Here is a 56,908-nt window from a genome sequence, read left to right on the forward strand (position 1 = left end):
CGGGTACTTTCTCGGTGCTGCCATGACTCTCATCCTTCCGTGGAATGAGAGCCTCCATCAGACCCGGGACGGGACACCCTGCAGGTCCACGCGAGCTGGGCCAGCAACGGAACCAGCACCGCCCGACGCCACGAGAAGACGCGCTGAGCAACGCACGCTCATTAGCTGAGACGTTGACCGGACTTGCCGCGAACGATTGGTGCGGCCGATCAGCCGCCGAAGTCCTCAATCTCCCAGTACCCGAGACTGAACTGCACACTGACTACTAGGACCAGGCAGCATGGTTCGCTTTGATCTGGTCGCTCACCGACCAGAAGTCTGTTGCCGTCATGACAATCTTGTCGATGAGGCCCACCTTGTTCAGGCTCGGCAAGGCTGCGTTGTGAGCCCTACCGAGGGTCTGCCCCGTTCGACTGGTCAGCGAAGCAACACTGTCGAGACTAGACGTGTAGACCATGGTCGTGCCCCGTCGAAAGATCCGCCACGCCCCTGTCTCGCGCGGCCGCGGATGCGGCTCCCTTGACAGGCACCACGTGGTCCTGGGCGCCGACCCGTTCGGGATGATCCCGTCGCTTCCATAGGCGGGTCTGGGCAGTGCAGCGAAGCCACGTCGCCGAGTGTCGCCTCGCTCATCACGTTGTGCGACGTCATGAGCCTCGAGGTCGGCTCCCTCGTAGCGAGCCCGAGGCGGCCCTCGTGCGCCGTGAGACTGCTCCGGCGATCAACCTCGGCGGCGTCGGCGTCACCGAGCGCATCATGACACCCCGCGGGCAGGCGCGCCTGCAGCTGGTGCACACCACGGCGCAGCCCCAGGCGTCAGGCGGGAAGGAGCTCCACACCATCAACTGCGAGGTGGAGGTCCTCTACATCCTCAAGGGAAGCACCGACATCGTCCTGGCCGACCGCCGGCAGCGCCTGACCGTGGGAGACGCCCGCACCTTCCCCGGTGGGGGGCCCCACACGTGGGAGAACGCGAGCGAGACGCAGGTCGCCGAGATGCTCTGGATCCTCTCACCGGCGCCCTGGAGCGGGAGCTCGTAGGCGGAGCCGATCCGAGGCTGCCGGTCGCCGGTCGGGTCGCTCCTGCCGCGACCCGGCGTCAGCGGTAGGGCGAGAAGTCCGGCGGGCGCTTCTCGGCAAAGGCCTTGGCGCCCTCCATCCCCTCGTCGGAGTGCACGAAGAGATCCAGCCCCGCGAAGGCCACGTTACCGAGCCCGGCGAGGTGGTCCGTGTCGGCGTTGAAGGAGTGCTTGAGGAAGCGGATCGCGGTCGGTGAGTAGGATGCGATCTTGCGGGCGTACTCTCGGGCTTTGTCGAGCAGCTGGTCGGGGGGCACGACGTCGTTGACCAGACCCCAGCGCTCGGCCGTCTCCGCGTCGTAGAGGTCGAGCAGGAACCAGATCTGCCGCGCTCGCTTCTCGCCGACCACCCTTGCCAGGTAGGCGGATCCGTAGCCAGCGTCGAACGAGCCCACCCGCGGGCCGGCCTGTCCGAAGCGGGCGGTGGACGAGGCGATCGACAGATCGCAGAGCACGTGCAGCACGTGACCGCCACCGACCGCGACCCCGTTGACCGCCGCGATGACCGGCTTGGGCAGGTCCCGGATCAGCTGATGTAGCGCCTGGATCTCGAAGAGCCCGGACTCGGTCTCCCCGTAGTGCCCGGTCTCAGCGCGCTCCTTGACGTCACCTCCCGCGCAGAAGGCTTTCTCACCAGCCCCGGTGAGGATGACGGCGGCGACCCGCTTGTCGGCCCAGGCGGTCTTGAAGGCCGCGATCAGCTCGTCGACCGTCCGCCCCCGGAAGCTGTTGAACCGGTCGGGGCGGTTGATCGTGATGATCGCGAAGGCATCCTCCTCGACTGCGTAGGTGATGTCGGTGAACTCTTCGGGCTTGATCACGTGACTCTCCTTCTGCTTTAGCGGGCTGAGCGTGAGGAGGGCGTATGCCGCTCAGCCCGCTCGGCGGCATACGTCATGGTCTGTTCGTGGCTCAGTCCACACGCATCAAGACCGCTTGGCCGAGGCCGACCCCGATGCACGCGGCGGCGACGCCGATGCCGCCGCCGCGGCGCTTGAGCTCGCGGCAGAGGTCGACGACGACGCGCGGTGCGGAGGCGCCGAGCGGGTGTCCGATGGCGATCGCTCCGCCGTTGACGTTGACCCGGTCGCGGTCGACGTCGGGCAGCTCCGACAGCGTGCTCAGCACCATCGCGGCGAAGGCCTCGTTGATCTCCCACAGGTCGATGTCCTTATGGGACAGCCCGGCTCGTGCGAGCAGCTTGGCGATCGCGGGGACGGGGGCAACGGCGAAACGCTCCGGCGACACGGCCACCGTGGCAGAGCCGACGATGGTGCCGAGCGGTTCGGCGCCCAGCTCGGCGGCGACCTCACGGGTGCCGACGAAGGCGGCGAGCGCGCCGTCGTTGATCGGTGACGCGTTGGCGGCGGTGACGCTGCCGTCCCGGGTGAAGGCCGGCTTGAGGCGGCCGAGCGACTCGACGGTGCTCTCGGGCCGGAGGCTCTCGTCGCGCGTGACGTCGCCGACAGGAAGCACGAAGCCGTCGTGCTTGCCGGCATCATAGGCCGCGGCCACGAGCTCGTGGGAGCGTGCAGCCCACTCGTCCTGCTCGCCGCGGCCGATACCTTTCTCCTCGGCGACGCCCTGGGCACACTCCCCGAGCGAGCGGGTCCAGTCGTCGGGGAACTGCGGGTTGACCATGCGCCAGCCCACCGTCGTCTGCTGCAGCGCCATCTGGCGCGGCAGCGCCTCGTCCGGCTTCTGCAGCACGTAGGGGGCGCGGCTCATCCCCTCGACCCCTCCGGCGACGACGAGGTCGGCGTCTCCGGTGGCGACGGCGCGACCGGCCTGGATGAGCGCCTCGCCGCCCGAGGCGCACAGCCGGTTGAGGGTCACGCCGGGGACGGTCACCGGCAGGCCTGCAAGCAGGCCGGCCATGCGGGCGACGTTGCGGTTCTCCTCGCCGGCGCCATTGGTGTTGCCGTAGTAGACGTCCTCGATCCGGGCGGCTTCGAGGCCGGGGTGACGGGAGACGAGCTCGCGCAGGGGCAGCGCCGCGAGGTCGTCGGTGCGGATGCCGGAGAGTCCGCCGCGGTTCTTGCCGAAGACGGTGCGCACGGCATCGATCAGGACTGCTTCACGTAGCTCGTTCATATATCGCAATCTTGACGGTCGTAACGGAAAGATGGCAAGGTCAAGCCGTGGCTGACACCCAAACTATGCCTGTGGCGCTCGTCACGGGAGCCGGCCGTGGCATCGGACGCAGTGTCGCATCCCGCCTCAGCGCGGCGGGTTACCGCGTCGCATTGACGGCTCGCAGCGTGGAGGACTTGGCGGGGACTGCGGCAGAGTGTCCCGGCGAGACGCTCGTGCTCCCTGGCGACATCACCGACCCCGCCTTCGTCGACCAGCTCTACGCCGACATCGAGGCCGCCTGGGGCGCGGTCTCGGTCCTCGTCGCCAACGCCGGCGCGGGAGTGTCGGCCTCCGTCGTGCGGACCACCGACGAGGAATGGCAGCGGATGCTCGACCTCAACCTGACCGCCCCCTTCCGCTGCCTCCGGCGGGCGCTGCCCGCGATGGTCGAGCGGCGCCACGGGAGGGTCGTCGTCATCGCGTCGGTGGCCGCGAAGATCGGCGAGCCCTACATCAGCGCCTACACAGCGAGCAAGCACGGCGTGCTCGGCCTGGTGCGGTCCGCCGCTGCCGAGGTGGCGACCAAGGGCGTGACGGTCAACGCGGTCTGCCCTGGCTACGTCGACACCCCGATGACCGACGCGACGGTGCGCGGCATCGTCGAGAAGACCGGGCGCTCCGAGCAGGAGGCTCGCAGCGCCCTGGCGTCCAAGCAGCCGATCGGGCGGCTCATCACGCGCGACGAGGTTGCCGACGCGGTGCTGCTGTGCGTGACCAACGGGGCCATCACCGGCCAAGGCATCAACGTCGACGGAGGAGCCGTCCCTTCATGACCACCCATTCGCACCTCGACTACGTCAACCCGCCGGAGCTCGGCAGGCCGAGCGGGTTCAGTCACGCAGTGAGCGGGGTCGGTCGGCAGGTCTTCCTCGCGGGCCAAACCGCCCTCAATCCCGAGGGCATCATCGTCGGCGAGACCGTCGTCGAGCAGTTCGAGACGGCGCTGACCTCGTTGCTCGCGGCGCTTCGCGCGGCCGGAGGCGGCCCCGAGCACCTCGCCAGCCTCACGATCTACATCGTCGACATGGACGACTACAAGGCCAACGCACGCGAGATCGGCCGGGTCTGGAAGCGGCTCGTCGGCGCGAGCTACCCGGCGATGGCGGGGATCGGCGTCTCCCGGCTCTGGGACAAGGAGGCGCTCGTCGAGGTGCAGGGGCACGCCGTCATCGCCGACTGATGGCGACTTCCTCTCGCCAGATCGGTCCAGCACGCCGGGCGTCCGTGCACTCGGCGAGGATGAGGCGTATGCCGCTGACCCAGGTCGCGCTTGCGAGTGTCGTGAGCGGCCCGACCGTCACCCCATGCGTCGGAGCCGGGCATCCGAGGGGGCAACACCGTAGCGTCGTCGGTAGAGCGCCGCGAAGCGGCCCATGTGGGTGAAGCCGACCTCGGTCGCGATGCTCGTCACGGTGCGGTCGGTCGACGACGTGAGGAGCAGGTGGTGCGCCAGGTCCAGTCGCGCCTGCACGACGTAGTCGCCGGGGCTGCAACCGTGCACCTCGTGGAAGACCTTCTGCAGGTGGCGCACCGACAGGCCCACCCCCGCGGCCCACCGCGCCATCGTCACGGGCTCGGTGAGCTGCTCCTGCAGCCACTGGACCGCACGGTCTGCGTGCACGGCTGCCGGGGACCGCCGGGCTTGGCCCTCGAGGTGGTGAGCCGCGTCCGTCGGTAGCTCGAGCAGCAACGAGGTCAGCAACACCTCCTCGAGCAGGTCTGCCTGCCGGTCCCAGGCCGCCGGTGCGGCACGCAACGTCCGGGCCGCGTGCCGCCAAGCCGAGTCGATGAGGCCTCGCGCCTCCGGCCGGGCCGGCCCGCTGCCGACCGTCACCCGGGGCACCTCCACCCCACCGGAGAGTGCCCTGAGGTGCCGGGTCAGGCTGTCGGTGCTCGCCGTGATCACGACGGCGCCACGCTCCGGGGAGGGCAGCATCGTCGTGAAGTCGTCCGGGGCCAGGAGGAAGCCCTCCGTTCGCACGGACGGCGGCTGGCCGCCGATGCTGACGCCCATCGGTCCGAGCGGCACGGTCCAGCAGACCAGCGACCCCGTCGGTGCGGCCACGACTCGCGCCGGTGCGCCGTAGCGGACGAACGCGAGGTGTACGTCGCCCAGGCGAGCCCCGGTCGCGAGCCCGTCGAGCAGTCCGGTGAGCGGCTCGACCTCGTGCTGGACCGACATCGAGCGCATCGCATCGCGCAGCTCCGTCGGCGACGCACTCGCGCGGGCAAGGGGGCCGGCCAACGGCGCCTCTGCATCCGCGTGCGTGACGACCGTCATGATCTGACGATAGTCACGACCGCTTCTGGCGAACAGGGCTTCCGGCAACGTGCGACAGGGCTCACCTCGGTGCGCGCAGTCCCTTGGCCTCGAGCCGGGGCATGACCTCCTGGGCGAAGTACTCGAGCTCGCCGACGTAGTCGACGAAGGCCAGCGTCATGCCGCCGAAGCCCGCCTTGGCGTAGCGCTCGATCTCGTCGGCGACGTCGTCGGGCGAGCCGATGAGTGGGCACGTGCCGTGTCCGGCGGCGAAGCGCGACCGGAACATCTCGAGCATCTCCGGCGTGAAGGACTGCGCGTGCAGCCCCTGGAGCCGCATCAGGTTGTCGACCGCGTCCCAGTCGGCGTTCTCGTCGGCGTAGTAGTGCAGGTACTCCTCCGCCTCCTTCGCCGTCGGGCGACAGACGACGTGCGAGGGCGTGAGGACACCGGTCGTGCGGCCCTTGGCGGCGGCATCTGCCTTCACGGTGTCGACGACCTGAGCGCCGTCCTCGGGACCCGCGACGATGGTGAAGACGAAATCGGCGTTCCGGGCGGCATACTCGCGTCCTTGCGTGCTCGACCCCGCGTTGAGGATCGGCAGGCGCCCAGCGGCCGGCTTCGGCACGGACTCCACGCCCTGGAGGTTCCAGAAGCGGCCGGGCAGGTCGGTGCGCTCCCCGGGGGCCCAGAGCGTGCTGACGACGTCGATCCACTCCTGGGCGAGGGCATAGCGGGAGTCGTGGTCCTGCGGGAGGTCCACGCCCATGGCCCGGTACTCCGGCTCGTTCCAGCCCGCGACGACGTTGAGGCCGATGCGGCCCGGCGCCATCTGGTCGATGGTGGCCAGCTGCTTCGCGGTGACGACGGGGTGGTTGAAAGCCGTGTGGATCGTCGTGAAGACGTTGAGCCGCTGGGTGTTCGACAGCAGCCCGGCCGCCCACGGGATCGGCTCGAGGACGCCCTCGTGGAAGTTCGTCGCGCCGCCGTAGCCGATCCACCGGGCGATCGGGAGCATGAAGTCGATGCCGACCTCGTCGGCGAGCCTGCCGAGCCGCAGGTTGTCCTCCCACGAGGCGCTCCAGCGCTCCGGGATCGTCGTGACGGCGAGTCCGCCGGAGCAGTTCGAGGAGAACAGCCCGAGTCGGAAGTCCGTGGTGTCAAGGATGGGAATGCTCATGGGGGTGCCTCTCACAGTGCTTTCAACAAGGGGGTGGGGGGTGCGGCGCTGGGGCGGGGCAGCGTCGTGACGGCCTGGGCCGTGGAGTGCAGCTCGGCGAGCTCGGCCAGGGTGCGGGGCTGCCCGGCGTGGAAGAGCAGTGCAGACACTGGTCCGTCCTCGACCTCGATGACCTCGGCGATGAGGTAGGTGTGGTCGCCGGCCTCGACCTGCTTCCACATCTGGCACTCGAGCCGCACGGATGCCTCGCTGATCAGCGGCATGCCGAACGGTCCCGGCTCCCAGTCGAGCCCGTCGAACTTGTCGCCTCCACTGCGGGCGAAGCGCTTGACGAGGTCCGCCTGGCCCTCGCTGACGACGTGCACGACATAACCGGGGGCCTCGACCCACTCGTCGTAGCGGGTGGACCGCACGTCGACGCACCAGCCGACGAGCGGCGGGTCAAGAGAGACGGAATGGAAGCTGTTGACGGCTTTGCCGAGCGGCAGCCCGTCGCGTCCGACCGTGGTGATCACGGCGACGCCGGTGGTCCAGCGCGAGAGCAGCCGACGCAGCGTCTGCGGGTCCTTGTGGTTCACGATCGCACCTCCTTGAGTCACAACTGTGACGGTCGTCAGGGAAGCGCGACTAGCCAGAATGCGTCAGGCAGTATCCGGATCGCGTCAGCAAGGTCCTTCGGGGCGGAGGTCGAGCTCTCGACCGGGGCAAAGTGCACCTTCGACGCGGGACCAGCGCACCCGCGGCGGGGTCAGCGAGCGAGCCGCTGGCGGAGCGAGGCGAGGCGCCCCTCCCCCACCCCGATGAGCGACTGCGCGACGAGGTGTCCCGAGCCACCCCCGAGACCGGGCCCCGGGTGGGTCGCCGCACCGATGTGCCACACGCCGGGCACGGCGGTCCGGTGCCGCGACGTCGTCGGACCCGGGCGCCACACGAGGTTCTGGTCGAGCTCGGCGGACCCGCAATAGGGGTCGCCGTCGACGCAGTTGACGTTGGCGCGGGTCAGGTCGACGGGCGTCAGCGCCTTCCACTCGAGCACGTTCGCCCTGGTCCCGGGCGCCTGCTCCTCGACGAGGTCGAGCACCCGGTCGACGTAGCCCCGCGTCAGCTCGGGCGTCCACCCGGCGCCCGTGCCGAGCTCACCCCGCGAGTCACCGGTGGGCGCGAAGGGCACCTCCTGCAGCTGCAGCCACAGCATCCCCGCACCGTCGGGGCAGCGCGTGGGGTCGAGCAGCTGCTGCTGCCCGACCACGACGGTCGGTCGCGCGGGTAGCAGGCCTGCCTCCGCCTGCGCACACGCGATGCCCGTCGACGCCGACCCGTCGGACAGGTGCACCAGCGGGATGCCGTCCAGCGCGCTCTCGCTCCACTGGAGCGGTCTCGACAGGGCCACGTGCACCTGCATCGCGGCGCGCCCGTAGCGGTACTGCCGCGCCTCCGTCCGCGCCTGGACCGGGGCGTCGGGGAGCAGGTCGTCGTAGAGCGCAGTAGGGGTCACCGATGCCACGACGGCCCTCGATGCCCGGATGGTCTCGCCACCGGCGACGACCCCGCTGGCGCGGCCGCCGGTCAGGACGATGCGATCCACGGGAGTGCCGAGTCGGATGTCGACCCCGCGCTCGCGCAGCAGTGCCTCGAAGGCGCCGACGAAGTTGCCCTGGCCACCGACGACGACCGGCAGGCCGGCGCCGTGCATGGTGGCGGCCAGGAGCGGGATCATCAGGCCCCCGCTGGCGTTGTCGGGCGCGAGCCCGGCGTGCAGCAGCCACGGCGCCCAGAGGTGGTCGACCTCCCGGCCCTCGAAGTGCCGCGCCGTCCAGCGCCGGCCGCTGGCAGCGGTGTCGCGCGCCCAGGCCTCGAGCCGCGCCTGCCGCCCGCGCCGGGCCAGCGTGGCGAGCGGCCTGAGCGCCGGTAGTGCGCGCAGCTCGGTCCCGAGCAGGCTGCCGATGACGTCGATGTCGGCGCCGATGCGCCCCAGCATCTCCGAGTAGGCCGCCCGGTCGCTCTCAACGGCAAAGGCGGCCGCCGTCACCTCGGGGTCCCGGTGGGCGACGACGTGGCGACCGTCGCGGCCCACCGACGCCGTGACCGCGCCGTCCGTGTTGGCGTAGGCGAGACCGTGACGCGCGAGATCGTCACCCAGGGCGGCATACGCCCCGCCCGTGACGAACAACGGATGCCACGACGAGTACGTGTCGTGGACGTAGCCCAGCCGGGTCAGCTCGTCGGACGCCATGAAGCCGCCGAGGCGGTCGTTGCGCTCGACCAGGCAGACCGACATGCCGGCCCCGGACAGCTCGGCCGCGGCGACGAGACCGTTGATCCCCGAGCCGATGACGACGACGTCGTAGGTCACCTGCCGACCTTCTCACGCTGGCGCCGGTCACGCCGCTCCAGCAGCTTCGTCGTGATCTGGCGGTAGTCCGACGGGCGCACCGGCATCAGCCACTCACGGCGGCGCACCGACGCCGGCATGGTGATGCCGATCTCCTCGAGCACCTCGTCGACGTTGTGCATCGAGAAGGGGATCAGGTTGGTGCCGCGCGCATGGTGACCCTCGGTGCGCTGCTCCATCCACCGCAGCCGCTCGGCGACCTGACGGCGCCGCTCCTCGACCGGCGGCAGGTGGCTCTCCCCCATCAGGTGGTTGGCGATCCAGAGGGCCGCCACCTCCGCCGACAGCGGCGAGAAGAAGGAGGAGTTGTAGCCGCAGAAGGCGAGTCCCGGCACCTCGTGGGGAAGGATGAAGCGGTAGAGCTCGAAGTTGCCGCGCTCATCGGTGATCCGGTCCTGCACGTCCTTGGACAGGAACGGCACGCCCTGCTGCCAGCCCGTGCCGGCGATGACGACGTCCACCGGCACCGTCGCCCCGTTGGACAGGTGCGCGACAGTGCGTCCGTCCTCGACGCCGAGCCGCTCGATCTGGGCGTCACGCATGACCTTCAGCTGACCCGCGTCGACCTTCTCGAAGAAGCCGTCGGTGGTCAGGCTCACCGTGCTGCGGGCGATCCGCTCGAAGTCGCCCGCCGGCACGAGCCCGTTCTTCTCCAGCTTGAGCTGCTTCGTCGCGACCGACTGGAGCGAGCCGAGCATGCCGTTGCGCACGCCCTTGCCCTTGCCGTGCATGAACTTCTCCATGCCCTCGAGCCGCTGGTACTCGAAGAGCGCCTCGCCCATCCGGGTCAGCATGAGGTACTTGAAGTTGAGCACGCCCTGGATCTTCTTCGGCATCTTCCAGATGAGCTGACGCGCGACGACCATCGTGCTCCTGGCCGACCCCGAGATGGCCGCCGCGATGTCGCAGGAGGACTTGCCGTAGCCGACGACGAGCACGTCCTTGCCGGCGACCTCCGTGAGGTCGTGGACGTCGCTGGGCGCGCACAGCCGCCCGCCGGCCGCGGCGAACTCCGAGGCTCCCTCGTAGGCCGGGATGTTGGGCTGGGAGAAGATGCCGTTGGCGACGACGACGTAGTCCACCTCGTCGGTGTGCTCGACGCCGGCCCCGTCCTTGGACCGCACCGTCCAGCGCGGCTCCTCGCCCGACTCGTCGAGATCGGCTGCGACGACCTCCGTGCCCAGGCGCAGCTTGTCCTGCAGACGGAACGTGGCGGCATACGACTCGAGGTACTGCTGCACCTGCTCGCCGCTGGGCCACTCGGGGTAGCTCTTGGGCATCGGCAGGTCGGACAGGTGGTAGGTGCCCTTGTCGTTCTGGGTCGACAGGCCCGGGTAGCGGCGGGTGCGGCTCCACACGCCGCCGACGTCGGGCGCCTTCTCGTAGATCGTCACGTCGTGCCCGAACTGCGTCAGCACCTTGCCTGCGGCCAGCCCGGCGAAACCGGCTCCGATGATCGCGATCCTCATGTCACTCGCCGCCTTCCTGCTGGGTGTCGGGCATGAGCTGTGGGATGGCGGGGACCGCCTGCTCGGGGCCCATGGCCGAGTAGCCGCCGTCGGCCGCCCAGTCCGCGCCGGTGACGACCGACGCGTCGTCGGAGACGAGGAAGGCCACGACCCGGCCCACCTCGAGGGGGTCGCCCACGCGACCGGTGAGGTGGAAGGGCGCCGCCACGGCGTCGGTGCGCTCGCGGTTGCCCTCGCTGAGGGTGTCCATGATCTTCGACCAGGTCCAGCCGGGGCTCACGGAGTTGACGCGGATGCCGTCGGCGGCGAGGTCCATCGCCATGGAGCGGGTGAGCTGCACGAGGGCCGCCTTGCACGCCGGGTAGACCCAGCGACCGGTCTGCGCCACCTTGCTCGAGATGGAGGTGAAGTTGACGACGGCGCCGTGGCCGCTGGTCGAGAGGGCGGTCCGGCTCGCTCGCGTCATCATGACGGCGCTCGCCACGTTGACGTCGAAGGCCTGGAGCCACCCGGCACGGTCGGTGTCGGCGCCGTCGTCGAGGTAGGTGCAGGCGAGGTTGACGACGATGTCGAGGCCGCCGTGCTGCGAGGTCGTGTCGGCGACGAGCCGCTCGAGCGCGGAGTCGTCGGTGATGTCCACCGACGCGACGTGCACGCGCTCACCGAGCTCGTAGGCGATGTGCTGCGCACCGTCCGTGTCGATGTCGGCCACGACGACCGTCGCGCCCTGCTCATGCAGGGCCCTGACGACCCCGTGCCCCACGAGAGTGGCCCCGCCGGTGACGATGGCCACCCGCCTGTCCAGTGAACCGCTCATGCGTGACTCCTTCGTTGCCGGACCTGCGCCGGTCGTCCGTCCACTGCCTCATCGCAGTCGATGGACCGACGCTAGGAACCTCGAGGGTCCTCCGGCTATCCGAATCGCGAGGATGGTATGCCGGATTGCTGGCGACCGCCCCCGACGCGCGATCCCAGCGGGTAGCGTTCGCCCCGGGGGCTGGCTCTACGGGACGCGAGGGGCGGCAGGGCGGTCATGGCAACGGCGCAGATCGAGCGCGACTCGGTGACGACGCAGGACGTCGACGCCGCCCGCGAGCGCGTGGCGGCCGTCTTCTGCCCGCACGGGCTCGAGCCGCGGGGCGCCGTCGACGTCCGACTCCGGGCGGCGCGGGCCGACCAGGTCGGCATCATCCACCTCGACTACGGCGGCGTGGTCGAGATATCGCCGGAGCCGCTGGGCGACTTCTACCTCGTGCAGATCCCGCGCGCCGGCGCCGCCAGGGTGGCCCACGCCGGTCAGGAGGTCCGCTCGGACCGGACCCGCGCCTCGGTGCTCTCGCCGCACGAGCCGACGTCGATGACGTGGTTCGTCGGCAACCCGCAGACGATCGTCTATCTGACGCGCTCGCTCGTCGAGCACGCGCTCGAGTCGCTGACGGGCGTAGCCGCCTCCGGTCCGCTGACCTTCGACGTCGGTATGCCGCTGACGACCCCTCGCGCGCGCAGCTGGCTCAGCACGGTCGAGTGCCTGCGTGCCGAGCTCGAGGACGCGCAGGGCAGCGGTCTCGTCGAGCACGCCGATGCGCTGGGGCTCTCCATCGCGACGCAGCTGCTCGAGTCGCAGGGTCACAGCCACAGCCGGGAGCTGCTGCGGCGCGGGGCGTCGGCACGGACGCTGCGGCGCGCCCTTGACGTCATCGACGGGCGGCTTGGCGAGCCGCTCACGGTCTCCGCGGTCGCGGCCGAGGTGGGGGTGTGCACGCGGGTGCTGCAGGACGCCTTCAGCCGGGAGCTCGGGGTGCCGCCGCTGGCGTACATCCGGGAGCGCCGGCTGCGGGCGGCCCGGGCTCGTCTCATCGAGTCGGCCCCCGAGGTCACGACCGTGACCGACGTCGCGCTCAGCCTGGGGCTGAGTCACCTGGGCCGGTTCGCCGGGGACTACCGGGCCCGCTTCGGCGAGAGCCCCTCCACGACGTTGCACCGCTGCTGACACAAGCGAGCTCGGGCTCCCTGACCCGGTCAGGCCTGGCTCTACCCGGGTGTGCGCAACAGGTCGCGGTGCCGTTGCAGACCCGCCAGGAAGGCGTCGATGTCCTCCTCCGTGTTGTAGCAGTGCGGGGCGATCCGCACGTTGGAGTCCCTCGAGCTGACGACGATGTCCTCGGACTTGAGGACCTCGACCGCGGCGTGCTCGTCCGTGACGGCGACGGCGAGCATCGGGCCATGGCTCGCTTCCGGCGTCATCACCGTGCCACCCATCTCCTCGACCCCGGCCCGGAGCCGCGAGAGAAGTACCTCGACGTGGTCTCGGGTCTCGACGAGGCCGATGTCCGACATCAGGCGCAAGCCCGCCGCCGCCGCGAAGAGGCTGGGCACCGGCGGGGTGCCCGACTCGAAGCGGCGCGCATCCTTGGCGGGGTCGTAGTCGTGGATGTCCATCGACCAGATGTCCCGAGCTGCCATCCACCCGGTCTGCACCGGGATGATGTGCCCGGTCGTCTCGGGATTGGCATAGAGGAAGGCCACGCCCGGTGAGCCGAGAAGGTACTTGAGGAAGCCGCCGGTCACGATGTCGGCGGGCGTCTGCGCCAGGTCGAAGGGCATCCCCCCGAAGGACTGGTAGACATCGACGTGCACGAGGATCCCGCGTGCGTGCGCCAGCTCGATGAGCGGGCGGACATCGACACGGGCGCCGTTGCGGTAGCAGACCTCCGTCACGGAGAGGATCGCAGTGCGTTCGTCGAGGGCTGCCTCGACAGTTGCCAGATCAAGAGTGAGGTCGGAACTGGTCGGGAGGTGGACGACGCGCGCCCCCCGGCGTTCCTGGGCGTGCCAGATCTGGCCCACGGTCGGGAACTCGAGCTCGGTGGTGACTATCGTGTCGCGGCCGTCGGCGAAGTCGAGACCACTCGCCAGCGCCGAGATCCCCGCCGATTCCGACGTCGTGATGGCGCAGGCGTCGGCTGGCGCGCCGATGAGTGTGGCCAGCAGCTGACGCACGTCCTCCTGTCTGCTCACCCAGTACTCCCAGAGCGAGCCCTCGTCATCCATGCCGTCCAGATAGACGGCATACGACTGTCTCACCGCGTCGGACAGGGCACCCTGCGAGCAGGCGTTGAGGTAGGCCTTGTGGGCCAGGACGGGGAACCGGTGACGGATCGCCTCGCCCACCCCGATCGAGGTGCGCTCGGCACCGGTCGTGCCGGTGGGTCCGGTCGTGCCGGACATTCCCGTGGTGGCAGTCTGGTCCCTGCGCTCAGCGGCCAAGGTAGGCCCTCCTCAGTTCATCGTGGTTCGAGAGCTCCTGCGCGGATCCGCGCAGGACGATACGTCCGGTCTGCAGCACGTAGCCCCGGTCGGCGATGGACAGCGCCATGTTGGCGTTCTGTTCCACGATGAGCATCGACACGCCGTCTCGGTGAAGGGTCTCGATCAGCTCGAAGCTCTGCTCCACGAGGCGCGGCGAGAGCCCCATCGACGGCTCGTCCATGAGCATCAGCGATGGTCTCGACATCAGCGCCCTGCCCATCGCGACCATCTGCTGCTCACCGCCGGAGAGGGTCCCGGCGATCTGCGCGCTGCGTTGCTCGAGCAGGGGGAAGAGCTCGAAGACGCGGTCGAGGTCGGCAGGATCGGGTGCGCCGCGAACCCAAGCCCCGATCTGGAGGTTCTCGAGCACTGTCATGGGCGCGAAGAGCCGGCGGTTCTCGGGGACCACCGCCATGCCGCGCCTGACCCGTTCTGACGTCGGCCGGCTCGTGACGTCGACCCCGTCGAAGGTGACAGTGCCGGTGCGCGGGGCAACGAGCCCGAGCGCGGTCTTCAGCGTCGTCGACTTGCCACAGGCGTTGCCGCCGAGGAGGCAGACCAGCTCGCCCTTGCCGACGACGAGGTTGACGTCCTCGAGTATGTGGACCGGCCCGTAGAACGTGTTGATCCCGGACAGCTGGAGGAGGGGAGTGAGCGGGCCCGGGGGCCCGTCAGATAGGGCCGCGCCGGCGGGCTCGGGCTGGGCTCTCATTTCGTCCCTGCCGTGCCGCGACCGAGGTACGACTCGACGACGTGCGGGTCGGTCGCGACGGCCGCATAGTTTCCTTCGGCGATCTTCACCCCGTGGTCGAGCGCGACGACGCGGTCACTGACGCCTTCGACGACGTGCATGTCGTGCTCGATGATCACGATGGTGTGACCGCGCTCCCCACGCAATCGCGCCACAACCTCGGTGATCTCGTGGGTCTCCTTGGGGTTCATCCCCGCGGCGGGCTCGTCGAGCAGCAGGATCGTGGCACCGGTGGCCATCGCACGGGCGATCTCGAGGCGGCGACGGTTGGCGTAGGACAGGCTGTAGGCCGGCTGTTCCCACCGGTAGCCCATCAGCCTGGAGCCGAAGAAGGAGAGCAGCTCCTTGGCGTCTTCCCGCACACGGGCCTCCTCCCGCCGGGCCCGAGGGAGGCCGAGCGCGGAGGCGACGAGACCGGCATGAGTTCGGCCGTACATCGCGGCCATCACGTTGTCGATGACGGTGAGGTTGTGAAACAGCCGCACGTTCTGGAAGGTCCGCGCCACACCCTTGGTCGCGATCGTCGACGGGGCGAGACCGGTCACGTCGTTGCCCTCGACGAGGATGCGTCCCGAGTCGGGCCGATAGACGCCGGTGATGATGTTGAAGAGCGTGGTCTTGCCGGCACCGTTCGGCCCGATGACGCTGACGATCTCTTGGGGGGAGACCTCGATGCTGAGGTCGGAGATGGAGACCAGGCCACCGAAGCGCTTGGTCACCTGCTCGACAGCCAGTGCAACGGTCATCAGAGGACCTCCACCTGGCGCCGGCCGAAGAGGCCCTGCGGACGCACGATCATCAGCACGATGAGCAGTGCACCGATGAGCAGCTGGCGGGTGATGCTCGGGACGTCCGCCAGACGCACGAACCACACGAAGATGCTGAGCCACACGATGGCCGGGAGCAGGATCGGCCGGACTCTCGTCCCGACCAGGGTGAGGACCGCGAGGAGGACGACGAGCCCGACGAAGCCGAGGTTGCCCCAGAGCACCCGGTCCTGCGGTACGAAGAGCCAGTGCCCCAGCAACGTGCTCACGGGGCCGCTCGTCCAGGCGCTCGCCGGCACGCCCTGGACGTGCAGCAGCGTGAAGAGCAGGTTCATCACGAAACCGAACACCACCGTTGCGACCACGACGATGATGCGGTCGCGCCACGATCGGACCGCCAGCGCGAGCCCGGCGACGAGGAGCAGGACGAAGACCATCTCGCTGTAGGAAGGCTCACGCAGCGCCTCGGGGAGGAGGCTGAGCAGGGCCGCGCCGATGAGAGCGCCCTTGAGGCTGCCACTGCCGCCGAGGATGACCGCCGCATACAGCAGAATCAGGAGCGGGAGGTCGAAGCTGCTCGGGAACACGCCACGCTGGACCGCGGCGAAGACCGTTCCCGCCAGCCCGGCGATACCGGCCCCCACCACGAAGGCCATGATCTTCAGTCGGTTGACCGGCATCGTCATCGCCTCGGCCGCAAGCGGGTCCTGCCCGACTGCCTTCCAGGCGCGACCGATGCGCGAGCCGTCGAGTCGGCGAACCGCCAGGGCAAGGAGGACGACGAGGACGACGAGCAGGTAGTAGTACCACCGGTCGGAGCTGAACTCGACCCCGAGGAACGAGAAGCGGTCGACGTCGGTGATGCCGTTGGTGCCGCCTGTGAGGTCGACCTGCTCCGCACGACCGGGCACCGTGATCGCGTCACCAGACAAGGCGAACTCCACGAACATCTGCCCGAAGAAGAGCGTGACGATCGCGAGGTAGTCACCGAGCAGTCGGCGCGCCGCAAGGCCGAGCACGAGACCGAAGATCGACACCGCGGCGACGACGACCGGGACCGCGACGACGGTCGGGAGATGGACACCGAACTTGTCGGAGGCCAGCATCGCGAAGCCGTACGCGCCGAGGCCGTAGAAGGCCACGTAACCGATGTCGAGCAGGCCGGCATACCCCACGACGAGGTTGAGCCCGAGGGCGAGCATCAGGAAGAGGCCGAGGTTGACTCCGACCCGCATGAGGTAGGTGGACCCGATGAGTGGCAGGACGACGGCGACGAGGACGGCGATGCTGCCCCACACCCACCAGGGCAGCCGGCCGAACGTCCGGGCGACCGGGCCCTGAACCTGACCTGAGGTCCGCCCTTCGTGGGCGGCCACCCACTCGTCGGTGCCGATCGCCAGCGACTCCTCAGCCATGGTCACACCTTCACGATCGCGCGTGTGCCGAGCAGGCCACGAGGCTTGAGAAGCATGACGAGGATGAGCACGAGGAAGGACAGCACACTGGCGAAGTTCGCCGAGACGTACGCCGTCGTGAAGGACTCGATGAGACCGATGAGCAGACCACCGAGCATCGCACCCGGGATGGAGCCGATCCCCCCGACGACCGCCGCCGTGAAGCCCTTGAGGCCGGCGAGAAATCCCATGTAGTTGTTGACGTTGAAGAAGACCAGTCCGACCATCACCCCGGCGGCACCTGCGAGCGCCGACGCGACGAAGAAGACCAGGACGATCACCTTGTTGACGTCGATGCCCATCATCACCGCCGCGTCCCGGTCATACGCGACCGCCCGCATCCCGCGACCGAACGCGGTCTTCTCCACGAGGCGGGTGAGCCCCACCATGAGGATGATGGCCAGCACGAGCACAAGGATGCGCACCGGGTTGACCTGGACCCCAGCAACCTGCGGCCCGGCCCCGCTCCAGTAGCGGGGCGTGTCGTAGGAGCGGACCCGCGAACCGAACAGGAGCAGCACAGCGTTCTGCAGGAAGAGCGAGACACCCAGGGCGCTGATGAGCGGCGCGATCCTCGTCGATTCGCGCAGGGGCCGATAGGCGAACCGCTCGATCCCGACGCCGAGCAGCCCGCTGACGACCATGGCTGCGAGGAACATCGCGACGATCATCAGCCACACCGGGACGATCGGCTTGCCGGGCCCCCCGAGGCCGACCATCACGAAGAACCCGGTGAACGCGCCCACCATGTATACCTCGCCGTGGGCGAAGTTGAGCAGCTGCAGCACGCCATAGATCAGGGTGTAGCCGAGTGCGATGAGGGCGTAGACCCCTCCCAACGTCAGCCCGTTGACGAGTTGCTGGACGAAGAGTTCCACATCGTTCTCTCAGTTGACCAGCGCGGGCTTGCGGTCATCGCCGATCTTGAAGATGAAGAACTTGGCGTCCTTGACGTCGCCCTTGTCGGTGAAGGTGATCGGCTGACCGAGGATGGAGTCCGGGATGCTCACACCCAGCACGTTCGAGCTCGTCTTGGCGCGGTCTGCAGTGCCTGTGCAGTCCTTCGCCGCCGCGGTCATGATGACCTGGGTCGCGACGTAGGTGGGCGGCCCGAACGTGCCGAACTCGCCGTACTTGGCCGTGTAGGCGTCGGCGACCGCCTTCGAGCTCGGGATGCCCTTGATGTCCGGGGCGAACGAGCTGACGTACTGGCCGGGGACGTCGAAGTCGGCCGAGAACGAACCGTCGGAGCCGAAAACGACCGCCTTCTTGCTCTGTTGCTGAAGCGTGTTGGCGAGCGCCTTGGTGTTCGCGGCGATCTGGAAGGTCGCGAAGACCACCGAGGTGTCTGCATCCACGAGCGCGACGACGGAGGAGTAGTCCGGCTGCTTCTGGCTGACTTGGATGCGCTTGACGTCGACGCCCTTCTCCTTGAGTGCCTTCTCCACCGCGGACGAGAGCCCCGCTCCGTAGGACGTCTTCTCCTCGACGATGACGACCTTCTTGGCACCGAGCTTCGACACCATGAAGTCGGCATCGGTGGGTCCCTGGACGTCGTCGGTCGGGATCACTCGGGCGAACGTCGGAAAGGCGCCGCTCGTCAGGCTGGTGCGGGTGGCGGATGGGGATACGAATGCCATCTTCGCATCGGCGAAGGCGGGGCCCACGGACTCCACCTCCTGGCTCCCCGCGGGGCCGACGACGCCGATGACGGCCTGGTTGGAGACGAGCTGTGGGGCGACCGTGCTGGCCTGACCGGCGTCGAGCTGGGTGTCGCCCTCGACGATGGAGAAGTTCGTGCCGTTCTTGGCGTTGTAGTCGGAGACGGCAAGCTTGGCGAAGTTGAGCTGTTCGCCGCCGATCGCAGCCGCGCCCCCGGTGATCGGCGCCATCACCCCGATCGCGCCTGTGCACGGGGTTCCCGACGTGGAACCGCCCGCCATGGCCGGTGCCGTCGAGGTCGCCGCCGGAGTCTCGCCGCCCGCGCAGGCGGCGAGCGCCATACCGGACGCCATCATCCCGACCAGAATCTTTGTTGCTGCGCGCATGTGGCCGACCCTTCACGTAGTGCGTAGTGGTGACGGCCGTCACACTACTGGCATGCTTCCCAGCGTTCAACAGAACTGAACATATCCGTTTCTCCTCCGGCTGGGTCCGATGCGTCGAGGCTGGGCCGGAGCCATCCCCGTGCAGGGCTGGCTGCGCCGGGCGCGCCGGGAGCGGGTCTAGTCTCAGCGGCATACGACTGGCTTTGTCCACTGGCTCTGGCCACTGGCTGCATCCACTGGCTGTTCCACGACCGGAGAGGAACGCGACCATGACTCTTGGCCCGCGAATACGTGCGCTGCGTCAGGCTCGCAGCCTCAGCGTGCGGCAGCTGGCTGCCGAGGTGGGAGTCTCCGCAGCCACCATCAGCCAGGTGGAGCGGGACATCAACGACCCCAGCCTCAACACGCTTCGGCGGATCGCGCGGGCGCTCGACACTCCGATCTTCGACCTCTTTACCGCTCCGGCAGTCAGCACACCCCGCGTGATCCGCCACGACGAGCGGGTGCTCGCGCACGCGGCGCACGGCGAGATCCAGTACTGGCGCGTCTCACCGCCGGGGTCGAAGGTCGAGGTGCTCGAGGGCGTTCTCGCGCCCGGGACGGCGTCGTCGGAGGAGGCGTGGGCACATCCTGCAGAGGAGTGCGCCGTCGTGCTGGGCGGCGCTGTGCGTCTCGAGATCGGCGACGAGGTCCACGAGCTCACAGTCGGGGACTCGGCGTCGTTCGACTCCCGCCTCCCTCACCGCTACGTCAACCCGGGCACGCACACCGCGCAGTTCCTCGTCTCGGTAACCCCCCCGAGCTACTGATCCCGGGGCTCAGGGTTGTCCTCCGGCGCGTTGTTGGGGGCCGGGTGCCCATCCGGGTAGTAAGCCGCAGCAGCGGATCCGGCCGGCCGGAAGACACCGAGGATCCACAGATCCTCGGTGGTCTGGGTGTTCTCCACCGCATGCAGGAACCGGGGCGGGACGTGGAAGGTGGAACCGGCTTCGAGGAGGCTGACCTCACCGGCGGCATGGAGCCGACCACGACCCCGGACGATGACACAGATCTCGTCGTAGAGGTGGTAGTGCTCCGGCGCCCCCGAGGGCGGGATGTATCCGACGAACTGGGTGGCCCCGGCGCTGCCCCGCGACGGCCCGTAGAGCACCTCGAACTCTCTCGCCGACGTTGCCGCCTCGCGGGCGGCCTCGCCGAGACGGACGACGGGCTGATATCCGGTCGCCTCCCGCGCGAGAGAGCTCGCGTGGGGCAGCGGCGGTGCTGGGACTGACGTGTCGGTGATGAGCAGCTCGCCCTTCTCTACGACGACCACCCACTCGCGACCGGCCGGAACCAACGCGGCAGTGCCCGCCGCGACCGGCTGGTCCGTGGTGAATGCTCCGTCCGGGCCAGCGAGCAGGAGCCGACCTTCGCCGGACAGGACGAAGAGATAGGTGTCCGCGCCGTCGTCGCGTCGGCGCAGGCTCGTTCCCGGCAGACAGCGCAGCACCCGGTTCGTCATCCCCTCGGCGTAGTGGTCGTCCTCGACGAGGGTGCTGACCTCGACACAGTCCTCGGGACCAGGCGTGAGCGAAGGGTGCACCCACGAGCTGCCTGCGTGCCGGACGATTCCGCTCATGGTGTTCTCCCTGGGGCTTCTCCCCGGCTCGTCGATGCCATATGTTTGGGTCGGTTACGTGACGACCGTCGACAGGAGGCTATACCCTTGAAGATCATCCGCAGGGCGAGAGCGAGCTGGCGAGGACCGGTCCCGACAGGGTCCGGCACGATGGGCCTCGGGCGGGGCGGTGATGCATTTGCCTACTCGCTGCGGTCTCGCACCGAGGACGACGCCGGCACCAACCCCGAGGAGCTGCTCGGGGCCGCGCATGCTGGGTGTTTCTCGATGTCTCTCAGCGACCTCCTCGAGGGGGCCGGCCACCCCGCGACCGAGATCAGCACGACCGCGCGCGTGACGATGGAGGAGAAGGGCGGATCCTTCAGCATCACGACCATCGACCTCGTGGCCAGAGGGCACGTCGAAGGCATCGACGAGGAGACCTTCCGCCGACTCGCTGCGCAGGCGAAGGAGACCTGTCCGGTCTCCCGACTGTTCGCCAGTGCGACGATCACTCTCGACGCCGCCCTCGACGCCTCGCTCGGGGGCTGATCGAGCTTCGGTCGATGCCGCTGCTCATCCGAAACTCTTGCCACCGCGCTTTCCACCCGAGACCCACCCCGACAAAGGAGCACCATGTCCGCACTGAAGGACCTCGTCGACGGCTTGGCCTCGGGCCAGATCCAGATCGTCGACCTCACGGCCCGCCTGTCGAGCGACACCCCGATCATCCAGCTGCCGGAGATGTTCGGCCAGACGCAGCGCTTCGAGCTCGAGGAGATCAGCAACTACGACGACCGCGGACCGGCCTGGTACTGGAACAACTTCCGCAGCGGCGAGCACACCGGGACCCACTTCGACGCGCCCAACCACTGGGTCACGGGCAAGGACCTGGGCGACGTCGCCGACGTCCCGGTCGAGCGGCTGATCCGGCCCGTCGTCGTGCTCGACTTCAGCGCGAAGTGCGCCGAGAACCCCGACTTCCTCCTCGAGGTCGACGACATCCGGGCATGGGAGTCCGAGCACGGTCCGCTGCCCGAGGGTGGCTGGATGATCTACCGCACCGGCTGGGACGCACGGTCGGACTCGCAGGAGGCCTTCATCAACGCCGACGAGAACGGCCCACACACGCCCGGCATGACCGTCGAGTGCGCGCGCTGGGTCGCCGAGGAGTCCCCGCTCGTCGGCGTGGGCGTCGAGACGGTCGGCACCGACGCCGGCGCCGCCCACTCCTTCGACCCGGCCTTCCCGTGCCACTCTTACCTCATGGGCAGCGGAAAGTTCGGCCTCACCCAGCTGCAGAACGTCGCGCAGCTGCCGGCCACCGGGGCGGTGCTCATCGCCGGGCCACTGCCCATCGTGACCGGCTCCGGAGCCCCGGCGCGGGTCCTGGCGCTCGTCGAGCGCTGATCCCGCCGGGTGCGTCACGGCCGGGTCGGTCGGCGCGGTGGGCCGGGTGGACCCCGGCCCACCGCGCCCCCCTCTGGCCCACCCATCGAGAAGCATGACATTTCGTTGACGCTCGTCACTGGGGCGATATAGCGTCAGCCTGAGCCAGTGCGCACACTGGTGACGAGGCGGAGGAGCATCATGGCCGAACGTTCATTTGCGCAGGAAGTCCTCGCGCTCCGGCAGGGTGCCGGCACGACCTTCCGTGGCGAGGGCATCCTCGCTGTCACCAAGGCCCTGCTGCAGTCGGGCGTGGCCTACGTCGGCGGCTACCAGGGAGCCCCGATCTCCCACCTCATGGACGTGCTCGGTGACGCCCACGAGATCCTCGAGGAGCTCGACGTCTACTTCGAGAACAGCGCGTCCGAGGCCACCGCCGCCGCCATGCTCGCCGCCTCCGTGCACTACCCGCTCCGCGGCGCGGTCACCTTCAAGTCAACCGTCGGCACCAACGTCGCCTCCGACGCCCTCGCCAACCTCTCGAGCGGCGGCGTCACCGGCGGCGCCCTCGTCATCGTCGGCGAGGACTACGGCGAGGGCTCGAGCATCATGCAGGAGCGCTCGCACGCCTTCGCCATGAAGTCGCAGATGTGGCTGCTGGACCCGCGGCCCAACCTCACAGCGATCGTCGAGGCGGTGGAGTCCGGCTTCGAGCTGTCCGAGGTGAGCAACACCCCGGTCATGCTCCAGCTGCGGTTGCGCTCCTGCCACCTGACGGGCAGCTTCGTCGCCAAGGACAACAAGCGCCCGCCGATGACGGTGACGGATGCCGTCGAGAACCCCAAGCGCGACGTGAGCCGGATCGTCCTGCCGCCCGCGAGCTTCCTCCACGAACAGGAGAAGATCACCCACCGATGGCCGGCCGCGGTGAAGTTCATCCAGGAGCGCGGGATGAACGAGTTCTTCGCCGAGGACGCCGCGGACATCGGCATCATCGTGCAGGGCGGCCTCTACAACACGCTCAACCGGGCCCTCGAGCTGCTCGGCTGCTCCGACGCGTTCGGCAACTCGGCCATCCCCCTCTACTGCATGAACGTCACCTACCCCATCGTCAACGACGAGGTGCTGCGCTTCTGCGAGGGCAAGCGGGCCGTGCTGCTGCTCGAGGAGGGCCAGCCGGACTACATCGAGCAGTCGCTCAACGCCATCCTGCGGCGAGCCGGGGCCACCGCCGCCCTGCACGGCAAGGACCTGCTGCCCGTGGCCGGAGAGTACACCCCGACGGCCGTCACGCGCGGCGTCGCCGCCTTCCTCAAGAAGTACCGGCCCGAGGCGGTCACGTCCGAGCCGGCGCTCCTGCGGCCCGACACCGACCCCGGCTCGCCCTTCGCCCCCCGCGTCGAGCCGGCCGTGGTCCAGCCCCGGCCGCCGGGCCTGTGCACGGGATGCCCGGAGCGCCCCATCTTCAGCGCCCTCAAGCTCGCCGAGCGCGAGACGGGCCAGCACCACATCAGCGCCGACATCGGCTGCCACCTCTTCTCGATCAACGCGCCCTTCAATCTCGGTGCGACGACGATGGGCTACGGCCTGGGCTCCGCCGGCGGCGCGGCCCTCAACTCCAAGGACGCCGACCGGCGGACCATCGCGATCATGGGCGACGGTGGCTTCTGGCACAACGGCCTGACGAGCGGCGTCGGCAACGCCGTCTTCAACAAGAACGACCAGCTCCTCGTCGTGGTCGACAACGCCTACAGCGCCGCGACCGGCGGCCAGGACGTGCTCTCCTCACAGGCCCAGAGCCCGCTGCGCTCGACCCAGCACCCCATCGAGAAGGCGGTGCGCGGCATCGGCGTCAAGTGGGCGACGACCGTCACCAACACGTTCAAGGTGGCCGAGCTGCGTGACCTCTTCATCCACGCGCTCACCACGGACGAGCCCGGCCCGAAGGTCATCGTCGCCCAGAGCGAGTGCCAGCTGAACCGTCAGCGGCGCGTCGCCCCGGAGCGCGCCCAGGCGATCTCCGACGGCAAACGCATCGTCAAGGAGCGCTTCGGCGTCGACGCCGAGACGTGCACGGGTGACCACGCCTGCATCCGGATCTCCGGATGCCCCTCGCTGACCATCAAGCCGAACCCCGACCCGATGCGTATCGACCCCGTCGCCACGGTGACCGACAGCTGCGTCGGGTGCGGCGTCTGCGGCGCGAATGCCCACGCGGCCTCCCTATGCCCTTCCTTCTACCGCACCGACGTGGTCTTCAACCCGACCCGTCGGGACAAGGCGCTGGCCAAGGTGCGCAATGGATGGATCTCCATGCTGTCCAAGGGCATCGAGCGCCGGGCCGCGGGCATCGAGGTGTCCGGGGACCCAGGGGACCTCACAGTCCTCGACCCGGCCCCGGCGGCCGCGAGAGCAGCGCACTCCTCCCACGCAGGAGTCTCGGCATGAGCTGGACGGACGGGCAGCGGCCCATCACGGTCGCGGTGCTCGCCATGGGCGGCGAGGGTGGCGGGGTCCTCTCGGGCTGGATCGCCTCTCTGGGCGAGGCGCAGGGCTGGACCTCGCAGTCGACCTCGGTCGCCGGTGTCGCCCAGCGCACGGGCGCGACCATCTACTACGTCGAGCTCTTCCCGCCTCACGAGGGCGGTGGCACCGACGCCCGCCAGGAGCCGGTGCTCAGCATGATGCCGACTCCCGGGGAGGTGGACGTCGTCATCGCCTCGGAGCTCATGGAGGCAGGACGAGCGGTCCAGCGCGGCTTCGTGACGCCTGACCGCACCACGCTCATCGCCTCGACCAACCGCGTCTACTCCATCACCGAGCGCAGCACGCTCGGCGACGGGCGCGTGGACTCCCAGGCCCTCATCACCGCGGCCGGCGCCGCCTCCCGTCACTTCGTCGGCGCGGACTTCATGGCCCTCGCGCTAGCGGCTAAGAGCGTCATCAGCGCGTCCCTGTTCGGCGCGCTGGCCGCGAGCGGTGCGCTGCCCTTCTCCCGCGAGGAGTTCGAGGCGGCCATCACCCAGACCGGCAAGGCCAAGAAGGCCGACGCGAGCCTGCGTGCCTTCGCCGCCGGCTTCGAGGCCGCGCAGGGAGCCACCGAGCCCCCGCCCGAGGGAGCGACGCTCGACGGCACTCCGATCACCGTCGATGCCGAGCAGCTCAACGCCCGTCCACGCAACCCCGTCCCGGTCATGCTGAGCCTGCGGCGACCCCCGGACCCGGCAGAGGAGGCCGCCCGGGCCGAGGCCGCCGCACAGGAGCGAGCCCTCGCCGACCCGACCTCGCTCGTCGGTCGTGAGCTGCACGGCCATGCTCGTCGCGTGGCCGCCGACTTCCCCCACGCAGCCCGCCTGATGCTGCTGCGCGGACTGCAGCGCACCGCGCTCTACCAGGACCTCGCCTACAGCGACCGCTATCTCGCTCGGGTGGCGCGGGTCGCCGCCGTCGACCCCGACCGCGACGGCGAGGCCGTCATGACCACCGAGGCGGCACGGCACGTGGCACTCTGGATGTGCTACCACGACACCATCCACGTCGCGCTGCAGAAGACCCGGCAGGAGCGCCTCCAGCGGGTGCGTGACGAGGCCGGCGCCGACCCCGAGCAGCTCATGCAGGTGCGCGAGTTCCTCCACCCCCAGATCGACGAGATCACCGACACCATGCCGACAGCACTCGGTGCGCGCCTGGCGAAGTCGGCCGTCTTCGGCAAGGTCGTGCACGCCGTGACGCACAAGGGCATGGTCGTCAACACGACGTCCGCGTCCGGCTACGCGACGCTGTCGGCGATCGCACGGCTGCGGCCGATGCGGCCCCGCTCGCTGCGCTTCGGGCGCGAGCAGCAGTTCATCGACGCCTGGCTCGACCTCGCCGTCGACATCGCGCCTCAGGACCCCGACCTCGCGACCGAGATCATCCGCTGCGAGCGCGTGCTCAAGGGCTACGGCCAGACGCACGAGCATGGTCAGGAGAGCTTCGGCCTGCTCATCGAGGCGGCGAAGCGCCTGCGCGGGCAGGAGGGTGCGGCGCGCCAGCTGGCCCGGCTCAAGGAGGCCGCGCTCGTCGACGAGGACGGCGCCGCCCTGCGCAGCGCGCTGGCGAACGTCGGTCTGGCTGACGTCGTGGCCTGAGACCCCCGGCACCGGCGAGGGCGTATGCCGCCGTGCCTCACTGCCAGGCCGAGCCCCGCGCCCAGGCGAAGGGCCGGAGCCTCAGCTGGCGCACACGTCGAGCTTCAGCCCAGCCCAGCTCCGCTCAGGCAGAGACGAGCGCGCGGTCACGCTCGAGGAGGGACCTGACGTCGCCAGGCCATGGCTCGGCGCCGGCCCTCGGGTCGGGCGCGTGGACGACCACGACCCGCCCCTCCGCGCTCAGGTGCCGCGGAGCGGCCGGGTCATCGGGGTCGCCGTCGACCACCACGGCGGAGAAACCGAAGGTGCAGGAGCTCTCACCGACCCGGATCACCCCGACCGTCACCTCGAGCGGCTGGTCGAACCACACCCGCGCGCGGTAGTCCATGTCGAGGTGCACGCGCGGCACCCGCGGCACGTAGTCGACGAGCCCCAGCTCACGCCACAGTGCGTGCTCGCCCTCCTCCAGCCAGCGCACGGCCGAGCTGAAGTGGTTGTGCCCGGCGGCATCCGTCTCGTTCCACCGGAGCCGGCGTCGCATGGTCAGGCGCGCACCGGTGACCTCGTCGAGCACTGTCATGATGTGATTCTTCCATCCGGGTGGTGGAGCGTCGTCCACTCACCCACGTCGGCGCCAGCGTTGGACCGGCCAGGTCAGCTCTCGTCCACCTGTCAGACCGTCGGGGCGCACCATCAGCGCGACGATGAGCGTGGCACCGAGGATGATCGGTCGCGCACCCTCGGGGATCGACACGACGTAGTCGCCCAGCGTCACGCCACCTTGGAGGTAGACGAGCAGCGAGTCGAGCGCCGACCAGACAAGCGTCCCGAGCACCGCACCCCACAGGCTGCGGGTGCCGCCAAGCACGAGGATGGCGATGATCGTGAAGGTCATGCCGACGCCGAAGTGTGACGACTGGACGACCCGGTTCGTCGCCGCCCACAGGCCGCCTCCGAGTCCGCAGACTGCGCCCGAGATCGTGAAGGCGATGACCCGGTGGATGGTGACGTTGATACCCGACCCGGGTGCCGCAGTGAGATCCTCGCGCGTCGCACGCAGCAGACGTGCCGTTCGCGCGTGCTGGTAGACCCAGCTGACGATGATCACGCCGATGGCGACAAGGACCAGCCGCTCCAGCGGGAGGTCTGCGGGCACGCCGACCATGGCCTGCCCGCTGCGAGGTCCGATGCTGGACCAGTAGGTGAGCACCTGCCCCACGACCATGAGCAGCCCGAAGGTCGCGATACCGGCCTGCAGACCGTTGAGGCGCATGAGGAACGGCGCAACGGCAAAGGCGAGGAAGCCGCCGACGGTCGTGGCGACGGCGAGCGCCACCGGCCACGGCGCGTGGACGTCGGCGAGGAAGGAGAAGAGGTCCGGCAGCAGCGCCTTCTTCAGCGTCGGGTCAATCGTCAGCAGCCCGTAGGCCCACGCGCCGACCGCAGTGAAGGCGATGTGACCGAAGGACAGGACGCCTGACGTGCCGGTGAAGATCTGCAGGCCGACGGCCGCAACGAGGCTGACGAGGGCGTAGGCGCCCTGGACCGCCACGGGGCCGCCGATCTGGCTTGCGACGACGGTGCCGAGGTAGACGAGCAGCGCAGGTCCGATGAGCGTCCACATCGTCGCCAGCCGTGCCGAGGAGCCGGACCGACCCCGCCGCCGCCCGAGGTCCCGGCCCCCGACGGTCAACCCCGTGGCCGGTGTCTTCAGCTCGCTCATGTCCGCTCCACCGTCCCCGAGCCGGCGAGCAGCCCCGCAGGTTTGACGAGCAGCACGAGGATCACGAGCAGGAAGACGAATGCGTCTCGGAAGCGCACGATGCCCTCGGGCAGCCAGCTGCTGAAGAAGGAGCTCGCGAAGCCCATCAGGAAGCCTCCGACCAGGGAGCCGATCACGCGGTCGATCCCACCGATGACTGCGCCGACGAGCGCCAGAACCGTGAGCGGCACACCGAAGGTCGGTCCGACGGCACCCGTCTGGACCGTCATGACGAAGGCGACCACCGCCGCGAGGCCGCCGCTGATCCCGAAGGTCAGCATGATGACCCGGTCGGCACGCACCCCGAGCAGTCGCGCGGTGCGGAAATCAGTGCTGGCCGCGCGCACCTGGAGCCCGAGGTTGGTGCGGGTGAGGAAGTAGTGAACCGCGAGGAGCAGGACGGCCGTCAGCGCGATCGTCACGAGCGAGAGGATCTGCAGCCGCAGGCCGAGCACCGTCACGGTTCCTGCGAGACCGCTGGCGACCGGCGCCGTGCGCACGTTGGTGCCGAACAGCGCCTCGTAGACGCGCTGCAGCAGGAAGGAGAGGCCGAAGCTCGCGATGAGCAGCGTCGCAGGCGTCGTCGTGCGCAGGCGGCGGAAGACGAGGAGCTCCATGAGGATGGCGAGCACGACGCCCACCAGGAGCGAGACGAAGACTGACACCACCGGGCCCAGGTGCCACGTGAAGATGAGCGCGTATGCCGCCCCGGTGATGATCTCGCCGTGCGCGAAGTTGGCGAGTCGCATGACGCCGAAGACGAGCCCGATGCCCAGGGCGACGAGCGCGTACAGGGCCCCGAGGGAGAGCGCGTCGATGAGTGACTGGCCGAAGTGCATCATGATCCGAAGTACGCCTTCGTGAGCAGGTCGGCGTCGTGCGCCGCCCCGGGAGTGAGTGCAAGCGTGAGCCGGCCGTCGTGCAGGACGTGGGTCCGGTCGCAGAAGGCGATGGTGAACTCGGCGCGTTGCTCCACGACGAGCACGCTCGTGCCCGCGTCGCGGATCCGGCCGAGAGCATCGAAGACGACGTCAACGGCAGTCGGCGACAGTCCGAGCGACGGCTCGTCGAGGATGAGCATGCGCGGGGCCGCGAGGAGAGTGCGCGCAATGGCGAGCTGTTGCTGCTGTCCTCCCGAGAGCAGCCCGGCGGGGCGGTCACGGAACTCGCCGAGGATGGGAAAGAGCTCGACGACCTCAGCGATGGCGGCCGTGAGCGGCACTTCCGAACGGCGGGCGACCGCGCCGAGGCGGAGGTTCTCAGTGACGGTCAGGCCGTCGAACATGTTGCGGCCCTCGGGCACGAGCGACAGACCCAGCCGCACGACCTCCTCCGGCGAGTGACCGGTCAGCTCGACCCCGTCGAGGGTCGCCGACCCGCTGGAGGCGCGGACGGCGCCGGCGAGGGCGAGCACCGTCGACGACTTGCCGGCGCCGTTGGGCCCGATCAGCCCAACCGTCTCCCCGCGGTCGACATGGAAGCTGACGCCCTTGACGGCGGGCACGCCGCTGTAACGCACCTCCAGGTCGCGGACGTCGAGCAGCGGGGTCTGGGTCGGCGTGGTTGCTGCCACCTTGCCGGGGAGGTCGCTCATTGGGTCCCGCTCCTGCCGAGGTAGGCCTCGACGAGCGCCTGGCTGCCGCGCACCTCGTCAGGCGTGCCCTCCAGGTAGCTGCGTCCTTGCACGATGACGTGGATGCGCTCACAGACCGCCATGATGAGGCGGATGTTGTGGTCGATGAGGAGCACCCCGACCCCGGTGGCAGCGATCGAGCGGATCACCTCGCCGAACTCGCCAATCTCACCCTCGTTGAGTCCGGCCGCGGGCTCGTCCAGCAGGAGGTAGTTGGGCCGGGTCGCCATGGCCCGCGCGACGCCGAGGCGCCGCTCGAGTCCGTGCGGAAGCGTGCGCGCCGGTTGCTCCGAGCGATCGGCGGCGCCGAAGAGCTCGAGCAGCCCGGTGGCGTCGCCGCGCGCCTCCGCGCGGCTGCGACCGGTGGCCAACGCCGCCACCTCGACGTTCTCCCGCACCGAGAGGTCACGGTAGAGGTGCCCGCGCTGGTAGGTCCGCGCGACCCCGGTCCGAGCCAGCCTGTGCGCAGGCCACCCCGTGATGTCCGTGCCGTCGAGCATGATCGCACCCTCGTCCGGACGGTCGTAGCCGGTGAGCATGTTGACGAGGGTCGACTTGCCGGCTCCGTTGGGCCCGATCAGCCCGAGGACCTCGCCGCGACGAAGGGTGACATCCACCCCCCTCAGCGCCTTGACGCCACTGTAGGCCCGGTGGATCCCGACGGCGGCGAGGGCCTCGGACGGATCGCTGATCGTCATCCGAGGGTGACGACCTGCTGGGGTGCCCGCTTCTCCACGACCGCCAGCTTGCCGTCCTTGACCTGCAGAACTCGCATGGGCCGGTCGACCGAGATGTGCAGCTGCGGGGTGAAGCTCGTCGGGCCGGCCATGAGCGGCACCTCCTTGAAGCTCTCCATGGCCGCCGCGAGCTTGTCCCCGTCCCACGACCCTGCCTTGTCGTATGCCGCCTTGATCGCCTGGATGGTCGAAGGGCCGGTGACGAAGCTGCCGACGTCCGGGAACTTGCCGTACTTGGCTTTGTAGGCGTTGGCCGTCTCGTTGACAGCGGGGTCGGGGTCGTTCCCGTCCTTGGCCGCATACGTCACGATGAAGTAGTCCTTGAGGCCGGGGATGGCTCCGAGCCAGAAGTCGCCATCCATGCCGAAGCCGGACACGATCGGGGTGTCCACGCCTCCGTCGCGCAGCTCCTTGGTCACCTGGCCACCGCCCGGGTTGTAGCCGCAGTTGACGATGACGTCCGGCTTGGTACCACTGCTGATCTTCGAGACGGTCTCCTTGATGGAGTCACCCTGCTTGTAGTCGTAGGCGCCGGCGATCGTTCCCCCGAGCGACTGGAAACGCTTCGTGAAGATGTCGCACTGGTTCTGCGTGTACTTGATCGACGTGTCCTTGAGCGTGACCGCGGACTTCCAGCCCTTGTCATGGGCGAACTCGGCCATGATCGAGGACTCGCCAGGAGTGCCGTCTCCCATGGAGAAGCCGATCTTCAGGCCACCCTTGGGGCCGTAGACGGGATCGCCGACGCAAGGCGCGATGTTGAGCACGTTCTTGCCCTCGGCCGCGATCGCGGCGGGCGAGGAGACGTCGTAGTCGCAGGTGACGAGCAGCACCTTGGCGCCGCGGTCCAGGACCTCACCGGCCGCGGAGGCGTAGCGGTCCATCTTGGTCCCGGTGTCGACGACATCGAGCACGATCTTGGAGCCCCCGATGCCGCCGGTTGCGTTCTGCTTCTCGACCTCGAGCTGGAGGGCCTGCAACGCAGGCGTGTCGTAGGGGCTCATGAAGCCGGTCTTGGCCATCACGACCCCGATCCGCACCTCACCACCGGCCGCGGCGGCGCCACCGGTGCCTCGGGCCACGCCAGTCGATCCGCTCGCGGGCGGCGTTGTCTCCGAGGACTTGCTGGCCACGCACCCGGCGAGGCCAGTGGTGGCCACCGTGGCGAGCGCCAGCATCCGGACGGCGTATGAAGCTCTCATGCCCACACCATTCTCCACCGCGACTTCGACTCGGTCGTATGTCGCATTGATTAGTGTCGTCATCGTTACGACATGCGCACGGCGTGTCAAGCACCTATCTTGATCCTTGAATCGGTCTGTCGAAACGGAGGCGAAAGAGCCATGGACGATCCGGACATCGTGATCATCGGAGCGGGCCACCAGGGCCTCGTCTGCGCCGCGACTCTCGCCGAGGCGGGCCTCCGCCCCTTGGTGCTCGAGGCGGCGAGCACTCCTGGAGGCGCAGTCGCGAGCGGCGAACTGACCGTGCCGGGGCTCGTGCACGACGTCTGCGCCACCAACATGAACCTCTTTCTCGGCTCGCCGTTCCACGCCGTGCACGGCGAGAAGCTGGCCTCCCTCGGCCTCCGGTTCGCCCGATCCGACGCGCCCTACGCGTCGGCCTTCCCCGACGGCTCCTCCTTGCGGGTGACGACCGACGAGGCCGCGACGGCGGCCATGTGGGCGGGGCACTCAACGGCTGACGCCGCCGGCTGGCGTCAGCTGCGCGGCGTCTTCGACGACTTCGCCGCGGCCTACCTGCCGATCTACACCCACCCCTTTCCCTCGGTCCAGGCGCGCCACTCGCTCGCAGCTCTGCGCCGCCGATCCGGTGGGACTGAGCTCGGGGAGCTGGGACAGGTGCTCCTGTCCTCGACGCGGGCCCTCGGCGAGCGCTACTTCGCCACCCCGGAGGCTCGCTCGCTGGTGGCCGCGTGGGGGATGCACCTGGACTATGCCCCGGACATCGCAGGCGGCGCCGTCTTCCCTCTCCTCGAGCTGTATGCCGACATGCTCGGCGGGATGTCCATCGTCGAGGGTGGCGCCGGACGCCTGGCTGACGCCCTCGTCGCGCTGGTGCGCGAGCTGGGGGGTGACGTCCGCTGCGACGCCAGGGTGACGGGGATCGACGTCGGCACTGAGGGCGTGCGGGCGGTGCTCGTCGGTGACCAGCGCATCCCCGCACGGCGCGTCGTGTCGACGGCCGTGCTCCCGATCACTGCCGCGCTGTTGTCGCTCGACCGGCGGCCCGCCACCGTGGCACGGTCAGCGCGCGACTATCGCTTCGGGCCTGGCACGTTCATGCTTCACCTGGCGATGGACGGCGAGATCCCTTGGGCCGACCCCCGACTCGGGGCACAGGCCTACGTGCACATCGGCCCCTACGTCGATGACATGGCCCGCACCTACGGCCAGTCGGTTGCCGGTCAGCTGCCCGACGAGCCCCTGCTCGTCGTCGGCCAGACCTCGGTGGTTGACCCGAGTCGCCTGTCCCCCGAGGGGTATCGCGCCGTTTGGATCCAAGTGCGCACAGTGCCGAGCTCGCCGGGCGCCGGCTCGTGGGAGCACCTGGCCGAAGGCTTCGCCGAACAGGTGATCGACAAGCTCGACCGCTACGCGCCGGGAGTCCGTGGCCGGATCGTCGGGAAGGCGCACCTCAGCCCCGCAGACCTCGAGCGCCGGGATGCGAACCTCGTCGGCGGCGACTCGGTCTCCGGAAGCCACCACCTCGACCAGTTCATCGGCATGCGTCCGGGCCTGGCGATCAGCCGTTACCGCACTCCTGTGGACGGGCTCTATCTCGCGGGGGCCGGCACGTGGCCCGGGGCAGGGGTCAACGCCATCTCCGGACAGCTCGCCGCCGAGGCCGTTCTGCGGGACGCCTCCGGACGCCTCGGCCAGCTCCGGCGTCGTCTCCTGCGTCGCTGACCGAACCGGTCCGTCAGGAGTTGTCAGTCGCGGCGGACCTCTTCGACGAAACGGTGCGCCGGGACCTCGAGACGGCGCTTCAGTGCCTGGAAGGTGTTGGCGCTCTCGACGCCGGCCCAGTCCCTCGGCAGCAGCTCGGGGGGCAGGCCGGGGTCGAGGAAGGGCAGCCGCCGCCACTCCGTGATCGTCCTGACGTAGTCGGCGAAGGCCTCGCCCTCGTTGTCCTTGCGCCGACGGCCGCGCCACGACGCGAGCAGCGGCGCGTGCTGCTCGTGGAACTGCCGGTAGAGCGAGCTGATCGTCGCGAGGTCCCACCATGAGCCGATCTCCTGCTCGAGGTCACCGAAGCCGAGGTAGTCCGCCCGGAAGAGGTCGACATAGGCGCCGAGGTCGGCACGCGCGAGGACCTCGCGGGTCTCCTCCTCGAGGTGGGCCGGGGCCACCCACACACCGGCACTCACCGTGCCGTAGCCGAGCCAGGCGAGACGGGTGCGCAGCAGGTGACGCTTGCGCCGCTCGGACTCCGGCACGGAGAAGATCGCGAGGATCCAGCCGTCGTCCGGCGAGGCGGGGCGGTGGTCGAAGATCCGCCGGTCGCCACTGTCGAGGATGACCCGGGCCGACGCGGAGAGCGTGTAGCCGGCGCTGCCGTCGATCCGCTCGGCCTCGAGGATGTCACGTCGCTTGAGCCGCGAGACGGACGACCGGACGGCGGGCTCGTCGATGCCGAGCTCGGCCATGAGGCGGATGACGGCGCTGACGCTGAGCCAGCCGCCCACCTCGCGGGCGTAGAGGCCGTAGATGCTGACGATGTAGGCCCGCGGCCGCGCCTGGCCGAGCGTGGGGCCGGCTCCCCCGGCCAGCTCGAGCTGCTGGTCATCACTCACGATCGCCGAGCCTACTGGTCACCATCGCCCGGCCAGCACCATGCCGAGCCATTGACCCTCGTCACGACGACTGCATACGGTGGCCGGATGGAGCTGGCCCGGTCCGCGCACACCGACACCTTCTGCCGCGACAACCTCCCCCCGCAGCAGCTGTGGCCACAGTTCCGCTTCGACCTGCCCGATGTGCAGTATCCCGAGCGGCTCAACTGCGCCGTGGAGCTGCTCGACCGGGTCATCGAGCAGCACAGCGCCGACCGTCCGTGCCTTCGGAGTCCCGACGGCACGATCTGGACCTACGGCGACCTGTTTGCCCGGGCCAACCAGGTCGCCAACACGCTCGTCATCGACCACGACCTCCAGCCCGGCAACCGGGTGATGCTCCGCGGGCCCAACAACCTGTGGCTGGCGGCGACGTGGTTCGGCGTGCTCAAGGCAGGGGGCGTCGTGGTGCCGACGATGCCGTTGCTGCGCCCCAAGGAGCTCTCGACCATGGGTGAGATCGGCCAGTTCACGCTGGCCGTCTGCGACGCCCGCTTCGTCGACGACCTCGCGGCGTCCGGCATCCCCGACCTCAGGATCATCGAGTACGGCGGCGACTCCCCCGACGACCTGACCCGCACGAGCGCCCGGCACGCCGAGACGTTCGACAACGTCGACACCTCCGCCGACGACGTCTCCATGCTCGCCTTCACCTCCGGCACGACGGGCCGTCCCAAGGCGACGATGCACTTCCACCGCGACGTGCTGGCCAACGCCGACACGTTCAGCAAGCACGTCCTGCGCCCGACGATGGACGACGTCTTCACCGGCACCCCGCCCATCGCCTTCACCTTCGGGCTCGGGGGGCTCATCGTCTTCCCGCTGCGCGTGGGGGCCTCCACCCTGCTCGTGGAGAAGGCGACCCCCGACCAGCTCGCCGACCTCGTCGCCGAGCACGGCGTGACGATCTGCTTCACCGCCCCCACCGCCTATCGGGCGATGATCGCCTCCGGCAACGTCGACAAGCTGCGCACCCTGCGCCGGGCGGTCTCGGCGGGCGAGCACCTGCCGGTCGCGACGTGGCAGGCCTTCAAGGACGCGACCGGTGTCGAGCTCATCGACGGAATTGGCTCGACGGAGATGCTGCACATCTTCATCTCCTCGGCCGACGAGGAGATCCGCCCCGGGGCGACCGGCAGGCCGGTCCCCGGCTACCGCGCCAAGGTCATCGACGTCGACGGCGGCGATGCGCCCGACGGGGAGCCGGGTCGGCTGGCGGTCCAGGGCCCGACCGGCTGCCGCTACCTCGCCGACGAGCGGCAGACCGTCTACGTCCAGGACGGCTGGAACATCACCGGCGACACCTTCATCCGCGACCGGGACGGCTACTTCTGGTACCAGGCGCGCAGCGACGACATGATCGTCAGCTCCGGCTACAACATCAGCGGGCCGGAGGTGGAGGAGGCGATCGCCACCCACCCCGACGTGCTCGAGTGCGCCGTCGTCGGAGCTCCCGACGAGGCCCGCGGCCGCGTCGTCAAGGCGTACATCGTCCTCAAGGGGGGCCTGGACTCCGTGCCGACCGAGGAGGCCCGGGCAGCCAAGGTCACGCAGATCCAGGACCATGTCAAGGGAGCCATCGCGCCGTACAAGTACCCGCGCCAGATCGAGTTCCTCCCGGCGCTGCCCCGCACGTCGACCGGCAAGGTGCAGCGCTTCCGACTGCGACGCAGCGCAGCTGCCGAGTCCGCGCCCGGGACCCCCGACACGCCGCTCAGAGGGGCATGAAGCGGCCACCGTTGACATCGAGCACGACGCCGGTGATGTAGGAGGACTCCGCCGAGGCGAGGAAGAGCACCGGGTCGACGATCTCGCGCAGCTCGGGGAAGCGGTCGAGCGGGATGGCGTCGAGCACCTCCCGCCGCCCCGCCTCCGGCATCTCGTCGTACATCTGCTGCAGCCGCCCGGTGAGGAAGAGGCCCGGCGCCACGGCGTTGACCCGGATGCCCCGTGGCCCCACCTCCCGCGCGAGACGCCTCGTGAGGCCCACGACGGCGGCCTTGGACGCGGCATACGGCACGCCGGTGACGGGCGACGGCTGCCGCCCGCCGATTGAGCTGACCGTGACAATGGCACCGCCCCGCTCCATGTGCTCGAGCGCGGCCTGCGCGCAGTAGAAGGTGCCCTTGACGTTGACGTCGACGACGAGGTCGACGTGCTCCTCGGTGATCTCGTCGAGTCCCTTGGGCGTGCCGAGCGAGCCGCCGGCGAGGGTCACGAGCACGTCGACGCGGCCCAGGTCGCTCACGACCCGCGACATGACCTCGGCCACCTCAGCGCGCGAGGCGACGTCAGCGGCATACGCCATCGCCCGCGTGCCGCTCACCGCGCTGATCTCGGAGGCGAGGCCAGCCGCAGCCTCCTGCAAGGCGGGGACGTCGATCACCGCGACGTCGGCGCCCGCGGCCGCGAAGCCCTCGCACACGGCCCGGCCGATGCCTCCAGCCCCGCCGGTGACGACGACGGCACTGCTCGCGAACCGACGCTCTCGCGACATCATTCCTCATTCCGTTCTGTTGACGACCGTCCGGAATACAACATAGCCTTGGCTTCGCTCCAGGACAATGACAACGCACGCCCCATCGGAGGTCCACGTGAAGATCGCGGTCATCGGCGGTGGGCCGGGAGGCCTCTACTTCTCGGTCCTCGCCAAGCAGCTCGACCCCAGCCACGAGATCACCGTCTGGGAGCGGAACGCCCCCGACGACACCTTCGGCTTCGGCGTCGTCTTCTCCGACGAGACGCTCGGTGGCATCGAGCACGCCGACCCGGCGATCCACGCCGCGATGGAGGCGGAGTTCGCCCGCTGGGACGACATCGACGTGCACTTCCGCGGACAGACGATCACCAGCGGGGGACACGGCTTCGCGGCGATGACCCGCAAGCGTCTGCTCGAGCTGCTCCAAGCCCGCGCAGCGGAGCTCGACATCACGGTGCACTTCCGCGCAGAGGCGCCGGACGCCGACGAGCTCGCCGCGACGCACGACCTCGTCCTCGCCTCCGACGGCCTCAACTCGCTCGTGCGCACCAAGCACTCCGACGAGTTCCGCCCGACCCTCGACGCGCGCAAGTGCAAATACATGTGGCTCGCGACCGACCTGGTCTTCGACGCGTTCAAGTTCTACATCCTCGAGACGCCGTGGGGCGTCATGCAGGTGCACGGCTACCCCTACGACGCGACGGGCAGCACCTTCATCATCGAGATGCACGAGGACGTCTGGCGCGCGGCCGGCTTCGCCGACTTCGACGACCGACAGTGGAAGCCCGGCGACTCCGACGAGCAGTCGATCGCCAAGGTCCGCGAGATCTGCGGCGAGATCCTCGACGGCTACCAGGTGATGTCCAACAACTCGCGCTGGATCACCTTCCGCACCGTGCGCAACGAGCACTGGCGCGCCGGCGAGCGCAACAACATCGTCATCCTCGGCGACGCGGCGCACACCGCGCACTTCTCGATCGGCTCGGGCACCAAGCTCGCCATGGAGGACGCCCTCGCCCTCGTGGCCTGCCTGCACGAGCACGACACGCTCGACGCGGCGCTCAGCGCCTACGAGGCCGAGCGCAAGCCGGTCGTGCTCTCGACCCAGCGCGCCGCTCAGGCCAGCCTGGAGTGGTTCGAGAGCCTGGGTCAGTACGTCGACCAGGATGCGGAGCAGTTCGCCTTCAACATCATGACCCGCAGCCGCCGCGTCACCCACGACAACCTCAGGGTGCGCGACCCCGAGTTCGTCGACCAGATGGACACGTGGTTCGCGAAGTCGACGCCCGGCTCCGAGAGCGGCGCGCCGCCGATGTTCCAGCCCTTCCGCCTCGGTGAGCTCGAGCTCGTCAACCGCGTCGTCGTGTCCCCGATGGACATGTATGCCGCCCACGGTGACGGCGTGCCCACCGACTTCCACCTCGCGCACCTCAGCGGGAAGGCCCTCGGCGGTGCCGGACTCGTCATGACCGAGATGGTCTGCACCTCGCCCGAGGGCCGGATCACCCCCGGCTGCACCGGCATCTGGAACGACGAGCAGACCCGGGCGTGGAAGCGCATCGTCGACGTCGTGCACCACGAGTCGGCGGGCAGGATCGGCATGCAGATCGGTCACTCGGGCCGCAAGGGCTCGACCAGGCTCATGTGGGAGGGCATCGACCAGCCGCTCGACGTCGGCAACTGGGAGGTCGTCGCGCCCTCGCCGCTGCCCTACAAGGAGGGCGTCAACCAGGTGCCGCGAGAGCTGAGCGCCGCCGACCTGGACGCCGTCAAGGCGGAGTTCGTCGGTGCTGCGGAGCGGGCCGTCGCGGCGGGCTTCGACCTCCTCGAGCTGCACTGCGCTCACGGCTACCTGCTCTCCTCCTTCATCTCGCCCGTGACCAACCAGCGCACCGACGACTACGGCGGCTCCCTCCAGAATCGGCTCCGCTTCCCGCTCGAGGTCTTCGCCGCGATGCGAGAGGTCGTCCCGGCTGCGACCCCGATGACGGTCCGCATCTCGGCGACGGACTGGGTCGAGGGCGGCATCACGGTCGACGACGCGTGCGAGATCGCCCAAGCCTTCAAGGACGCCGGCGCCGCAGCGATCGACGTCTCGACAGGGCAGGTGACCCCCGACGAGCAGCCGGCCTTCGGGCGCAGCTACCAGACACCCTTCTCCGACGCGATCCGCAACCGGGTCGGCATCCCGACCATCGCGGTCGGCATCATCAGCTCGTGGGACGACGTCAACTCGATCGTCCTCGCCGGCCGCGCTGACCTGTGCGCCGTGGGACGAGCGCACCTCTACGACCCCAACTGGACGCTCCACGCGGCCGTCGAGCAGGACTACGACGGCCCGGGCGCGGTCTGGCCGATGCCGTGGCGAGCCGGAAGGCGCCGGCCCCAGACCGGCCGCTCGGAGCTCGAGAAGCCGCGCCTGCAGCTCGTCCGCGAGGGCGCGCAGGGCAACCGGCACCGCAGGTGGCAGCCGAATGGCTGATGCGCCACAGCCCTCGGCGGTCCGGGCGCTCTGGGCGGCTCGGGGCGTCGCCGTGGTGGGCGTCAGCGACCGGCCCGGCTCGCTCGGGCAGCTGCCGGTGCGCTTCCTCGAGCGCTACGGCTACCACGGCCCCGTCGCGATCATCCACCCGTCCGGTGGGCAGGTCATGGGCCTGCCGAGCTACCGCAGCCTCCGGGCGGCGCCCGGTCCGGTCGACGTCGTCATGGTGCTCGTCGGCTCCGACCGCGTCGAGGCCGTCATCGACGACTGCATCGCCGCAGGCGTCGGCACGGCGATCATCTGCTCGAGCGGCTTCGCCGAGACCGGAGGGAAGGGCGCCGCGTTGCAGGAGCGCCTCGTCGCGAAGGCCCGCGCAGGCGGCGTGCGGCTGCTCGGCCCCAACTGCATCGGCACCGTCGGTGTCGCGGCCGGTCAGGTGACCTCCTTCTCGCCGCTCTTCTCCGGTGAGCAGACCGAGCTCGTGCCCGGCCCCATCGGCTTCGTCTCCCAGAGCGGGGCGCTCGGCTACGGCGCGGTGTCCCTCGCCTTCGAGCGGGGCCTCGGTCTGGGGTGGGTCGTCAACACGGGCAACGAGGCCGACATCAGCGCGGTCGAGGTCATGGCAGCCATGGCGGACGAGCCGGGGTGCCGCGGCATCCTCGCCTACGCCGAGTCGCTCGGCGACATCGCGGCCCTGCGCGCCGTCGTCGAGCGCGGAGTGCCGGTGGCCGTGCTCAAGGCGGGTCGCTCCGACGCCGGGGCCCGGGCCGCGGCCTCGCACACCGGCGCGCTCGCCGCCGGCGACCGAGTGGTCGGCGCGGCGCTGCGTCAGATCGGTGCCGTGCGGGTCGACGACGTCGACGAGCTGCTCGACGCCGGTGAGGTGATGACCTGCCCGCCGCTCGATGGCGGCCGCATCGCCGTCGTGACGACCTCAGGCGGGTCCGGCATCCTCGCGGCCGACGCGCTGGAGGGGCGCGGCCTCTCCCTCGCCGCCCTCCGCCCCGAGACGACGGCGGACCTCGACGAGATCGTCCCGGCCTTCGGCTCGACCGCCAACCCCGTCGACGTGACGGCATCGGTCATGAGCAACGGCGCCCTCTTCGACCGCACCCTCGACGCCATCGCCGACGACCCGGGCGTCGACGGCATCCTCGCGTGCTTCTGCGTGCTCACCGGCAAGGACGTCGACGACGTCGTCAGCTCGCTGTCCCGGGTCGCGCAGCGCAGCGGCAAGCCCGTCGTGGCGGTGCGCACCGGCGCAGACCACCTGGCGCCCCAGGCGAACGCGCAGATGCGAGCCGCGGGCATCCCCTGCTACCAGACCCCCGCACGCGCGGTCCGCGCACTCGCCGCGCTGCGCACGTTCAGCCGCGAGCGGCCGTCCTCGGCGGCGACGGCGCGGGCCGGACTCGAGGAGGCGCTCGACCGCGTGGAGCGGCCCTCTCCCGCCGCGCCGCGGCGGGGAGCCAGCGAGCAGGAGGTCAAGGACCTGCTTGCTGCGGCAGCCATCCCCGTGCCGGCGGGGCGCTTCGTCGACGGTCCCGAGGACGCTGCTCGCGTGGTCGAGGAGTGCGGCGGCGCTGCGGTCTTCAAGGCGGTGGTCCCGGGTCTCGTCCACAAGTCCGACGCGGGCGGCGTCGTCGTCGGCGTCACCGCCGACCGGGCAGGGACGGCATACGACCAGGTGGCCGGTCTCGGTGGCCGGGTGTGGGCCGAGGAGCTCGTCAGCGGCGGCGTCGAGGCTCTCGTGGGCTGCGCTCCGAGCCCCCTCGGACCGGTGCTCACCGTCGGCGTGGGCGGCGTGCTGACCGAGCTATTCAACGACGTCGCGCTGCGGCTGCTGCCCGTCACCGCCGACGAGGTGGAGCAGATGGTCGACGAGACACGCCTCGGCACGCTCTTGGCAGGGGTCCGTGGGGCGCCGCGAGCCGACCGTGCGGCCCTCGTCGAGGTCGTATGCCGCCTGGCGGAGCTCGTGGCCTCCTGGCCGACCGGCTTCGAGCTCGACCTCAACCCCGTCACGGTCCTGGCGGAGGGACGCGGCGTGCGGGTGCTCGACGCGGCCTACGTCGCGCCGGTCACCACGGACGCCGCGCATCCCGCCTGACACCCACCACTCGCACCGAAGGACACGACCCGCATGGACATCGGCACCCTCGTCACCAGAGCCGCCCACCGCTTCGGCGACCGGGTGGCGGTCGAAGGACCGGACGCCACCCATACGTTCGCCGCGCTGGGTGACCGCGTGACCCGGATCGCGAACGGTCTGCTCGCCCAGGGCCTGCGCCCCGGCGACCGGGTGCTCGACCTGCAGACGAACTCCACGGCATACCTCGAGACGGACCTCGCGATCCGGGCGGCCGGCCTCGTGCGGGCCGCGCTCAACTACCGCCTGCACCCGAGCGACTGGGAGCGCATCGCGCGCGACTCCGGGGCCCGCGGGCTCGTCTTCGCGGCGCAGTTCGCCGACGAGGTCACCGGCTTCCGCGACGAGATGGACGTCGTCGTGCAGTGCGGCACGCGCGGGGACGGATCGACCGGTGCGCTCACCCTCGAGGAGCTGGTCGAGGGTGCCTCGGGCTCCCCGCTGCCGGCGCTCGACCCGGACGCGCTCTGCGGTCTGCACTACTCGTCGGGCACGACCGGCCACCCCAAGGGCGCACAGCGCACCCACCGCAACTGGCTCGCGTCCGTCGTCAACATGACCCAGGACGTGCTCGGCGGCGTGCCTGACCCCGATGCGGACTGCTACGTCCATGCCGGTCCCATCACCCACACGTCGGGCCTCTTCGTGCTGCCCTTCCTCGTGGCCGGTGCGCGCCAGATCATCCTGCCGAGCTGGGACCCCGACACCTTCGTCGACGCCGTGCAGCACCGCGGCGCGACGCACACCGCGGTCGTGCCGACGATGGTGGCGCGGCTGCTCGCCGTCGACGGGATCAACCGCGAGAGGCTGTCGGGGCTGAAGATGCTCGGCTATGCCGGGGCGCCGATGCCTCCCGAGCAGATGCGACAGGCGTACGACCGCCTCACCCCCAACCTCGTGCAGTACTACGGCCTCGTCGAGGCGATCCCACCAGTCACGGTGCTCGACCGCGACCTGCACGCCCGCGGCCTGGCCGACGAGCCGACCCTGCTGTCGTCGGCCGGCAGACCGGCGCTCGGCGTCGAGCTGGCGGTCGTCGACCAGTCCGGGGCCATCGTCGCGCCGGGAGAGCCCGGCGAGATCGTGACGCGCGGCGACCACATCATGGCCGGCTACTGGAACGCCGCGTCACGCGAGGACCTGAGCAAGTCCGTCGTCGACGGCTGGCTGCACACCGGCGACCTCGGCCGGATGGACGAGGAGGGCAACCTCTGGCTCGTCGACCGCAAGGGCGACATGATCATCTCGGGCGGCTACAACATCTATCCCCGCGAGGTCGAGGATGTCGTCGCCGAGGTGCCGGGCGTGGCCGAGGTCGCCGTCGTCGGGGTCGCGGACGCGGACTGGGGGCAGCGCGTCGTCGCCCTCGTCACCGAGCTGCCGGGGCAGACGGTGGACACCGATGCCGTCCTGGAGCACTGTCGGTCCCGGATGGCGTCCTACAAGAAGCCGAAGGAGGTGCGGATAGTGGCCCAGTTCCCGCTCAACTCGACCGGCAAGATCGCCAAGAAGGTGCTCCGCGAGCAGCTCGACGCCGAAGCCGCGGGGGCCAAGGCAGCCGGAGCCGACCGATGAACGCCGATCCCAAGCTCGAGTCGGACTACGCACCCGAAGGCTCGGAACGACCCGGCGAGTTCCCTTACACCCGAGGTGTTTCTGACGACCCCAAGCCGTGGATCATGGGGCAGTACGCCGGCTTCGGCACGCCCCGCGAGTCCAACGAGCGCTTCCGCAAGCTGCTCGAGGCTGGGGTCACCGGCTTCTCCGTCGCGATGGACCTGCCGACCCAGATGGGCATCGACTCTGACGACCCGCGGGCCGCGGGTGAGGTCGGGCGCGTCGGGGTGGCGATCGACTCGCTCGCCGACATCGAGATCCTCATGGATGGCATCCCGCTCGAGGAGATCAGCCAGGTCCGCACGACGGCCAACTCGATCGGCTACGTCTGGGCAGCCCTCTTCGTCGCACTTGCAGAGAAGCGGGACGTCGACCCAAACGCGTTCGGCATGTTCATCCAGAACGACGTGCTCAAGGAGTTCATCGCCCGCGGCACCCAGATCTTCCCGCCCGAGCCGTCGCTGCGCCTCGCCGTCGACTGCATCGAGTACTGCGCGGAGCACGTCCCCAACTGGACCCCGCTCGCGATGAGCGGCTACCACATCCGCGAGTCGGGCTCGTCCGCCACTCAGGAGATCGCCTTCACCTTCGCCAACGCCCGCGCCTACCTCGACGAGTGCGTGCGTCGCGGGGTCTCCGTCGACCAGGTGGCGCCGACGCTGTTCACCTTCCTTGCGATCACGACCGACGTGCTGCAGGAGGTCGCGAAGTTCCGCGCCGCCCGTCGCGTGTGGGCGCGCCTGATGCGAGATGTCTACGGGGCCAAGGACCCACGCTCGCAGCAGCTGCGGATCTTCGCCTTCACCGCCGGCTCGACGCTGACGGCGCAGCAACCGCTCAACAACGTCGTGCGCGCATCCGTCGAGGCGATGACCGCGGCGCTCGCCGGCGTGCAGACGATGCATGTCTCTGCCTATGACGAGGCGCTCGGAGTGCCGACGGAGTCGGCTGCGACGCTCGCGCTGCGAACTCAGCAGGTGGTGGCCTTCGAGACCGGACTGACGACGACGCTCGACCCCTTCGGCGGGTCATATGCCGTGGAGTCCCTCACCGATGAACTCGAGTCCTCGATCTGGGATCTCCTCGAGCTGATCGAGGACAAGGGCGGTGCGCTCGCAGCGATCGAGTCGGGTGAGTTCGCCCGCGAGCTGTCGGAGGCCGCCTACGACCTGGCACTCTCGATCGAAAGCGGAAGGCGGACAGTCGTCGGCGTGAACCGCTTCCCCTCCCCTGCCGAGCCGCTCGAGGTCTTCCGGATCGACCCGTCGGCCGAGCAAGGACAGATTGACGCGGTGCGCGCGATGCGGGCCGAGCGCGACCAGGTGGCGGTGGACTCGGCACTGGCCCGACTGCGCGAAGACGTCGCGGCGGGTCGTTCGGTCATGCCGGCGACGATCGCCGCGGTCCAGGCGTACGCGACAATCGGCGAGGTCGTCGACGTGCTGCGGGACGCCTTCGGCGGCTGGACCCCCTCGTCCGCCTTCTGATCCCGGGCCGCGCCACGATCAACCTGGTGCGTCGAACGCTCGGGCGGACCACGCAGCTGGGGTGGTGAACCGGGCACTGGAGTGTCGTCGTTGGCGGTTGTGCCAGATCTCGACGTCGTCAAACATCGCGTTGGCCAGCTCGATCCGAGTCGTCCAGCGTTGACCTCTCTCCACCCGCACCACGCCCCGCTCGAGTTCCACATCCTTGCGCCGCAGCTCGAGCACCTCGCCGATGCGCATGGCGCACCACGAGCAGAGCAGCGCGGTCGCCCGACGGTTCTCGGGAAGTGCGTCGACGATGATCCGCGGCTCCTCGATGGTCGCGGGCCGGATGTCTCGGGCTCGGGGTGCGTTCGATGCCGAACGGATGCGGCACGGATTGACGATCAGATTCTCGTCGGCCACCGCCGTGTTGAGGATCGCCTTCAAGAGCGCGTAGGCCCGAGCGTCGATGGTGGGCGTGTGCTCGTCCAGAGAGACCCACCATCGCCGCACGTGAGACGGAGTGGCCGACCCGTGCCATCGAATGAGCTGCCGGCCGGGTCGGCCGTGCACGTCGTGCGATCCACGTGCGATCCCGGAGTGACTTCTCGCACTTCCAGTCCATCTCTGTCCACGCCACGCAACCGGCCCCATGTCCGCGGAACCGCGGGTCAGGCGCACTATCGAGGGGTTCAAGCACCGAGCTGGCGAGGGGACTCGAACCCCTAACCGCCTGTTTACAAGACAGGTGCGCTACCAATTGCGCCACGCCAGCACGTCCCCGGTCGACGCCGCGGACGGGCGAAAGCGTAACCGAGCCCGACGGCATACGCCCAAACCGACGGCACCCGGAACGAGAGGACGGCCCCGCGCAACCCAGGGGTTGGTCGCGCGAGGCCGTCCGGCTCAGTTGTATCAGGAACTCAGGGCAGACGCAGCGTCTGACCCACGAAGATGAGATTCGGGTTGGTGACGCGAGCCCCGTTGGCCTTCCAGAGGGCCTTCCAGCCGCCGGCCACGTGGTAGCGGGCGGCGAGCTTGCCGAGGGTGTCGCCGCTGCGCACGGTGACCTTGGCGCCCTTGCCGGCGTTGGTCGTCGCCGGCTTGGCCGCGTAGGTCTTCTTCTTCGAGACCGTCTTCTTCTTGGACGTCGTGCTCGTGCTCGCCAGGGGCTTGCGCGTCGTCGAGCGCGAGACGGCCGTCGTCGAGGCACCGCCGTTGGAGCGGGTCAGGCCGGCACGCTTCGAGCAGACGGGCCAGGCGCCCGGCCCCTGCGACGCGAGCACGCGCTGCGCGATCGCGATCTGCTCGGCCTTGGTGGCGAGGTCGGCGCGCGAGGCGTAGGCGCCGCCGCCGAAGCCGCGCCACGTGCTCGAGCTGAACTGCAGGCCGCCGTAGTAGCCGTTGCCGGTGTTGATGTGCCAGTTGCCGCCCGACTCACACGCGGCGACCGAGTCCCACACGGAGGCGGCCTTGGCCGACCCTGCGGTGGTGATGCCTGCGGCGATGGTCGCGGCTCCAGCGATTCCGACTCCCGCAAGACGCTGCTTGACCGAGATCTTCTTGGCGGCAGCGTGCTTGGACATGTACTGCATGGGGTTTTCCTTCCTGACGCGCGCCTGCGGGGTTAGCTGTCGGGTTGGGGCGTCAGGTGCCCTGTCGCAGTAGCGACTTCACCCCCAGGCCAGATCTCGTCCTCTTGTCATGCGCTCGAACACACATGCACTCACTGGCCACACTGGGTCCCCCGTCCTCGCCCGGCCCACGGGTGTGGGCTACATCCCTGGCTGGCGAGGCTCGGCGCGCTCAGGGAACGGATTCAATGGGTGTCCATGTGAAGTTGTGGGAGCGTTCGTGTGGAGCCGGACGCGACGAAGCGAGCCGGGAACCCATCCATGCAGTGCCCGTTCCGACCCGGAGGCCGGTGCTGCCGAGCACTGACGGTACGTGAGGTCGAAGCGCCGCACAACCCAAGTCGAGACACTTCCGTGATCTTTTTCCCAGCAGATCTCAGGGGCTGATGCGCTAGTAGCACAGCAGGCGCACAGAGGCCGCCGGTGACACGCACAGACGCCCCCCAGAACCCCCCGCGCGACCGCCACCGCCGTGTCGGCTCGCAGCACGGCGGACCCTGCCGTCAGCGGACCGCGTCGCTCACGCCCCGAAGGGGTTGCCGGAGAAGGGGTTCCACGTGATGCTCTGGCCGTTCTGCAGCGCGACGAGTGCTGCCGCGATGCCCGCGACGACCAGGAGCCCGGCGACGATCTGGGACGCGAGGCCCGCCGGCACGACGCGCCGCGCGATCGAGCGGGACCCGCGCCGCAGCGAGGCACCACCGGGACCCCACCACAGCATGAGCATCCCGAGGACGCCGCCGACCGCCAGGGTGATCGGCGCACCCGGGCCGAGGTCGGTGCCCTGGGTGCCCGCGAGCAGCAGGGCGCCGGCGAAGATGCCCGCGAGCGCCACGGCGACGGGCAGCAGCATCCCCACGGCCGTCGCGATGACGCCGAGGACGAGGTGCCAGGGACTGGAGACGACGGCGAACGGCACGTCGCTGCGGCGCCGCCCGTAGTCGTAGCGCCGCAGCACGAGCGCCGTCACCGAGCGGTCCGTGGCGCGCGCCAGCACCGACAGCCCGGTCAGCACGAGGATCGCGATGCCGGGCCAGGCCATGAGGGCACCGACCCAGGCGGCACCGAACGCGGCGAGCAGCCCCGTGCGCATGGGCATGCCGATGCGCGGGTCGCCCTCGCGCTGCTCGGGTTCCTCCTCGGCCCACTCCTCGTCGGCCCAGTAGCCGTCCGCCGGAGCGTGCCCGGCCTCCCCCTCGTCGTCCCAGTGGTCGTATGCCGTGGGCTCGGGGGCACGCGGGCCGGTCGGGGGCGGGGCCCACCGCACCTGCGCGTCGGTCGCGGGCTGAGCAGGAGGGTAGGCGGGCGGGTAGGCCGTGGGGTTGACCGTGGGCTGGACCGCGGTCGGCGCGACGTGCGGCAGGACGGCCGTGCTGCCGCCCTGGACGACCTGGGTCTCCCCCGGCACGGCGCCGACCCGGCCGTCGTCCCACGGGGTGCCGCTCGGCGTCGGGACCGTCGCGGCGTGGCCGGCGGCGTAGAGCTCGAGGGCGGCGATGACCTCGTCGGCGTGCGGTCGGCGCCGCGGGTCGGGCGACAGGGACGCCCGGAGCAGCGGGACGAGGCGCGGGTCGACACCGTCGAGATCGACGTCGCCGGCGCGGACGCGGGTGAGAACCGCGTCCATGCGGGCGCGGCCGAACGGCGGACGGCCCGACGCGGCATACGTGATCGTGGCCGCCCAGCCCCACCAGTCGGTGGCGTCGGTGATCGCGGCGCCCTCGACGAGCTCGGGTGAGAGGTAGCCCGGGGTGCCCATGACGAGCCCCCCGACGGTGTGGCGCACGTCGTCCTGCAGGTGCGCGATGCCGAAGTCGATGAGCACGGGGTCGCCGTCCTCGAGCAGGACGTTGCCCGGCTTGATGTCGCGGTGGACGACGCCGCACGCGTGGATGGCCCGGATCGCCTCGGCGATGCCGCGCGCGAGACGCAGCAGGTCGGCGGGCGCGAGGGGCCCGTGGTCCTCGACGACCTCGTCGAGCGCCGGACCGGGCACGTAGCGGGTGACGATGTAGGGGCGCGGGGCCATGACGTCGGCGTCGATGACGCTGGCGACGCGGGCGTCGCGGATGCGCGAGAGCGTGTCGACCTCGCGCGAGAGCCGCTGGCGCGCGTCGGTGTCGTGCGCGACGTGCGCGCGCAGCACCTTGATGGCGACCGCCCGGCCACGCGGGTCGAGGGCGAGGTGCACGACCCCCATGCCGCCCTCGCCGATCTCCTCGATGAGGCGGTAGGGGCCGATCCGCTGCTGGCCGGGGATGCCACCGGGAGCGGGACCGCCGGGACGCTGCGAGACGGGCACGCCGCCCGTGCGCGCGCCGGGCCGAGGGGCGGGCACCCGCTCGGTCCGGTCGTACGCAGTCATGTGCCTACGGTATGCGACGGGCAGCCGCCAGCCCCAACGTCGCGGCAGCGCGCCGCGAAGTGTCCTGCTTCGTCCCGGTCTGCCCGGGTGGTCAGCTGCTGATGTAGTCCCGCAGCTGGTCGCGCTCGGACTGCAGCTCGGACAGGCGGTGCTTGACGATGTCGCCGATGCTGACGATGGCGGCCAGCCTGCCGTCGGCGTCGACGATGGGCACGTGGCGCACCCGCAGCTCGGTCATCGTGCCTGCGAGGTCGGCGATGTTGTCGCCGGCCGACCCGGTGGTGACCTCGCTCGTCATGATCTGCGATACCGGCGCCTCGAGCACCCCCGTGCCACTGCTGTGCAGGTGGCTCACGACGTCGCGCTCGCTGACGATGCCGTCGATGCTCGAGCCGTCCGTGCTGACCACCACGGCGCCGATGCGGTGCTCGGTCAACAGGTCGAGCAGGGTGGACACGGTCTCGTCGGGCTTGATGGTGATGACCTCGCTGCCCTTGTTGCGCAGCACGTCGGAAACCTTCACGGCGACTCCTTCACCTCGGCGCGATGCCCCTCGGGCGGCGCACCCGCGCCGCCAGAGATGCCCTGACTCGACCCTAGAACGGGACCGCACCGGGCGCCACCGTTCGCTCGTTAGAGTGGGACCGATCGTCCCTCCAGCAGCAGGAGTTGATTGCGTGCCGACCCCTCGGCCGACCTACGACCTCGTCATCGCCGCGAACCGACTTCCCGTCGACAAGGTCGTCGGAGACGACGGCGAGGTCGAGTGGCGGCGCAGCCCCGGCGGCCTCGTCACGGCCATGGAGTCGGTGATGCGCTCCCAGCCCGGTGCCTGGGTGGGCTGGGCCGGCGACGCCGGCGAGGCGCCCGAGCCCTTCGACGAGGACGGCATCCACCTGCACCCCGTGCCGCTGTCGGCCGAGGAGGTGCGCGACTACTACGAGGGCTTCTCCAACGACACCCTCTGGCCGATCTACCACGACGTCATCGTGCCGGCGACCTTCCACCGCGAGTGGTGGTCGAGCTACCAGGCCGTCAACCAGCGTTTCGCCGAGGCTGTCGCCGAGGTCGCCGCCGAGGGCGCCACGGTCTGGGTGCAGGACTACCAGCTGCAGCTCGTCCCGACGCTGCTGCGAAAGCTGCGCCCCGACGTGCGCATCGGCTGGTTCAACCACATCCCCTTCCCGCCCGTCGAGCTCTTCGCCCAGCTGCCGTGGCGCGCCCAGCTGCTCGAGGGCCTGCTCGGCGCCGACTTCCTCGGCTTCCAGCGCCAGGCCGATGCCCGCAACTTCGTCCGAGCGTGCCGGCAGCTGCTCGGCGCGCAGACCAAGCGCGACCGCGTCACCGTCGAGGGCTCGCGCCGCCAGGTCCGGGCCGCCGCGATCCCGATCTCCGTCGACTTCCAAGGCCTGGAGGAGCTCGCCAAGCGTCCTGACGTCATGGCCCGCGCACGAGAGATCCGCGCGAGCCTCGGCGACCCCGAGGTCCTCATGCTCGGCGTCGACCGGCTCGACTACACCAAGGGCATCCGGCACCGGCTCAAGGCCTACGAGGAGCTGCTCTCCGAGCGGCGCATCGGACCGCCCGAGGTCACCCTCGTGCAGGTGGCGACGCCCAGCCGCGAGCGCGTCGACGCGTACCGCCTGCTGCGCGGCGAGATCGAGCAGACGGTCGGGCGCATCAACGGCGAGCTCGGCAAGATCGGCGCACCCGCCGTGCACTACCTGCACCACTCCTACCCGCGCGAGGAGATGGCGGCGCTCTTCCAGGCCGCCGACGTCATGCTCGTCACGCCACTGCGCGACGGGATGAACCTCGTCGCCAAGGAGTACGTCACGTGCCGCCACGACCTCGGCGGCGCGCTCGTGCTCTCGGAGTTCACCGGGGCCTGGCACGAGCTGCACCAGGCCTTTGCCTGCAACCCGCACGACATCGAGGGGCTCAAGCAGACGATCCTGCGGGCCATCAACACGCCGGCCAAGGACAAGCAGCGGATCATGAAGGCGCTTCGGCGCCGGGTGTCCGACCACGACGTCCAGCGGTGGGCGGCCCGCTACCTCGCCGCCCTGGCCGCGGCGCCCGAGCTCCCCCAGCCCGAGCCGCGCAACCCGCCCACCCCGCACGCGCAGGAGACGCCGCTCATGCCCGCCCCCAACGAGTCCCGGTCGGCCTCGAGCGGGTCCCGCTCATGAGCGCCGTCGCCCCGGTCGAGGAGGCGCTCGAGCGGGCCGCCACGACGCGCCCCCTGCTCGTGGCCACCGACTACGACGGCGTGCTCGCGCCGTTCGACGCCGACCCGATGCAGGCGACCCCCGTCCCCGGCGCCGTCGACACGCTGCGCTCGCTCGCAGCGCTGCCGGGCGTGCACGTCGCCGTCGTCTCGGGGCGCGACCTCGTGACGCTGCGCACCCTCACCGAGATCGGGGACGACGAGCCGATCGTCCTCATCGGGAGCCACGGCGCCGAGTCCTCGAGCGCGGCCGTGCGCGAGGCCATGGAGGCCGCCGCAGTCACGCCCGAGGACGAGGTGACCCTGGCCGAGCTGCGCTCCGACATCGAGGCGCTCGTCAAGGAGCACCACTCCGAGGCCCACATCGAGCTGAAGTCCGCGGCCGTCGTCGTCCACGTGCGCGGCCTGCCGCGCGAGGTCGGTGACGCCGCGATCGCCGACGCCCGACGCGTCGCGCTCGACCACCCGGGCGTCAAGGTGCTGAAGGGCAAGTCGGTGCTCGAACTGTCGGTCTCGCACGCCGACAAGGGCTCTGCCGTCACGGCGCTCGGCCGGCATGTCGATGCCGTCGCGCGCGTCTACCTCGGCGACGACGTCACCGACGAGGACGCCTTCACCCGCATGCGCCGGCCCGACGACCTCACGGTCAAGGTCGGCACCGGCTCGACCGCGGCCCGCTACCGCGTCGCCGACGAGCCCGCCGCCGCGGCCCTGCTGACGCGCCTGCAAGAGCTCTGCTCGGCCGCGCACGTCTCGGGCTGACGGGCGCGACCGCGCCACCCGGCATACGCGGGCCTCCCACTTCCCCGCCCCGGCGGAGTAGTCGAGGCGGGACGGGGCGTATGCCGTCAGGCGGGGTCGGGCGCGCGGCCTCAGTGCCGCCGGACGGCGCCCGTCGAACCGCGCACGACGAGCTCGGGACGGAAGACGTACTCCGCTCGCGGAGAAGGCTGCCCGGCGATCTCGTCCAGCAGGGCCCGCACCGTGGCAGCGCTCATGGCGTTGACGCTCTGGCGCACCGTGGTCAGCGGCGGGTCGGTGAAGGCGATGAGCGTCGAGTCGTCGTAGCCGACCACCGAGAAGTCCCGCGGCACGTTGAGACCACGCTTGCGCGCCTCGCGGATCGCGCCGAGAGCCATGAGGTCCGAGCCGCACACGACGGCGGTGGCGCCACGGTCGAGCAGACGCCCGGCCGCGGTGGCCCCACCCTCGACGGAGAAGAGCGAGCGCTCGATGAGGTCGTCGACGTCCGAGCGGCCGGTGAGCTCCTGCATCGAGTGCCGGAAGCCGGCGATCTTGCGGATGACCGGGACGTAGCGGTCCGGACCGACGGCCAGGCCGATCTCGCGGTGGCCGAGGCTGACGAGGTGCTCGAGCGCGAGCCCCATCGAGGCGACGTCGTCGTTGCTGATGAACGGCGCGTCGACGCCCTCGATGTAGCCGTTGACGAGGACGAGCGGCAGGTTGCGGTCGCGCAGGGCGATGTAGCGGTCCGGGTCGGTCGTCGTGTCGGCGTGCAGGCCGGAGATGAAGATGATGCCGGCCACCCCCCGCTCGAGGAGCATCTGGACGTAGTCGTCCTCGTGCACCCCGCCGGCCACCTGGGTGCAGAGCACCGGCGTGTAGCCGTTCTGGGCCAGGGAGTTCTCGATGATCTGCGCGAACGCCGGGAAGATCGGGTTGGTCAGCTCGGGCACGATGAGGCCGACGAGCCCGGCGCTCTTGCGGCGCAAGCGACTCGGCCGGTCGTAGCCGAGCACGTCGAGCGCCGTCAGCACCGCCTGGCGCGTCGACTCAGCCACCCCGGGCTTGCCGTTGAGCACGCGCGACACCGTCGCCTCGGAGACGCTCGCCTGGTCGGCGATGTCACGCAGTCGTGCCTTCACGTCACCTCACCCTTCGTCGCACGTGGCGTGGACCGTCGTCGGTGGGGCGCCACGTCCAGATCGACACGGCCGGCCCCGAGGCGCTCAGTGTGACAGCCCGCTTGCGCACCTTGGGCGCCGGTCCGTACAGCGAGGAGCCGGACGCGACGCCGTCGAGGTGTCGCGGGTCGAGGACGACCGGCTCGTGAGCCGCTCGGGCCACGTGCACGAGGGCCACCTCGTCGAGCGTCTCGCGCAGGTAGACCATCGCGTCGCCCTCGGCGTGCACCCACCGCAGACCGCCGCGACGCAGCGCGACCGAGCGCTGGCGCGCCGAGATCAGGCCGCGGTAGACCTCGAGCGTGTCTGCGTCCCAAGCGCTCTCGTCCCACGGCATCGGGCGGCGGCCGTCCTCGCCGAAGGTGCCCTCCATCCCGATCTCGTCGCCGTAGGTCATCATCGGCATCGACGGGAACGTCATGAGCAGGCCCGCGGCCACCTCGACGGACTCGGCACCGACGAGCGTGCGGATGCGCGGCACGTCGTGCGAGCCGACGAGGTTGAATGAGTGCACGAGCGACTGCCACGAGATGCGCGACGTGAAGTCGCGCATCGTGTCGACGACAGCCCCGGCGTCCAGCAGCGGCAGGCGAACCGGGGCGCCGAGGAAGCGCGGGTCCTTGGGCTCCCGGCGCAGCCAGGTCCACGCCGGCTTGCAAAAGCCGGCGTAGTTCATGACGCCGTGCCAGCCGTCGCCGGGCATGTCGGGCGTGTAGTCGTGGAAGTGCTCCCCGACGAGCAGTGCGTCGGGCGCGATGCGTCCCATGACGTCACGCATCTGGCGCGCCACGTCGTGGTTGACGTCGGTGGCGCGCCACCGACCCGTCATGTTCGCGACGTCGACCCGCCACCCGTCGAGCCCGCCCGACCGGCCGAGCCACTTGCGGACGACCCCCTGGGGGTCCTCGAAGATGCGGTGGCGCAGGGCGGCGTTGAGGTGGTTGAGCTTCGGCAGGGACGGGACGCCGAGCCACGCGACGTAGGTGCCGTCCTCCCAGATGTAGTAGTCCCGCTCGGGCGTGTTCCTGCCGCCGGGGCCGGCTGCCTTGAGGAACCACTCGTGGGCGTTGCCCGTGTGGTTCGTCGTGAAGTCGCCCATCACCTTCATGCCGCGCTCGTGCGCCGCCTTGGTGAGTCGGCGCAGCGCCGGGGCACCGCCGAGGAGCTCGTCGATCTGCTCGAAGGACGACGCGTCGTAGCGGTGGTTGGACCGGGCCGGGAAGAACGGCGTCATGTAGACGACGTCGATGCCGAGGGACTCGAGGTGGTCGAGGTGCTCGGTGATGCCGTCGAGGTCGCCGCCGTAGAGCTGGTGCGCGACTCCCGTGGGGCTGAGGTCGACCGGGTCGGTCCAGGCGGCCGGGATCGCCCACTCGGGCGTCTCGTGGTTGTCGGCGCCCTTCGAGCGCGCGAAGCGGTCGGGGAAGATCTGGTAGACGACACACCCCAGCGCCCACTCCGGCGGCGGGCTCGCGTGGGCGACGAGGCGGAAGTCGCTCGCGTCGGGCACGTCCCGCTCGTGGACGCCGGTCCCGTTGAGCCACTGGTACTTCGTCGGACCGCCGGTGAGCAGGAAGCGGTAGTTCGTGACGGGGTTGTGGCACGTCAGCGTCGCGCGCCACCAGGCGTCGACCGAGGTCGTACGCACCTTGCGGGCCACCGTGAACGTGGCCTCGCCGTCGGGCGCGGTGCGCACGTGCACCGCCTCGACGTCCGCCTCGAGGGGCACGCGGACGAGCACGTCGACGCGGTCACCGAGACGGGGCGCCTGGTTGGAGACGTACCGCCCCGACCCGTCGTGGTGCGGCTGGCTGAGCCACGTCTCATGGCGGGTCGGGGCAGGGCTCACTTGACGGATCCCGTGGTGAGGCCGCCGACGAGCTGACGCTGGAAGGCCAGGTAGAGCAGCATGACGGGGATCGAGCCGAGCAGGGCGCCGGCGGTGAACCGCCCGAAGAGGGTGTTCGCGTCGTTGCCGAGCGTCATGCCGTAGAGGCCGACACCCAGCGTCTGCTGGTCGACGTCGGTCAGGAAGACGCTGGCGAGCATGAACTCGCCGTAGAGCCCGACGAAGACGAGCATGAACACCGTGACGAGGATCGGCATGACGAGGCGCAGCGTCATCGTGAAGAAGATGCGGGCGTGGCTCGCGCCGTCGACGATCGCGGCCTCGTCGAGCTCGCGCGGGACCGTGTCGAAGTAGCCCTTGAGCAGCCACACGTTGGCACCGAGCGCGCCACCGAGGTAGGCGAGGATCAGGCCGGTCGTGGTGTTGAGGCCGAAGGCCGGCAGCACGTCACCGATGCCCGCGAAGATGATGTACGTCGCGACGATGGCGAGCAGCGCCGGGAAGAACGTCGTCAGCAGCAGGAACATCATGCCGCCGCGCCGGCCCTTGAACCGCAGGCGCGAGAAGGCGAACGCCGCGCACGCCCCGATGAAGACCGCCCCGAGCGCCCCGACGAGCGAGATGATCATCGAGTTCTTGTACCAGGTCCAGAACGGGCGCGAGCTGTCGTTGAACAGGTCCGTGAAGTTCTTCGTGGAGAAGCCCGACGGCCAGAGACTGGCCGTGTTGAGCGTGCCGCTCGGGTTGGTCGCGGCCGAGTAGATGAACAGGATCGGGAAGAGCGCCCACATCAGGGCGAGGATGCCCAGGGCGTGGCGCCACCACACCGACCCGCCGAGGCCACCGCGCTTGGGCGAGGGAGGGGTCGGGGCGCCGGTCTGCTGCTCGACGCGCGCGTCGATGCGTGGGTCGGCGGGGAGCGGAGCATTCACGGTCGACATCAGTTGACCTCCTCGAGGGCCTTGGTGCGGCGGAAGCCCGGGATGCTCATCAGCGCCACGAGCAGGAAGATGATGACGGACACCGCGGCGGCGAAGCCGTAGTTGGGCGCGCTGCCGGAGAAGGCCAGGCGGAACGCATACGTGATGAGCAGGTCGCTCGAGCCGATGCTCGTGTCGGCGCCGTTGAACGGGCCGCCCTTGGTGAGCAGGTAGATGAGCCCGAAGTTGTTGAAGTTGAAGGCGAACGACGCGAGGAGCAGCGGCCCGACGGCGACGAGGAGCAGCGGCATGATGATCGACCGCAGCGTCCGGAAGGCGTTGGCGCCGTCGATGGTCGCCGCCTCACGCACGTCCTGCGGGATCGACTGCAGCGCGCCCGTGCACACGATGAACATGTAGGGGAAGCCGAGCCACAGGTTCGTGATGAGGATCGCGGCCTTGGCTCCTGCGGAGGTGCCCAGCCAGTCGACACCCAGGCCCAGCGTCTGGTTGATGATGCCGTAGTCCTGGTTGAACATGCCCTTCCACACGAGCGCCGTGACGAAGCCGGGAAGCGCGTACGGGAGGATCAGCAGAGATCGGTAGACGGCCTTGCCGCGCAGCCTCGGGTCGTTGAAGAGCAGCGCGATGAGCATGCCCAGCAGGAACGTCGAGAGCACCGAGACGATGGCGAAGACGACGTTCCAGACGAAGATGCCGAGGAAGCCGCTGCGGATCGTCGGGTCGGTGAAGATGCGGGTGTAGTTGGCGAGGCCGACGCTCTCCTTCCAGCCCTGCGGGAAGCTGACGGTCGGGTCGGCGACGTTGACCCACCGGGCGTCCTTCGGCGCATACACGGTCGGTGGCTGCGTGGACGAGTCGGTGAGCTTGTCTGCGTTGGCGTCGTAGGTGACGGTGGCGCGGCCCTCGAAGGCCTCTGAGAGGCCGACGGGCTTGATGCCGCCACCGTCGGTCGTCGGCACGGCGATGGCGGAGAGGTCCTTGCTCCGGGCGTTGGCCTGCCGCGCGTTGAGGATCGTGTAGCCGGGCGCCTTGGTGATCTTGCCGACCGGCGTCTTCTCGACGCCGGTCGCCGGCAGCGGCTGCAGCCCCGTCTTGTCGCCGACGAACGGCGAGCCGTCCGGCTTGGTCAGCAGCAGCACGAGGTCGGCGGTGGTGGGGTCGCCACCCTCCTTGGTCGCGACCGACATCTTGTAGCGGGGGGTGTCCGCGACCTCCCGCACCGACTGGGCGATGATGTCGGAGACCGACTCCTCCTTGCTGTAGAGGTGGCCGTCGCCGTAGTTCGTCGTCGACAGGCTCGCGGTGTAGAGCACCGGCCACAGCTGGAAGAGGGTCATGAAGAGCAGACCCGGCACGAGGTACTTCAGGGGGACGGCTCGGCGCGTCGCGTAGACGGCGAGGATCCCCATCCCCACGAGTCCCGCGATGACGACCGCCATCGTGTTGCCGGCCTGGGCGAGCTTGGTGGCGACCCACAGGATGCCGGCCATCGTCGCGACGATGAGAACCCACTTGATCGCGAGCGCGAGGGGCTTGGTCATGTGACACGTCCTTTTGCGCCGGACCGGCGCCGTTGCCGTAGATGCACGAAGGGGAGCCCCGAAGGAGCTCCCTGGTGGCCCGTGCTCGGGCCGGGGTTCCGGGGTCTGCCACGGCGGCGGACCCCGGAACCTCTCTCAGACCGAGGGAGATCAGCCCTTGGCGATGTTGGCCGCGATCTCCTTCGCGGCAGCGTCGAGACGCGCCTGCGCACCCGCCTTGCCCGCGATGATGTCGGCGGTCGCCTGCCCGAAGGGGCCCCAGACCGAGTTCA

Annotated in this window: 49 protein-coding genes, 1 tRNA gene and 1 riboswitch (1 of these 51 cut by a window edge); of the genes, 17 read left to right on the forward strand and 33 right to left on the reverse strand. The window is 70.0% G+C overall.

The window, feature by feature from the left end; genetic code table 11:
• Positions 1-696 precede the first annotated feature (696 nt).
• Complete coding sequence (locus IEY30_RS13160) at positions 697-1,041, forward strand: cupin domain-containing protein (RefSeq protein ID WP_052358622.1); 345 nt, start codon at positions 697-699, stop codon at positions 1,039-1,041.
• Between the two features lie 58 nt (positions 1,042-1,099).
• Here the strand turns inward: IEY30_RS13160 and IEY30_RS13165 are convergent, their stop codons facing one another.
• Together IEY30_RS13165 and IEY30_RS13170 are read right to left on the reverse strand one after the other, a co-directional pair.
• Complete coding sequence (locus IEY30_RS13165) at positions 1,100-1,900, reverse strand: enoyl-CoA hydratase-related protein (RefSeq protein ID WP_229674995.1); 801 nt, start codon at positions 1,898-1,900, stop codon at positions 1,100-1,102.
• Between the two features lie 91 nt (positions 1,901-1,991).
• Positions 1,992-3,173, reverse strand: a complete 1,182-nt coding sequence (locus tag IEY30_RS13170) for a thiolase family protein (RefSeq protein WP_030199887.1) — start codon at positions 3,171-3,173, stop codon at positions 1,992-1,994.
• 65 nt (positions 3,174-3,238) lie between these two features.
• On the opposite strand from IEY30_RS13170, the gene IEY30_RS13175 reads away from it, so the two are divergent.
• Together IEY30_RS13175 and IEY30_RS13180 are read left to right on the forward strand one after the other, a co-directional pair.
• The gene (locus IEY30_RS13175; protein WP_030199885.1) at positions 3,239-3,988 is read left to right on the forward strand and encodes an SDR family NAD(P)-dependent oxidoreductase; all 750 of its coding nucleotides are present in this window, start codon (positions 3,239-3,241) and stop codon (positions 3,986-3,988) included.
• Positions 3,985-4,395, forward strand: coding sequence for a RidA family protein (locus IEY30_RS13180; RefSeq protein ID WP_030199883.1), 411 nt, complete (start codon positions 3,985-3,987; stop codon positions 4,393-4,395). Before IEY30_RS13175 ends, IEY30_RS13180 begins: the two co-directional genes overlap by 4 nt.
• Before the next feature lie 117 nt (positions 4,396-4,512).
• Here the strand turns inward: IEY30_RS13180 and IEY30_RS13185 are convergent, their stop codons facing one another.
• From IEY30_RS13185 to IEY30_RS13210, 6 genes are all read right to left on the reverse strand, one after another.
• The gene (locus tag IEY30_RS13185) at positions 4,513-5,496 is read right to left on the reverse strand and encodes a helix-turn-helix domain-containing protein (protein WP_052358621.1); all 984 of its coding nucleotides are present in this window, start codon (positions 5,494-5,496) and stop codon (positions 4,513-4,515) included.
• A gap of 61 nt (positions 5,497-5,557) precedes the next feature.
• The gene (locus IEY30_RS13190) at positions 5,558-6,655 is read right to left on the reverse strand and encodes an LLM class flavin-dependent oxidoreductase (RefSeq protein WP_030199875.1); all 1,098 of its coding nucleotides are present in this window, start codon (positions 6,653-6,655) and stop codon (positions 5,558-5,560) included.
• A gap of 11 nt (positions 6,656-6,666) precedes the next feature.
• Entirely contained in the window at positions 6,667-7,233 is a 567-nt protein-coding gene (locus tag IEY30_RS13195; RefSeq protein WP_052358620.1) for a flavin reductase family protein, read from the reverse strand.
• 170 nt (positions 7,234-7,403) lie between these two features.
• Positions 7,404-9,008, reverse strand: a complete 1,605-nt coding sequence (locus IEY30_RS13200) for a phytoene desaturase family protein (protein ID WP_030199869.1) — start codon at positions 9,006-9,008, stop codon at positions 7,404-7,406.
• Positions 9,005-10,516: a flavin-containing monooxygenase gene (locus tag IEY30_RS13205; protein WP_030199867.1), complete on the reverse strand. Its 1,512-nt coding sequence runs from the start codon at positions 10,514-10,516 to the stop codon at positions 9,005-9,007. The genes IEY30_RS13200 and IEY30_RS13205 overlap by 4 nt, the downstream gene beginning before the upstream one ends.
• Position 10,517: 1 nt before the next feature.
• Positions 10,518-11,333 (reverse strand): SDR family oxidoreductase, encoded by an 816-nt coding sequence (locus tag IEY30_RS13210; protein WP_030199865.1) that lies wholly within the window; start codon positions 11,331-11,333, stop codon positions 10,518-10,520.
• A 216-nt stretch (positions 11,334-11,549) separates the two neighbouring features.
• Between IEY30_RS13210 and IEY30_RS13215 the strand changes: the two genes are divergently transcribed.
• On the forward strand, positions 11,550-12,506 hold the full coding sequence (locus IEY30_RS13215; protein WP_052358619.1) for an AraC family transcriptional regulator: 957 nt from the start codon (positions 11,550-11,552) through the stop codon (positions 12,504-12,506).
• Between the two features lie 41 nt (positions 12,507-12,547).
• Here the strand turns inward: IEY30_RS13215 and IEY30_RS13220 are convergent, their stop codons facing one another.
• From IEY30_RS13220 to IEY30_RS13245, 6 genes are read right to left on the reverse strand one after another with little or no spacing between them, the layout of a single operon-like run.
• Positions 12,548-13,744, reverse strand: a complete 1,197-nt coding sequence (locus IEY30_RS13220; protein WP_052358618.1) for an aminotransferase class V-fold PLP-dependent enzyme — start codon at positions 13,742-13,744, stop codon at positions 12,548-12,550.
• Positions 13,745-13,772: 28 nt separating this feature from the next.
• Entirely contained in the window at positions 13,773-14,537 is a 765-nt protein-coding gene (locus IEY30_RS13225) for an ABC transporter ATP-binding protein (protein ID WP_081920532.1), read from the reverse strand.
• A complete protein-coding gene (locus IEY30_RS13230; protein ID WP_030199854.1) occupies positions 14,534-15,322 on the reverse strand; it encodes an ABC transporter ATP-binding protein in 789 nt (262 codons plus the stop codon). Before IEY30_RS13230 ends, IEY30_RS13225 begins: the two co-directional genes overlap by 4 nt.
• On the reverse strand, positions 15,322-16,758 hold the full coding sequence (locus IEY30_RS13235; RefSeq protein WP_052358617.1) for a branched-chain amino acid ABC transporter permease: 1,437 nt from the start codon (positions 16,756-16,758) through the stop codon (positions 15,322-15,324). Before IEY30_RS13235 ends, IEY30_RS13230 begins: the two co-directional genes overlap by 1 nt.
• A 2-nt stretch (positions 16,759-16,760) precedes the next feature.
• Positions 16,761-17,675: a branched-chain amino acid ABC transporter permease gene (locus tag IEY30_RS13240; protein ID WP_030199851.1), complete on the reverse strand. Its 915-nt coding sequence runs from the start codon at positions 17,673-17,675 to the stop codon at positions 16,761-16,763.
• A 9-nt stretch (positions 17,676-17,684) separates the two neighbouring features.
• The gene (locus IEY30_RS13245) at positions 17,685-18,845 is read right to left on the reverse strand and encodes a branched-chain amino acid ABC transporter substrate-binding protein (protein WP_081920531.1); all 1,161 of its coding nucleotides are present in this window, start codon (positions 18,843-18,845) and stop codon (positions 17,685-17,687) included.
• 269 nt (positions 18,846-19,114) lie between these two features.
• Here IEY30_RS13245 and IEY30_RS13250 point away from each other — a divergent pair, with 269 nt between their 5' ends.
• Positions 19,115-19,654 (forward strand): helix-turn-helix domain-containing protein, encoded by a 540-nt coding sequence (locus IEY30_RS13250; protein WP_030199841.1) that lies wholly within the window; start codon positions 19,115-19,117, stop codon positions 19,652-19,654.
• Here IEY30_RS13250 and IEY30_RS13255 read toward each other — a convergent pair.
• Positions 19,648-20,466, reverse strand: a complete 819-nt coding sequence (locus tag IEY30_RS13255) for a cupin domain-containing protein (protein ID WP_030199839.1) — start codon at positions 20,464-20,466, stop codon at positions 19,648-19,650. The two genes, IEY30_RS13250 and IEY30_RS13255, sit on opposite strands and share 7 nt — an antisense overlap.
• On the opposite strand from IEY30_RS13255, the gene IEY30_RS13260 reads away from it, so the two are divergent.
• The 4 genes from IEY30_RS13260 to IEY30_RS13275 all read left to right on the forward strand — a co-directional run bounded on the left by IEY30_RS13260 (position 20,446) and on the right by IEY30_RS13275 (position 25,964).
• Positions 20,446-20,997, forward strand: coding sequence for an OsmC family peroxiredoxin (locus tag IEY30_RS13260; RefSeq protein WP_268240975.1), 552 nt, complete (start codon positions 20,446-20,448; stop codon positions 20,995-20,997). The two genes, IEY30_RS13255 and IEY30_RS13260, sit on opposite strands and share 21 nt — an antisense overlap.
• A gap of 84 nt (positions 20,998-21,081) precedes the next feature.
• Entirely contained in the window at positions 21,082-21,855 is a 774-nt protein-coding gene (locus IEY30_RS13265) for a cyclase family protein (RefSeq protein ID WP_030199833.1), read from the forward strand.
• Positions 21,856-22,035: 180 nt separating this feature from the next.
• A complete protein-coding gene (locus tag IEY30_RS13270; protein WP_081920530.1) occupies positions 22,036-24,282 on the forward strand; it encodes a thiamine pyrophosphate-dependent enzyme in 2,247 nt (748 codons plus the stop codon).
• Complete coding sequence (locus IEY30_RS13275) at positions 24,279-25,964, forward strand: indolepyruvate oxidoreductase subunit beta family protein (RefSeq protein WP_030199822.1); 1,686 nt, start codon at positions 24,279-24,281, stop codon at positions 25,962-25,964. Before IEY30_RS13270 ends, IEY30_RS13275 begins: the two co-directional genes overlap by 4 nt.
• 124 nt (positions 25,965-26,088) lie before the next feature.
• Here IEY30_RS13275 and IEY30_RS13280 read toward each other — a convergent pair whose 3' ends face one another.
• The 6 genes from IEY30_RS13280 to IEY30_RS13305 are packed head-to-tail and all read right to left on the reverse strand — an operon-like array spanning position 26,089 to position 31,298.
• A complete protein-coding gene (locus IEY30_RS13280) occupies positions 26,089-26,544 on the reverse strand; it encodes an acyl-CoA thioesterase (RefSeq protein WP_052358615.1) in 456 nt (151 codons plus the stop codon).
• 39 nt (positions 26,545-26,583) lie between these two features.
• Positions 26,584-27,687, reverse strand: coding sequence for a branched-chain amino acid ABC transporter permease (locus tag IEY30_RS13285; protein WP_052358614.1), 1,104 nt, complete (start codon positions 27,685-27,687; stop codon positions 26,584-26,586).
• Complete coding sequence (locus IEY30_RS13290; RefSeq protein ID WP_030199815.1) at positions 27,684-28,568, reverse strand: branched-chain amino acid ABC transporter permease; 885 nt, start codon at positions 28,566-28,568, stop codon at positions 27,684-27,686. Before IEY30_RS13290 ends, IEY30_RS13285 begins: the two co-directional genes overlap by 4 nt.
• Positions 28,565-29,320 (reverse strand): ABC transporter ATP-binding protein, encoded by a 756-nt coding sequence (locus tag IEY30_RS13295; protein WP_229674997.1) that lies wholly within the window; start codon positions 29,318-29,320, stop codon positions 28,565-28,567. The genes IEY30_RS13290 and IEY30_RS13295 overlap by 4 nt, the downstream gene beginning before the upstream one ends.
• A complete protein-coding gene (locus IEY30_RS13300) occupies positions 29,317-30,057 on the reverse strand; it encodes an ABC transporter ATP-binding protein (protein ID WP_030199810.1) in 741 nt (246 codons plus the stop codon). The genes IEY30_RS13295 and IEY30_RS13300 overlap by 4 nt, the downstream gene beginning before the upstream one ends.
• Positions 30,054-31,298, reverse strand: coding sequence for an ABC transporter substrate-binding protein (locus tag IEY30_RS13305; RefSeq protein ID WP_162181013.1), 1,245 nt, complete (start codon positions 31,296-31,298; stop codon positions 30,054-30,056). The genes IEY30_RS13300 and IEY30_RS13305 overlap by 4 nt, the downstream gene beginning before the upstream one ends.
• A gap of 141 nt (positions 31,299-31,439) precedes the next feature.
• Between IEY30_RS13305 and IEY30_RS13310 the strand changes: the two genes are divergently transcribed.
• A complete protein-coding gene (locus IEY30_RS13310; RefSeq protein ID WP_052358613.1) occupies positions 31,440-33,026 on the forward strand; it encodes a phytoene desaturase family protein in 1,587 nt (528 codons plus the stop codon).
• Positions 33,027-33,049: 23 nt separating this feature from the next.
• Here the strand turns inward: IEY30_RS13310 and IEY30_RS13315 are convergent, their stop codons facing one another.
• Complete coding sequence (locus IEY30_RS13315; protein ID WP_229674998.1) at positions 33,050-33,913, reverse strand: PaaX family transcriptional regulator; 864 nt, start codon at positions 33,911-33,913, stop codon at positions 33,050-33,052.
• 87 nt (positions 33,914-34,000) lie between these two features.
• Here IEY30_RS13315 and IEY30_RS13320 point away from each other — a divergent pair, with 87 nt between their 5' ends.
• Positions 34,001-35,680, forward strand: coding sequence for an AMP-binding protein (locus tag IEY30_RS13320; protein ID WP_030199805.1), 1,680 nt, complete (start codon positions 34,001-34,003; stop codon positions 35,678-35,680).
• Here IEY30_RS13320 and IEY30_RS13325 read toward each other — a convergent pair.
• On the reverse strand, positions 35,667-36,449 hold the full coding sequence (locus IEY30_RS13325) for an SDR family NAD(P)-dependent oxidoreductase (RefSeq protein ID WP_030199804.1): 783 nt from the start codon (positions 36,447-36,449) through the stop codon (positions 35,667-35,669). The two genes, IEY30_RS13320 and IEY30_RS13325, sit on opposite strands and share 14 nt — an antisense overlap.
• Positions 36,450-36,546: 97 nt before the next feature.
• Between IEY30_RS13325 and IEY30_RS13330 the strand changes: the two genes are divergently transcribed.
• The 4 genes from IEY30_RS13330 to IEY30_RS13345 are packed head-to-tail and all read left to right on the forward strand — an operon-like array spanning position 36,547 to position 44,166.
• Entirely contained in the window at positions 36,547-38,913 is a 2,367-nt protein-coding gene (locus tag IEY30_RS13330; protein ID WP_030199802.1) for a bifunctional salicylyl-CoA 5-hydroxylase/oxidoreductase, read from the forward strand.
• A complete protein-coding gene (locus IEY30_RS13335; protein ID WP_030199799.1) occupies positions 38,906-41,023 on the forward strand; it encodes an acetate--CoA ligase family protein in 2,118 nt (705 codons plus the stop codon). Before IEY30_RS13330 ends, IEY30_RS13335 begins: the two co-directional genes overlap by 8 nt.
• A gap of 33 nt (positions 41,024-41,056) precedes the next feature.
• Positions 41,057-42,637 (forward strand): class I adenylate-forming enzyme family protein, encoded by a 1,581-nt coding sequence (locus IEY30_RS13340; RefSeq protein ID WP_052358611.1) that lies wholly within the window; start codon positions 41,057-41,059, stop codon positions 42,635-42,637.
• Positions 42,634-44,166 (forward strand): acyl-CoA mutase large subunit family protein, encoded by a 1,533-nt coding sequence (locus tag IEY30_RS13345; RefSeq protein WP_052358610.1) that lies wholly within the window; start codon positions 42,634-42,636, stop codon positions 44,164-44,166. Before IEY30_RS13340 ends, IEY30_RS13345 begins: the two co-directional genes overlap by 4 nt.
• Positions 44,167-44,184: 18 nt before the next feature.
• On the opposite strand, the gene IEY30_RS13350 is transcribed toward IEY30_RS13345, so the two are convergent.
• The 5 genes from IEY30_RS13350 to IEY30_RS13370 all read right to left on the reverse strand — a co-directional run bounded on the left by IEY30_RS13350 (position 44,185) and on the right by IEY30_RS13370 (position 48,670).
• On the reverse strand, positions 44,185-44,721 hold the full coding sequence (locus IEY30_RS13350; RefSeq protein WP_229674999.1) for a site-specific integrase: 537 nt from the start codon (positions 44,719-44,721) through the stop codon (positions 44,185-44,187).
• Between the two features lie 129 nt (positions 44,722-44,850).
• Positions 44,851-44,923 (reverse strand) — tRNA-Thr (locus tag IEY30_RS13355).
• A 148-nt stretch (positions 44,924-45,071) separates the two neighbouring features.
• Positions 45,072-45,743 carry a LysM peptidoglycan-binding domain-containing protein gene (locus tag IEY30_RS13360; RefSeq protein WP_030199784.1) on the reverse strand — a complete coding sequence of 224 codons (672 nt, stop codon included), beginning with the start codon at positions 45,741-45,743 and terminating at the stop codon, positions 45,072-45,074.
• A gap of 4 nt (positions 45,744-45,747) precedes the next feature.
• Positions 45,748-45,935, reverse strand: a riboswitch (cyclic di-AMP (ydaO/yuaA leader).
• Between the two features lie 367 nt (positions 45,936-46,302).
• Positions 46,303-48,147, reverse strand: coding sequence for a serine/threonine-protein kinase (locus tag IEY30_RS13365; protein WP_030199782.1), 1,845 nt, complete (start codon positions 48,145-48,147; stop codon positions 46,303-46,305).
• A gap of 91 nt (positions 48,148-48,238) precedes the next feature.
• A complete protein-coding gene (locus tag IEY30_RS13370) occupies positions 48,239-48,670 on the reverse strand; it encodes a CBS domain-containing protein (protein ID WP_030199780.1) in 432 nt (143 codons plus the stop codon).
• A 154-nt stretch (positions 48,671-48,824) separates the two neighbouring features.
• On the opposite strand from IEY30_RS13370, the gene IEY30_RS13375 reads away from it, so the two are divergent.
• Together IEY30_RS13375 and otsB are read left to right on the forward strand one after the other, a co-directional pair.
• Positions 48,825-50,339, forward strand: coding sequence for an alpha,alpha-trehalose-phosphate synthase (UDP-forming) (locus IEY30_RS13375; RefSeq protein ID WP_081920525.1), 1,515 nt, complete (start codon positions 48,825-48,827; stop codon positions 50,337-50,339).
• Positions 50,336-51,139 carry a trehalose-phosphatase gene (gene otsB / locus IEY30_RS13380; protein WP_030199773.1) on the forward strand — a complete coding sequence of 268 codons (804 nt, stop codon included), beginning with the start codon at positions 50,336-50,338 and terminating at the stop codon, positions 51,137-51,139. Before IEY30_RS13375 ends, otsB begins: the two co-directional genes overlap by 4 nt.
• Positions 51,140-51,249: 110 nt before the next feature.
• On the opposite strand, the gene IEY30_RS13385 is transcribed toward otsB, so the two are convergent.
• From IEY30_RS13385 to IEY30_RS13405, 5 genes are all read right to left on the reverse strand, one after another.
• Positions 51,250-52,263, reverse strand: a complete 1,014-nt coding sequence (locus IEY30_RS13385; RefSeq protein ID WP_030199769.1) for a LacI family DNA-binding transcriptional regulator — start codon at positions 52,261-52,263, stop codon at positions 51,250-51,252.
• Position 52,264: 1 nt separating this feature from the next.
• Entirely contained in the window at positions 52,265-54,151 is a 1,887-nt protein-coding gene (locus IEY30_RS13390; protein ID WP_030199764.1) for a glycoside hydrolase family 13 protein, read from the reverse strand.
• Entirely contained in the window at positions 54,148-55,092 is a 945-nt protein-coding gene (locus IEY30_RS13395; RefSeq protein ID WP_030199761.1) for a sugar ABC transporter permease, read from the reverse strand. Before IEY30_RS13395 ends, IEY30_RS13390 begins: the two co-directional genes overlap by 4 nt.
• Positions 55,092-56,636, reverse strand: coding sequence for an ABC transporter permease subunit (locus IEY30_RS13400; protein WP_030199759.1), 1,545 nt, complete (start codon positions 56,634-56,636; stop codon positions 55,092-55,094). The genes IEY30_RS13395 and IEY30_RS13400 overlap by 1 nt, the downstream gene beginning before the upstream one ends.
• A gap of 150 nt (positions 56,637-56,786) precedes the next feature.
• A protein-coding gene (locus IEY30_RS13405) for a sugar ABC transporter substrate-binding protein (RefSeq protein ID WP_030199758.1) crosses the window boundary here: on the reverse strand, positions 56,787-56,908 show its 3' end. 1,198 nt of this gene lie beyond the right edge of the window; 122 of the gene's 1,320 nt are visible here — the last part of the coding sequence; its start codon lies off the right edge, out of view; its stop codon occupies positions 56,787-56,789.

This window comes from Terrabacter tumescens, from assembly GCF_014646815.1.
Lineage (GTDB): Bacteria > Actinomycetota > Actinomycetes > Actinomycetales > Dermatophilaceae > Terrabacter > Terrabacter tumescens.

Excerpts from the sequence above, each read along its gene's own strand:
- IEY30_RS13170 (WP_030199887.1), bottom strand. The coding sequence starts at position 3,173 with ATGAACGAGCTACGTGAAGCAGTCCTGATCGATGCCGTGCGCACCGTC.
- IEY30_RS13175 (WP_030199885.1), top strand. The coding sequence starts at position 3,239 with ATGCCTGTGGCGCTCGTCACGGGAGCCGGCCGTGGCATCGGACGCAGT.
- IEY30_RS13180 (WP_030199883.1), top strand. The coding sequence starts at position 3,985 with ATGACCACCCATTCGCACCTCGACTACGTCAACCCGCCGGAGCTCGGC.
- IEY30_RS13185 (WP_052358621.1), bottom strand. The coding sequence starts at position 5,496 with ATGACGGTCGTCACGCACGCGGATGCAGAGGCGCCGTTGGCCGGCCCC.
- IEY30_RS13190 (WP_030199875.1), bottom strand. The coding sequence starts at position 6,655 with ATGAGCATTCCCATCCTTGACACCACGGACTTCCGACTCGGGCTGTTC.
- IEY30_RS13205 (WP_030199867.1), bottom strand. The coding sequence starts at position 10,516 with ATGAGGATCGCGATCATCGGAGCCGGTTTCGCCGGGCTGGCCGCAGGC.
- IEY30_RS13210 (WP_030199865.1), bottom strand. The coding sequence starts at position 11,333 with ATGAGCGGTTCACTGGACAGGCGGGTGGCCATCGTCACCGGCGGGGCC.
- IEY30_RS13215 (WP_052358619.1), top strand. The coding sequence starts at position 11,550 with ATGGCAACGGCGCAGATCGAGCGCGACTCGGTGACGACGCAGGACGTC.
- IEY30_RS13220 (WP_052358618.1), bottom strand. The coding sequence starts at position 13,744 with ATGTCCGGCACGACCGGACCCACCGGCACGACCGGTGCCGAGCGCACC.
- IEY30_RS13225 (WP_081920532.1), bottom strand. The coding sequence starts at position 14,537 with ATGAGAGCCCAGCCCGAGCCCGCCGGCGCGGCCCTATCTGACGGGCCC.
- IEY30_RS13230 (WP_030199854.1), bottom strand. The coding sequence starts at position 15,322 with ATGACCGTTGCACTGGCTGTCGAGCAGGTGACCAAGCGCTTCGGTGGC.
- IEY30_RS13235 (WP_052358617.1), bottom strand. The coding sequence starts at position 16,758 with ATGGCTGAGGAGTCGCTGGCGATCGGCACCGACGAGTGGGTGGCCGCC.
- IEY30_RS13245 (WP_081920531.1), bottom strand. The coding sequence starts at position 18,845 with ATGCGCGCAGCAACAAAGATTCTGGTCGGGATGATGGCGTCCGGTATG.
- IEY30_RS13250 (WP_030199841.1), top strand. The coding sequence starts at position 19,115 with ATGACTCTTGGCCCGCGAATACGTGCGCTGCGTCAGGCTCGCAGCCTC.
- IEY30_RS13255 (WP_030199839.1), bottom strand. The coding sequence starts at position 20,466 with ATGAGCGGAATCGTCCGGCACGCAGGCAGCTCGTGGGTGCACCCTTCG.
- IEY30_RS13265 (WP_030199833.1), top strand. The coding sequence starts at position 21,082 with ATGTCCGCACTGAAGGACCTCGTCGACGGCTTGGCCTCGGGCCAGATC.
- IEY30_RS13270 (WP_081920530.1), top strand. The coding sequence starts at position 22,036 with ATGGCCGAACGTTCATTTGCGCAGGAAGTCCTCGCGCTCCGGCAGGGT.
- IEY30_RS13275 (WP_030199822.1), top strand. The coding sequence starts at position 24,279 with ATGAGCTGGACGGACGGGCAGCGGCCCATCACGGTCGCGGTGCTCGCC.
- IEY30_RS13280 (WP_052358615.1), bottom strand. The coding sequence starts at position 26,544 with ATGACAGTGCTCGACGAGGTCACCGGTGCGCGCCTGACCATGCGACGC.
- IEY30_RS13285 (WP_052358614.1), bottom strand. The coding sequence starts at position 27,687 with ATGAGCGAGCTGAAGACACCGGCCACGGGGTTGACCGTCGGGGGCCGG.
- IEY30_RS13290 (WP_030199815.1), bottom strand. The coding sequence starts at position 28,568 with ATGATGCACTTCGGCCAGTCACTCATCGACGCGCTCTCCCTCGGGGCC.
- IEY30_RS13295 (WP_229674997.1), bottom strand. The coding sequence starts at position 29,320 with ATGAGCGACCTCCCCGGCAAGGTGGCAGCAACCACGCCGACCCAGACC.
- IEY30_RS13300 (WP_030199810.1), bottom strand. The coding sequence starts at position 30,057 with ATGACGATCAGCGATCCGTCCGAGGCCCTCGCCGCCGTCGGGATCCAC.
- IEY30_RS13305 (WP_162181013.1), bottom strand. The coding sequence starts at position 31,298 with ATGAGAGCTTCATACGCCGTCCGGATGCTGGCGCTCGCCACGGTGGCC.
- IEY30_RS13310 (WP_052358613.1), top strand. The coding sequence starts at position 31,440 with ATGGACGATCCGGACATCGTGATCATCGGAGCGGGCCACCAGGGCCTC.
- IEY30_RS13320 (WP_030199805.1), top strand. The coding sequence starts at position 34,001 with ATGGAGCTGGCCCGGTCCGCGCACACCGACACCTTCTGCCGCGACAAC.
- IEY30_RS13325 (WP_030199804.1), bottom strand. The coding sequence starts at position 36,449 with ATGTCGCGAGAGCGTCGGTTCGCGAGCAGTGCCGTCGTCGTCACCGGC.
- IEY30_RS13335 (WP_030199799.1), top strand. The coding sequence starts at position 38,906 with ATGGCTGATGCGCCACAGCCCTCGGCGGTCCGGGCGCTCTGGGCGGCT.
- IEY30_RS13340 (WP_052358611.1), top strand. The coding sequence starts at position 41,057 with ATGGACATCGGCACCCTCGTCACCAGAGCCGCCCACCGCTTCGGCGAC.
- IEY30_RS13345 (WP_052358610.1), top strand. The coding sequence starts at position 42,634 with ATGAACGCCGATCCCAAGCTCGAGTCGGACTACGCACCCGAAGGCTCG.
- IEY30_RS13360 (WP_030199784.1), bottom strand. The coding sequence starts at position 45,743 with ATGCAGTACATGTCCAAGCACGCTGCCGCCAAGAAGATCTCGGTCAAG.
- IEY30_RS13365 (WP_030199782.1), bottom strand. The coding sequence starts at position 48,147 with ATGACTGCGTACGACCGGACCGAGCGGGTGCCCGCCCCTCGGCCCGGC.
- otsB (WP_030199773.1), top strand. The coding sequence starts at position 50,336 with ATGAGCGCCGTCGCCCCGGTCGAGGAGGCGCTCGAGCGGGCCGCCACG.
- IEY30_RS13395 (WP_030199761.1), bottom strand. The coding sequence starts at position 55,092 with ATGTCGACCGTGAATGCTCCGCTCCCCGCCGACCCACGCATCGACGCG.
- IEY30_RS13400 (WP_030199759.1), bottom strand. The coding sequence starts at position 56,636 with ATGACCAAGCCCCTCGCGCTCGCGATCAAGTGGGTTCTCATCGTCGCG.